The following is a 57,671-nucleotide window of genomic DNA, read 5'->3' as shown; positions in this document are numbered from 1 at the left end:
CCACTGAATACTGCCCGGAGCCGCCTCCGATCCTGAATCCGCCCACCAGCTCAACCTTCACCTCCCCGATGAAGTAGAGCCCGCGCAGAGAGTAACAGCCTCCGCTATAATCCTCTACCGGCGCACAGACCGTGTATCTCAGCAGTGCCTGATGAAGCTGCGCGGTATCCTCCAGATCACAATAGAGATCAATATCGCGCGGAGCAGCGCTCAGCTGAACCCCGTGCAGCAGCAAACCGCAGCTTCCCCCCAGCAGCCACACCGGCGGCTTACCCGGCCCGATACCATCCAGCTCCTCCGCAATGCTGCCCAGTGCCGTCTCCAGCACATAAGGAATTCCTGAACCGGCAATCAATCTACACACGCTCCATTCCTGTAAAATCAACTAACGATTCTGTCAGAAATACGTCTGCCTGAGTATAATGTAAATGCTTACATAATTGAAGCGGCCCCGCCCAAAACCCCGATCAGCAGGATGACAAAGGCAATGACCGATAAAACTGCTCTAAGCAGGCCCTTCGTCTTGCTGCGTGCAAAAGTAATCAAAAAAACGGATAAGCCCATAATCAGTACCGCAATCAGAGACAGCCACATTTTTGTCATCGGGTCCATAGGTCATGCGCCTCCATTTCACTTTTCCCGGATTGCGACTATTATAGCGTGAAACCCGTCATTTTTTAAGTATTAATTTACAGATTAGCCCCTGCCAATAGAAAAAAAGGGCGTCAACCGCGGATTCAGCTTGCCTTCCGGAGTTATGCCCAGTCTGAAAAAGAGCCATCCCGGCAGGAATGGCCTTACTTCACGGATATGCTATTTTTTCAGCATCATTTTCATTAAAGACTCCATTGTACCGGAACCGGCGCCGCCTTTTTTAACAGCATTGACGATCTCCTGCACGGTAGCCTCGCTGACCGGCACTTTGGCCATAGCGGATACCTGTTTAATTAACTGGCGGAGCTGGGCTTCATTCTGTGTGGTGCCCGGCTTAACCGTACCGGCCAGCTTTTTGATGGCACCTTCCGAAATGTTTTTGCCCGTCTTCTTGTTGATGGCGTTCAAAGCATCCTTGGAAAAATCTCTGCTCACTGTTCATCCCTCCTCCGTCAATCCCCATTAACAACATATGAGATATTCCGGCAAAAGGTGAACGTGATCAGGAATGCCACTGCTCCCAGGTCTCCTGGGAAATAGCCTCCATCTCCGTCTTGCGGTCACGGCCCATCAGAGCTTCCACGGCATTACGCGGTGTTCTGCCCTTGAACAGCACATGATAAATCTGGTCGGTAATCGGCATCTGTACGCCCAGCTTCAGCGAGATTGCATAAGCCACCTCCGTTGTCCGGATGCCTTCTACAACCATCCCCATCGAGTCCAGCACCTCATTCAGCGGCCGGCCCTGGCCCAGCATGGAGCCCGCGCGCCAGTTCCGGCTGTGCTGGCTCGTTGCCGTTACGACCAGGTCCCCGAGTCCGGCAAGGCCGGAGAAGGTTAAGGGATTCGCTCCCATCTCCACACCGACCCTGGAGATCTCGGCCAGGCCGCGGGTAAGCAGCGCCGCCTTCGCGTTGTCCCCGAAGCCCAGCCCGTCGGACAGCCCTGCACCCAGCGCGATAATATTCTTCAGTGCACCAGCCAGCTCTACGCCCAGCTGATCCCTGTTGGTATACACACGGAAGTCATTGTTAATGAACAGCCCCTGCGCCGCCTTGGCACGGCCCTCATCCGGCGAAGCCACTACGACCGTGGTCGGACAGAGCCGTACCACTTCTTCCGCATGGCTCGGCCCGGAGAGCACAACAATGTCACCTTCGCCGCAGCCCAGCTCTTCCGAGATCACTGTGGACATCCGCTTCATGGTCTCGGTCTCGAAGCCCTTCGTCGCGTGAATGCAGAGCATATCGTCCTTCCAGAATGGCTTAAGACTATGCGCCACCTGACGCATTCCGGAAGAAGGCGCGACAATGACTACCGCCTTCGAACCGGAGACGGCAGTCTCCATGTCCGTGGTGGCAATAATATTCCCGGGGAGCTTGATTCCCGGCAGGAAATGTTGATTCGTATGTGTCTCGTTAATCTCGGCAGCCTGCTCAGGCTTTCGCGTCCACAGATAAACCTCCGAGTGGTTAGCCGCCAGCACAGTAGCCAGCGCAGTTCCCCAACTGCCCGCGACCAGCACGGTTACTTTATCAGACAACGCGATTCCCCTCCTTGGCTTTGGAGCCGATTTTGTTCTCACGGCCCTGCGAGATCTTCACGATATTGCTGCGGTGACGCCAGAAGGCGAACACCACAATGATCAGACTTCCCCATAGCTCCGGGGTTGTATGCTCCGTGAACAACAGGAAGACTGGAGTAAGCGCCACAAAAATCAGCGAGCCCAGCGAGACATACCGTGTAAGTACAATAGCAAGAATAGCAATCAGACCGGCAAGCAGCGCAGGCCAGAATACCAGCGTAGCCATCACACCAATCGTCGTTGCAATCCCTTTTCCCCCGCGAAAGTGAAAATAGACCGGCCAGTTATGCCCGATGATCGCAGCGAGTCCGCAGACCACTGCGACCCAGCTTCCCCATCCCCCGGCCCATGTGCCAAGCCAGACTGCGGCAATTCCCTTCAGTACGTCCAGAAACAGCACCAGTATGGCCGGTCCCTTCCCCATCACACGCAGCGTATTGGTCGCTCCCGCATTGCCGCTTCCATATTGGCGGATATCAATCCCCTTAAGCAGCCGGGCGAGCAGTACACTGAAGCTGACGGAGCCAAGCAGATAGCTTATAACGATAACCAGAAGTTCAAACGCCACTACTCTTCTCCCCTAACCTTCGTTCTCGGATTTGCGCCGTGTAAACAGGCGGATCGGTGTACCTTCGAAATTGAACGCTGCACGGATCTTGTTCTCCAGGTAACGCTCATAGGAGAAGTGCATCAGCGAAGGATCATTGACGAATACCACGATGGTCGGCGGCTTTACAGCAACCTGAGTTACATAGTTAATGCGCAGACGGCGGCCTTTGTCCGTAGGCGGAGGATTGATCGCCACAGCATCCGACACCACATCATTCACCAGATGGGTAGTAATCCGCAGGGCGTGCTGTTGGGCCACATGCTGTACGACCGGCAGCAGCTTCTGCAGACGCTGTTTGGTAAGCGCAGACAGGAATACCACCGGAGCATAGCTCATGAAGAGGAAGTGATCGCGGATGGTACGTTCGAAATTCTGCATCGTCTTGTCGTCTTTCTCAATGGCATCCCATTTATTGACGACAAAGACTGAGGCCTTACCTGCATCATGGGCATACCCGGCAATGTGCTTGTCCTGGTCGATGATGCCTTCTTCGCCGTTGATTACAACGAGTACAACATCAGCACGCTCAATCGCCTTCATGGCTCTCATGACACTGTATTTCTCCGTGTTCTCATAGACCTTGCCGCGTTTGCGCATGCCCGCTGTATCGATCAGCACATAACGCTGGCCATCCCGTTCGAACGGCGTATCAATCGCATCGCGTGTAGTTCCCGCAACATCACTGACAATAACGCGTTCTTCACCCAGAATCGCATTGACCAGTGAAGATTTACCCACATTCGGACGTCCGATTAAGGCCACACGGATGACATCTTCATCATATTCCTCATCTACCTTATCTGGCAGACGTTCAACAACCGCATCCAGCAGATCGCCGATTCCGGTTCCGTGGCTTCCTGAAATGCCGATTGGATCACCAATTCCAAGGGTGTAAAATTCATAAATATCTTCGGTGCGCTTCATGTTATCGACTTTATTGATAGCCAGAACAATCGGCTTGCCGGAACGGAACAGAATCTGCGCCACTTCCTCATCCGAACTCGTGAGTCCGCTCTTCGCCTCGCACATGAAGACGATCACATCCGCTTCCTCAATCGCCAGCTCCGCCTGAACGCGGATGGATTTCAGAATAGCGTCTTCTCCGTCAATCTCAATCCCGCCAGTATCAATGACACTGAAGGATTTGCCGTTCCAGTCGGAGACTCCATATATCCGGTCACGTGTAATCCCCGGTTTATCTTCTACGATGGCCAATCTATCGCCAATCAGCCGGTTAAAAATCGTCGACTTTCCGACGTTAGGCCTGCCGACAATGGCCACTACGGGTCTTGCCATATTCATTCCTCCTGTCTTCCTTACGTTACTCATCATAGCAAAAAACATTCCAATTGGCTAACCGTGAAAAGACAATCGGCGAACCCTCTGATCGAGGGCTCGCCGATTACTTTACCCGTTATGATGAGATAACAAAGGGATTAGTTGTTACCCTTGAATTTGTCCAGCTTGTCACCGAAACGTTCAGCCAGTGTGAAGCTGAGGCCTTCATTGCTGAGCGATACGTTAGGATTGTTCAGCACTTCTTTAGGGGCTCTGTCTCTGCTGTTGCTGCGTTCTGGTCTTGCCGAAGGAGCCGGAGCTTCTTCAGTTTCCTTGATGCTCAGGCTGACGCGCTTCTCGGATGGGTTGAAGTCAAGCACTTTCACTTGTACTTCCTGTCCTTCCTTAAGCACTTCGTGCGGAGTACCAATGTGCTTGTGGGAGATCTGGGAGATATGCACAAGGCCTTCAACGCCTGGCAGCAGTTCAACGAATGCGCCGAAGTTTACAAGGCGTTTAACTTCGCCTGTAACCACATCGCCGATGTTGATCTGACCTGCTGCGGAATCCCAAGGACCCGGAGCAGCGGCTTTGATGCTGAGGCTGATTTTGCCCTTTTCAGGATCAACCTTAAGTACTTTAACACGAACCTTGTCGCCTTCGGATACTACATCGGATGGCTTCTCTACGTGGTTCCAAGCGATCTCGGATACGTGAACCAGTCCGTCTACGCCGCCAACATCGACGAATGCGCCGAATTGAGTCAGACGTTGAACCGTACCTTCGATGATTTGGCCTTCGGACAGCTCAGCCATAATCTTCTGCTTGTTAGCTTCGAATTCTTCCTCCAGAACTTCTTTGGCGGAGAGAATTACCTTGCTGTTCTCACGGTCAAGTTCTTTCACCTTGACACGCAGTGTGCGGCCCTTGTAGTCGCTGAAATCTTCAACGAAGTGACGCTCAACCATGGAAGCAGGGATGAAGCCGCGTGCGCCAACGTCAGCCACAAGGCCGCCTTTGACAACATCAGCTACAGTAACTTCGAAGGATTCCTGGGAAGCGAAATACTTCTCCAGATCTTCCCATGATTTCTCGCTGTCGATGGCACGCTTGGACAGCACCAGGCTCTCCTTGTTGTCGTTGATGCTGACAACCTTGCATTCCACTTCCTGGCCAACTTCTACCGCTGCTGCGGCATTGTCCAGCTGAACGGAAGACAATTCGCGAATAGGAATAACGCCGTCGTATTTATATCCAATGCTTACATAAGCTTGGTTATCTTCGATTTTGACGATTGTTCCTTTCACGGTATCGCCTTTTTTCAGAGAAATGATTTCCAGACCTTCCTGGCTTGTCACTTCTTCTTCATTGCTGGCAACAACTTCTGCAGATTCGGTTACAGCGGATTCCACAGCTTCTGCCTTGTCTACGGTCTCGTTATTCTCAACGTTATCCGCAGCTTCTTGATTCTTAATTTCTTCAGACATGTGATTACCCTCCTCGATTCAAAACCCCATTTATTTAAACCCGCGTAGAGCAGAGTTCAAAACAATCAATGCTTCGTTAAACCATTTCACTTTGTTGCTTAGTATGTTCCAAAAAATAGCGGTTATGCTGTAATTTATAAGCTATTCACGGAAGCAGGGGATTTGACTCCCGGACTTACCGCGAACTGGGCTTACCGGTACTGATCATTTCATGGATGCGTCCCATAATAACATCGGTTACAGCTTCCAGAGAATCACTTCCCGCACCTTCAAATGCGCTGAGGTCTATGGGTGCCCCATACACTACAGTCATCCGGCGGAATGGCTTGTAGGAACCGATAATAGCTGCCGGCACAACGGCTGCGCCGCTGCGGAGCGCGAAGCTCGCTGCGCCCTTCTTGGCTGAACCGGAATCGGAGTTCCGCGTTCCTTCCGGAAAGATGCCCATCACATGTCCGCTGCGAAGCGTATTGAGGGACGTCTTAATGGATTCTTTGCTTACGCCGCCACGCTTGACAGGAAATGCACCCAATTGCTTGATGAGCCAGCCCAGCACAGGAACATTGAATAATTCCGCCTTGGCCATATATCTTACCTGTCGCTTCAGCTTAATGCCGATCGTCATAGGATCAAGCAGGCTGATGTGATTCGCGCAGAGCAGGACTCCACCCTCCTTCGGCACATTCTCTCTTCCCACAATCTTAAGCGGGAACAGTATGGCATAAATCATTCGAAGCAAGGCCACGCAAAATGCATAAATCATAGATGATTTCTCTCCCCGTTAACATAGGTTCTGCAGTGGGAGACGATGGCTTCCACGGCCTGAAGGATATCCATATGCGTCGTATCGAGAAGAATAGCATCCTCGGCACGGCGCAGCGGTGAAATCTCCCGGCCTTCATCAAGCCGGTCCCGCGCTGCAATATCATATTCAAGCTGCTGGAGAGTCACTGTTTCCGTATCCTTCAGTTCCTTGTAACGACGGAGAGCACGCTCCTCCACACTTGCCGTCATGAAAATCTTCACTTCGGCATCCGGCAGTACGGTTGTACCGATATCCCGGCCATCCATTACGACTCCCTTGCGGAGCGCCATCTGACGCTGCAAGTGACTCAGTCTGGATCTGACACCCTCAATCTTCGAATACTGCGACACCTGGCCGCTGACCTGAAGACTGCGGATATGCGGGGTCATGTCTTCCCCATTAATCAGCACTTTCTGCAGATCTTTCTCCGGCAGAAGCTCAATCGCCATATTCCGGACCTTCCGGTCCACCAGCTCATGATTCTCTGCAGCTATGCCTTCACGAAGCATATACCAGGTGATTGCCCGGTACATGGCACCCGTGTCCACATAGATGTAAGACAGCTCCCGTGCTACCAATCGGGCTACAGTGCTCTTGCCTGCCCCGGCAGGTCCGTCGATGGCGACGTTAATTCGGTCGTTAGTATGTGTATCCTGCCTGTCCAACGGGGCATTCCTCCTCAAACACTCTTCCGCAGAAATACGCCTATCGACATATCTCTCTAGGAACTTGCTGATATTCTCAAGAAAAAAGCAGGCATTGCCTGCGACTTATAAAATTATACCACAGTTTGAACCCCAGTGCAAAATGACATTGAGGTTTTTTAGAGAGAAAAAAGCTGATTTAGGGCCCGTTTGAAGATTCCTGACAGGGAATCAGCGGTTGCGGAAATCGAATTGGCGTTCAAAGCAGTACCGGATAATTTTTTGCCGCTCCGTATCGGAAATGGCCGAGAATTTAACCATGACCAGATTTCTCCCGGTCTCCAGCGGTTTGATCCGCACAATCTCGCCTTCGAAATTAACATGCTCTGTGCTTCCGTTGCGGTAGGAGACGAGCAGCCAGCAGGACAGCTTGTCTGCCACCCCTAATGTAATCTTGGCATCGCTTAAGAATGACGTCCCGCCGCCGCCGATATCCTCGGTGCGCACCAGAAACCGGCTGCCCAGGGCATCCTTAACGGCCAGCTCCAGCTCGGCATTGACGCGGAAGAAGCTGCGGCGCTGAATTTTGAAGATGGATTCTGCCTCAGGCTTGCGCAGCCGGACCATCCGGATGACATCTTCCTTGAATCCGAGCACATGGGTATTGAAGTAATTCTTGATGCCGCCCTCTGTGAGAAAATAGACCGACAGCTCGTCACCGACGAACAGCTTCTTAAGCCGGCCATTGCTCTCCTGCATGGGGATTTCTATCAGGATGCTCTCATCCTCCATATCAGCAATCCTTGCCCGGTACTGGATCTCAGACTCTGCCGCATCGCTGGATGCGACCTGGAGGTATAGATATTCATTGATTTTGGGATACAAACCTGTCACCGCCGCTTGAGTTAGTAATAAATGCTAAACCGATTATAGCACGCCCTCCTGAGGCAGGTCAGAAATATTATTAGGCAATGACTACTAAAAGCTGCAACCGGCGTGCAGCCTATATTTTTAGCTTAAACAAAATTAACCTAATGGATGAACAAGGTTACCTTTGCAAGAACACAACGTATGCTGTTTTTGACATACATTCAGGCCGCATGCCTGCTGGCGAGTACAATGTATACTGTTTTCCACATACATTCAAGCCGTATGCCTGCTTGCGAGCATAATGTATACTGTTTTTGACATACATTGGGTTCAACACATACCTTATCCACCTTGAGTAAATAGATAATGCGCGCCTCTGGGCATACTATATATTAAAAAAAGACGCCCTCCGTTTCCGGAAATGCGTCTTCTCTATTATAACCAGGCTTATCCGTCCCCTTGGGAGGTCAGTCTATTTATCCTGTGCCCCCGAGGAGGTGCGGATCTGTTCCACCGCTTCCTCATTACCGTCATCGGCGTTCAGATAAATTCTGAACTGGGAGCCGTTGATTTTGCCGCCGAATTCATATGTCAGCAGCTCCACCGCATCCTCATTCTCGATCCAGGCCAGCCGGTTATACAGCTCCTTGAACTCGGGGTTAAGCATCGCTCTGGCTTCAGCCAGGGAGAGCTTCGGCTTCGGCAGCACGCGCTTTTCCTTATGCTCATTCACATAGTCGCTTGCCTGAAATCCTACCGCTTCCCCCGTATCCAGCCCGACACGAACCGTCATTTTCTCGGGATAAATGAGCACCCCGTCCTGGCTGCTGACGAAGGTCAAATTGCCCAGATTATCATACCGGTCCGCACTGACTGCAGTCATTCCATGATATCCCTTCTTATCCAGGAACTTACCCGCCTTCTCCACAGCTTGCATCATAGATACTTTGGCCGGTCCAACCTCGCGGTTATCATTGTAAGAGATCAGCAGTCCGCCTTCCGCCGTGAAGTCCATCGAGACCGGCTCTTTATGCTCTGCGGAAGTCACAGTAGCTGTATAAGAGGCCCACTCAGTTCCCTTTCCGTTCTCCTGAATCTTCACCTGTGCCTTCCCGCCGAGCCCGGCGAACTTCATCGCCTTGGCCTTGATTTGGTCAGCGGTAACCGGCTTGCCGCCCAGCTTTTTCACCGACCGTTTATCATAGATGCTTGCAACCGAAGGGCCGTAGTCCAGCTCCGGGTATGCCGCTACGCGCTTATCCACAGTTTTGAACCCGTCGATAATCGTGTTGTCTTCGGCCTTCTGCTCTGTAGCCAGCGCAGTCTCTACATCCATCCAGCGCAGCTTTTTGCCGATGACCTTGTCCTGAACCTTCTGCAGGTCCCTGGAGATTTCAGACGAATTCTGGTAGAGCGTCTTCAGATTCGCCATCTCCCCCTCAGTCAGCGGCTTCTTGGTGAAGTCACGCACCGCAGCCTTGTAGGAGAAGTTAGCGATTTTGGATAGGAACTCCTCCGTCTCACTGAACGGCAGCAGCGTCAGCGGCAGCTGGTTAATTTCGTTCTGCGCCTCGCTGGTAATCCGCCATACATTGACCAGTCCCTTGCGGTGCATTCCGTTAGAGGTGGTGTTCACCGCAAGCGTATTGCCCAGCTCACCATGAAGCCGCTCCACATGGAAGGAGAGATCATGGAATGCACGCTGATACTGATTCTCCGCCTTGATCAGAATCGAATTCTTCTCCTGATTCTCCTGATACCCCCAGACGAGCGCTCCAAGCAGCAAGAGTGCGGTAAGCGGGAACATTATGGCACTTAATCTTTTGTACATAGGTCCGCATAGCTCCTTTCATTAGCTTATTGCCGTTAGTTTGACAATAACTGAGAAGTCTTATGCACTTTTTTCAAGAATCCGGTCTTCAGGCCCGTTCCTCAATTTCAAAGCCGCTTACACAGCTGCACAGACATTGCTTGAAGCCGGTCTGGACAACCCCCTGCTCCTTGTTCCCTCTTAATATGTAGGTTTCACCGCACTGCTTGCAGACAATCCGAACTTTCACTCGCAAAAAAAGACACCTCTCTCTCCTTTCTGGAATTCCTTGCCTTAAGGAACTGCCCTGTAGGATTAAGTGTGTCCATCTCGATTATAGGTTAACCTCTTCCTCACGCTTCAAAAAGCGAAACGGGGAACGGCTGTTGGCCCGCGCTACCTTCCCCATGCCTCTATACCATAAAACTGCCATCAGGGGCACGATAAACCAGATCCAGTAGTTAGCTGTGGTGGCGATCAGAAAATCATAGATTCCATGCCACAGCCAGGGCAGGAGCAATGAAATCAGCAGAATCTTCCGGGTCTTAAGCCCGCCGGAGAACTTGGCTCTGCCCATATGGTAGCCCATAATTACGCCGAACATGGCATGTCCGGAGACTGGAAGCAGCGCCCTTAGAATCATGGTGCCGAATGAAGCATTGCTGTACCACGCATACATTACATTCTCTATTGTTGCGAAGCCGAGCGAAATCGCTACGGCATATAGTATTCCATCATAGGGCTCGTCAAATTCGGTATGATTGTAAATCATATGGTACAGCACAAACCACTTCAGGGCCTCTTCCACCCCGGCCGAGATCAGAAAGGAGTCCACATAAGGACCACCGCCCAGCCCCAGCACAAGCCCCCTCTGGATAATCATCACCGGCAGCACGATCAACAGGCCAAGCAGGAACACCTTAAGCACCATATGGAGCGGTTCCTGATCATACTTGTCTTTCAGATAGAAAAAAGTCAGCAGCGCAAGTCCCGGTGCAACTGCTGACGAAATGACCGATAACAAAAGCACCGAATAGCCTCCCTTGCGCTCAAACCTAATTCCTGCTGAAAGCGGTATGGCCGGAACCGCACCATTCCCGCTATCCTTTATTCCTGGCGTTTAAAATGATTGCACAGCGTCTGAATCGCGTTCTCCGCCATAACGGTCTTGCCGTATTCAGCCAGAACAGCCTGAGTGACCGGAGAGGAATCTCCGAATTCAGCGAGCACACCTACCAGCCCTGACAGTGCAGCCTCTTCAAACTCCTTCGGATCGAAGTAGAGGTACCATTTATCATTATAAGAATACAGTTGTCCTTGAGAAGTAATATTGCCGATGAGCACATGAGCCGCTTCCACCAGAACCTCGAAATCGCGGAACGCATATACAATGGAGTCGCTTTGTTCAAGAGTAACTTCCATTTCATAAATCTCTTCAGGCAATTCATCTTCCCCGGCGCCACCGTACTGATGGTGATCATATTTCCCCCGGGTCACAATAACGACCATGCCTTGCGCGGGCAATGCGAACACTTCCACGGCAAGCGGACCCGTAGCATCAAAACCAAGCTCGCTGTATGCCTGATCCATCATTTCCGTAAAGAGGTCGTGCACCTTGGGAACCTCCTGCCACATATCTTCCTTCTGGATGCCCCGCTCGCTCAGGTCGTCAAAAGTGAGGAAAATCCGTATCTTATCTTGACTTAATCGCTCTATTCTCATGACAGGATCCTCCTTTTGCAAGCTCATTTAATATTAATGTATGATGAGTCCCGAGTAATGAGCCAAAAATGGTTACTATATACGTATGTTATCATTTTGAAGCTACAAATGCACGTAAATAAATATAGATTCAGCCCAATTTGCTGCCCATTATATGTAAAGCCATATTAAAAAAGAATCACTTCAGCGATGCCGGCATCGCCAAAATGATTCTGCAGCGGTTAAATCCGGTTACAAACCCGGTATGGCGGTATGAGTATCTTTGAGAATCTGCTCGACTTCATGCTTCACATCAGGATTTGTGCGGATGAAATCCTTCAGCATGTTCAGATTTGATTCTTTGGACTTTAACGGGGAGTCCTCTTTATGGTCGCCGCCTGATACATGAGAGTCTGAGTGTTCATGGCTGCTGCCGGCTGCCGTGCTGCCGAAGCCGGTCATGGCCATCCCCATAATTTTGTCCTTGGCCTTGTCACCCGCATTGTAGGAAGAACCGTTCGAGTGCAGTAAGGCAGACATCATGGCGCTGCGTTTTTTGGACATAATCATACTGGCGGCTGCACCAATCAGCACCCCGCACAGAAATGACGAAGTATTCATATCTCTAACCTCCTTGTATGGTAAAATCATGCTTAGTGTTCGCGGAAAGGTAGCCGCTCATACAGCCAAACAACAAGAAAGCGAGATGAAAAAAGTGGGTAAAGCAACAATTACGCTGCTCCTGGCGGCTTGTCTGCTGTCAGCTTGCAGCAACAGCGGAAACACAGGCAGTCAGGCAGCGGAGAAGACGCCGCAGCCTGCGGCAGCGACAGCGACGGCGGAGACAGCCGCTTCTTCTACACCTGAGGCAACAGCATCAGCTGCACCAGAGGCAACTGCCTTACCGGAGGCCACGCCTGCGTCAGTAAGCGATGCGCAGGTGCCGCTGCTGTACCATATGAACAAGAATTATGATATTGTCCCGAATGATCCGGCAACGAACAAGAAGGTAGTCCTGCTGACCTTCGACGACGGGCCGAAGGAAGCTGAATTAATCAATCCGCTGATGGATACACTGGACAAGCACAAGGCCAAGGCGATCTTCTTCGTCAACGGCTACCGGGTGAAGGAGCATCCCGAGCTGCTGGAGCTGATCCACAAACGGGGCGGCGTGCTCGGCAATCATAGCTGGGATCACATTGTGCTGAAGGACAAGCCGGAAGCCGAAGTGAAGAAGCAGATTGAAGATGTTCAGAAGATCGTTAAGGAAATTACTGGTGAGACCCCTCACTTCTTCCGTCCGCCGCACGGTGCCGGCGGTGACGTAGGCAAAAAAATCGCTGCTGCAAACGGCATGCTCTATATGACCTGGTCCAATGGCTCCCTGGACTGGGAGATGAAGGCCAAGGATGCGGATAAGACCGGCAAGCTAGTCAGCAATGTCACCGGTCAGCTGCACGCCGGGAGCAATATCCTGATGCATGAGCTGCCTTGGACGGTAGAGGCGCTTGACACTCTGCTCACTACGCTTGAGAGCAAGGGCTACAGCTTTGTAGACCCGCGCAGCATTGAGCTGAAAATGCGCTAAGCTCTGAATTCTTCAAAAAAAAAACGGTTGTCCCGCAAATGTGGGCAGCCGTTTTTTATATCGTGTTAAGTATCGATCACATAATTTCCTAATAACCGTTGCCTTGCCCTCCACAGCGCAGAGTCAGCACATGCATCTCAGCCGGACTGCGCCAGCGCAGCGGCAGGTGCGCGGTGCCGAACCCCCGGCTGATCAGCATCTTCAGCGGCGGGAGAGCCATATTATAGCTCCGTGGGATCTCATACATCCCCGCATTATACTGGCGGTAGAACTCATCGGTATGCCGGTTCCCGATCAAGGGCAGCACAACCTGGCCTCCATGGGTATGCCCGGCCAGAATCAGATCAGCCGGAACCTCCTGCTGCCGGGACAGCCAGAGCGGATCATGCACGAGGATGATCCGGAGTGCTTCTGCATTCGCATCAGGCAGGGCGGGCAGAGGCCCGTAGGCCTTTTTGCCGCCCTGCCTCGGAAAATCCACCCCGGTCAGAATAAACTGCTCACCGTCCCGCTCAATGATGCAGTTCTCATCCACCAGCAGCCTGACTCCGCTTCCCCGGATGATATTATCCACCAGCATGATATTTGCCCGGTAATCATGATTGCCGTGAACGGCATACACAGGCGCAATGGAGGCGGCCAGTATCATATTCTCCAGCAGACGTTCTATGGAAGCGCCCTTCTCCGTCATATCACCGCCCAGAAAGACAGCGTCCACCTTCCCCCGCAGCGGGGTCAGCATTGGCTCCGGCAGACGGCGGCGGTGAATATCCGTTATGAGCAATATCCGGTAGCCGTCGAACACGGCAGGAAGCCGCTCCAGTACAATATCCTGATGATTCAGCCGTTTCTTGAAGGCAGCAGCAACCATCAGGAGACCCATCCCCCCTGCTCCCCCAAGACACACACCAAGCAGAATCAGGAGCACCCTAGTCAACTCCATAGGCTATCCAGATCCGGTGCTCCGTTAATTCCCCACCACAGCAGGAAGCCCAGCAGCATCAGAAATACAACTATCAGCGAATTGATGAACATTTTGCTGAACCGGATTCGTTCTGACGGATAGCTCTCCGCACGTGACGGAGTCTGCTCCCCTTCCTGCTGTGCCGCTTCACGCTCCGGCCTCCCGGCAGCCCTGCGCCCGGATAAGCGTTCCTTTCTGGACAGGGTCCCTGCCACCGGTACCGGATTTCCCGCACGCTCTTCTTCTGCCCCGGAAGCCGGCTGACGTTTGCCTGCTCCGGCCGGAGCCTGTTGTTCTCTCTTCTGCTGTTTCTGGCGGGACCTTACCCGGCTTAATTGTTCTGTCATGATACCCTCCTGTAACGAATAACCATACCGGAGAACAAATCTATAAGGAAATGGCACAATATAGGTGCCCACAGACTGCCCGAATGGATGTAAATAAGCCCAAGACCATAGCTGCTGAGGAAGACCCAGCCTGTTGGAATCCAGTGCCGCAGATAACGGACATGAATAACGGCAAACAGTATACTTGTCCAGTACGGCCCAAGGGAATGCTGGATCGCTCCGCGGAAGAGCAGCTCCTCACACACTGCAACTACCGCCGAAATGACCACAATATGCCACAGCGGCCGTTTGCCGAACAGCAGCTCGTTGATCCCCCCGTCATCCATGCTGTCTTCAGGAACAATATGGGTCAGCAGGAAGTCCACAGCGAGCATAATAACCGCCAGGCCAAGTCCCCAGTACACGAAATGTACACTATCCGGAAAATTTAATATGTGAATAGGATTTCTTTTCTGCAATAATATCCATATCAAACCGATAAATAAGGTAAGGCCCTGAGTAATGTACAGATTAATGAGTAACAGCTTGTCTGTTAACTGCTGTGGATCGGCCTTTTTAATTTTGATGTCACCCAATTTGAATTTTTTCATTATAACCTGCCTGTTCTATAAATGTTTTTACATAAGTTAATTTACCTATACGAAGGAGCACCTAATCATGAACAGCCGTACCTCCCGCACTCAAATGATGTACACACTAGGTTTTTTGTTTTTTTTAATATCCGCATTCGCTTCATTTTTCACGGGAGTCAAGGTTGGAGCCGACAAGACAGAGGCCAAGTATTCACAGCTGAAGGACCGTCCAAGCGCCCAGGAATTCTCAGGCTCCTACCAGCAGCAGGATCTTGTCACCTTTTATCATAACGTATTTCTGCCCTACCGGGAATTCAAGCGCAATTGGAACGAACAGGTGGGTGATCTTGCCCGCAGCACGGATGCACGCCAGAACGCGGCAACGCTGAAGAATCTGAGTATTCTGGCCGACAAGCAGTATGCTAAGGTTACCCAGGATTCACTCTTCACTAATTCACCGATGCTCTATGAATCTCAGCTCAATATTCTTAAAAGTCTCACACTCTTCTCCCAAGCCTCCGGCAAGGTGACTGCGGGTGCTTCCGGCGCCGAAGCCGCCAAATTGCTGAGAAGCGACAACTTCACAACCAGTGCCGTGAGATTCGGGCTGCTGGCCCAGAAGAACTTCTATGATTCTATGCTGAAATGGGGGTCTAAGACTAATTCGTCCATTCCGCAGCAGTCCGGAGAGCTCAAGACAATATCTTTCATTCAGTGGAAAAAAATGCCGTTCTTGCTCAAGAACGCTTCCATTGCCGATATGATGCTGAACCGCGGCATCTATGCCGGATATGATCCGCAGGATATCACTGCCAAGATTGATGATATGATCTACTCTGGGACCGCCAGCTCGCTGAAGCTGAATAATATTCAGTCTTCCGTCACTCTGCTTACCTCCACCGGAGCGGTGCAGGAGCAGGACTTCATCAAGTGGCGGGAACAATATTACGGCAAGGAAATCATGCCGCAGCTCCCCTTCTTCTACGAGTAGGACCAGTTATTGCATCATAACGAAAATTACGGTCCACTTCAAGGCGGACCCGCGCAGAAGAATCCTATTGACACACTTGGCATCACCATGTTACATTATGACAAATTAATCAAGCAAAACCGATGATGGAACAAAGATTACTTGCAGTCTTCAGAGAGCCGGTGGGTGGTGAGAACCGGTGACGGACATTAATCTTTAGCGCTCCTGAGATATTGTATTGAACACATGAGTAGATACAATCGGATCACTCCGTTACCAGTGTGGCCTTTGCAGGCCAATGAGGCTGCTTCTTAACCGTCGCAGTGAATTAGGGTGGTACCACGACAACTCTCGTCCCTTACTACGGCAGTAGTATGGGGTTGGGAGTTTTTTTATTGCCATATTCCTATGAATCTGGTAGCTCTGCATGCTGTTTCTTTTGTGCGACAGCGCGTTACCCCGGTGTCAAGGTGTTCATTATGCTCTTGTAAGTTCTGGTACTGCGGATTTCCTTAACCGGTAATCCTTGGCATATACAATAAGCTTTCCCATTTGAAGGAGGACAAGAGACCATGTTTAAAGTATTAGTATCGGACCCGATCAGCGATTTGGGCATTCAGCAATTGATGGACGCAAGCGATGTGACTGTAGACAAGAAAACAGGACTAAGTGAAGATGAGCTAGTTGCAATCATTGGCGAATATGACGGCTTACTCGTTCGCAGCCAGACTACTGTAACGGACAAAATTATCGCAGCCGGTACTAATCTCAAGGTTATCGGCCGGGCCGGAGTGGGCGTGGACAACATCAAGCTGGAGTCCGCCACGCAGCGCGGTGTAGTCGTTATCAACGCTCCGGACGGCAACACCATTACGACCTGTGAACATGCTTTTGCCATGATGATGGCCTTGGCCCGTCATATTCCTCAGGCCTATGCGAAGACCATTTCCGGCGTATGGGACAGAAAGACCTTCCTCGGCGTAGAGCTGCGCGGCAAGACACTGGGCGTGCTCGGCATGGGCCGGATTGGCAGCGAGGTGGCCAAGCGCGCCAAAGCCTTCGGCATGAGTATCCTGGCCTATGACCCGTTCCTGACGGCTGACCGTGCAGAGAAGATGGAAGTGAAGCTTGCTTCGGTAGACGACATTGTACGCGGTGCAGACTTCATCACTGTTCACACACCGCTTACCCCTGAGACCCGCCACATGATCTCCCGTCCGCAATTCGAAGTCATGAAAAAAGGCATGCGTATCGTCAACTGTGCACGCGGCGGTGTCATCGATGAAATGGCGCTCGTAGAAGCGATCGACAGCGGCATTGTAGCCGGCGCTGCATTCGACGTCTTCGAGAAGGAGCCGCCTGAAGCAGACCACCCGTTCCTTACGCATCCGAAGATTATCGTGACTCCCCATCTGGGTGCCTCGACGATTGAAGCCCAGGAGAACGTGGCGATCGATGTATCGGAGCAGGTCCTCCATATCCTGCGCAACGAACCGTTCATCAACGCGGTGAACATTCCGCCGGTTGCACCTAGTGTGATGAACAAGCTGCAGCCGTACTTCACCCTCGGCGAGAAACTGGGCAGCTTTGCGACACAGATTACCGATGGAGCGATCCGCGAGATCCATGTGGAGTATGCCGGTGATCTCTCGGATGTGGATACCCAGCCGCTTACCCGCTATGTGGTTAAGGGTGTACTCACCCGCCACTTCGCCGGAGATGTGAACATCGTCAACTCGATGCATCTGGCCAAGACCCGTGATGTGAACGTTGTGGTGACCAAGGCTTCCAAAACCAAAGGCTTCACCAACCTCATCACGGTAACACTCAAGGCTGAGCATGATGAAGAGCGTCTGGTTGCCGGTACCCTGCTGCAGGGCTACGGCGAACGTATCGTTAAGGTCAACAAGTTCCCTGTCGATATTGCTCCGGAAGGCCATCAGCTGGTCATCTCGCATAACGATAAGCCGGGTATCATCGGACTCGTCGGCACCCTGCTTGGCGAGAACGGCGTCAATATCGCATCCATGCAGGTTGGCCGTACCATCGTCGGCGGAGCCGCCATTATGCTCCTGACTGTGGATAAGGGTGTGCCGAAGGAGGTCCTGGTGAAGCTGGCCGGACTGCCGGAGATCAACACCGCTGAGGAGATTATTCTGCTCTAATTCTTATTTTTCCAAAGTAAAACACTCTTCGGGAGTGCAGGCCCCAGGGCTGCGCACTTCCAAAGAGTGTTTTTTGCGTAATTCTTATATTTCTATAAAATCCGGTAGGCAGGCACCTGCCGGCCGTCGGTGTCCGTAAAGCCGTATTTCCGTGCCAGGTCCCCTACCTTCTGTGGAACACCCGTCATGGATATCACTTCAGGATCGGCAGCAAGCGCTGCAACTGCCCGTCCGATATAGGCTGTTGATTCGGTCTCCCTTAGTCCTTCCTCCTCCTGCCAGTGCTCTTCATCTGTGCCGAAGCTGTCCAGGACCAGCTCAGTCCGCATCCAGCCGGGAGAGACAGGAATCACCGCGATGCCGTCCGCAGCCACTTCCAGAGATAATCCGTAGGCCATGCGCACCAGCGCATTTTTGGACAGATCATAGTAGAAGTTTCCGGTGTATTTATACTCATCCCAGAAGGTCGTATGAACGATTAATTTCGCCGCCCCCGTTCCTTCCCTGCGCATCAGTGGTATGGCATAATAATTAGTCATCAGCTGCGCCCGGACCCCGGCAGTGAACATATGATCCCAATGCTGCACCGGCTGCTCCCAGAACGGCTCATTTTCGATAGAGAGACTATTCCCTCCCCAGACGTTATTGACCAGAATATCCAGTCTGCCCTGTTCTGCGTTAATCTGCCGGATCACAGCTTCTGTCTCACTGTCATTGGTATGATCACATCGGATCACCGCTCCATCCCCGCCTGAACGGCGGATATCAGCCAGCACCCCTTCAAGCGTTCTTGCTTGTGCCTCCTGCGGCATACCGGCATTCCTGCCCGTAATGTATACATAGGCGCCTGCCTTCGCCAGCTCCAGCGCAATGCCTCTGCCTGCCCCCCTGCTCCCTCCTGTTACCAATGCCACTTTCCCTTGCAGATTTGTCATTTGATCCGCTCCCTTTCGTCTATCATGCCCGGATTAGAAGATCATTTGCGCTAATCCGTACTCTTGTCTAATATATACCTTATACATGACAACCACTGACATATATAAATAATACATTTAGGGAGGCAGCAGAATGAGAGCGGATCGCCTGATCACTATTGTTCAACTTTTACAGAGCCGCGGGAAAATCAGCTCCAAGGAGCTGGCACAAACGCTGGAGGTATCAGAGCGTACAGTCTTCCGGGATATGGAGGCACTCAGCTTCTCCGGCATCCCCGTGCTGGCGGAGCGCGGCCGAGAAGGCGGCTGGAAGCTGGCTGAAGGCTACCGGAATTCCCTGAGCGGAATGAACACCAAGGAGATTGCCGCGCTGCTGGTGCCCGCCGATCCGGCGATTCTGAACGCGCTGGGCATTCAGGAGGAGTTCTCCTCAGCATCCCGCAAGCTGCAGGCCGCTGCTACCAGGCAGCCCCTCACCCCCTTCAGCTTCCTCAGCCAGCGGATTCACATCGACGGAGCCGGGTGGCATCCCTCCGGGGAGACCTATCCCTGCCTGCCCGCTTTGCAGGGAGCCTTATGGGAGAACCGCAAGGTGATCATCACCTATCTGCGCGGGGAGGACGCTGCCGAGCGGCTGGTTGCACCGCTGGGGCTTGTAGTCAAGCGCGGCGTCTGGTATTTGGCCGCCGGACATGACAGTGAGCTGAGGACATACCGGGTCTCCAGAATCACTGAGGCCAAAGTCACAGAGGAGTCCTTTGAGCGGCCGGAGGATTTCGTCCTGTCTGAGTACTGGGAGACCTCCACCGCTGCGTTCAAGTCTGCCTTGCCCCGGTACCCCGCCAGCCTGCTTGTCAGGGACCGCACAATGAAAGAGCTGCAGAAGGAGCGTTACGTCACCCTGATGCACCAGGAGCCTTCTGAGGCCCCAGGCTGGATTAGGGCCGAGGCCGAGTTCAACACGCCGGAGTCTGCGAGCCGGATCATCCTGTCCCTGGGTCAGGGCATCAAGGTAACGGCACCGCCTGAGCTTGCGGATACGGTTGCTTCAGCTCTGCGTGAAGCGGCAGCATTATACGATTTTTAATAATAGACCAAATGCACTAGTATCCCCTATAATATTACAATACACATTATTATTTATAGGGGGACTCTACATTATGGACTGGATGAACAAGCTTCCATTGAAACAAAAAATCGTCACCGGATGTTACCTGGTTGCCGCTTTATTCGCTGTCCCTGTCTTAATCACACTAATACTGATGGACAGGCTGCTCATCGGCATTATTCTTGTCGCCGTCCTGGCAGCGCTGACTTACCCGCTTGCGCGCTTCATTGAGAGAACGCTTACATCTTCATTTGAGGATATCTCCAATGTGACGCACACGATTGCCAAAGGCGACTTCACCAGCCGTGCCGACGAGAATGGCTCGATGGGTGACATTAGCCGCTCGTTCAACACCATGATTGACAAGCTCAAAAAAATCCTCACCGATGCCTCACAGATTACCCGTCAGGTTATGGACGCCAGCCGCGGGATTGAAGACAAGAATCAGAACCTGAAATTTGTAATGGCTCAGGTGGCCTCCTCCTCCAATGAGCTGGCTCTGGGTGCTAACGAAATCTCGGTGGATATCGCTGATATGACCGAATCGATCAAGGATATCGAAATCAAAGTCTCCAATTATACGAACTCCACTAAAGAAATGAATAGAAGATCTGTACATACGCTGGAATTGGTTGAACAGGGACGGCAATCCGTGGATACCCAAGCCGAAGGCATGCGTAAGAACATCCAGGCTACCCAAAAGGTGGCGGATACGATCGAAGCCCTATCACAGAACGCACGCGGCATTACGATGATAACCAAGACAATTACCGAAATTGCCGAACAGACCAATCTGCTGTCGCTCAATGCTTCCATTGAAGCTGCCCGTGCAGGTGAGCATGGCCGCGGGTTCGCAGTTGTTGCCCAGGAGGTCCGCAAGCTGGCCGAGGAATCCACCGCTTCCACCAAAGAGGTGTTCGGACTGGTCCGCAGCATTGAAGCGGATATCAAGCAGGCCATCGATAATATCGCCATTAACGAAGAGGTCGTTCAGGTACAGAATGAAATGATAACGGAAACGGCTAACATCTTTGCTCAAATTGTGCATAGTGTCCAATACATAACCGAACAGATCGCTTCCTTCTCCGCAGAGAGTGACCTTATGCTGGAGAGCGCGCTCAAGATCTCCGGCGCGATCGAGAATATCTCAGCCATCACCCAGGAGACCGCCGCAGGGACCGAAGAGGTATCTGCCGCAATGAACGAACAGATTCACGCGCTGCAATCCGTGGCTGAAGAGACAGAGAAGATGACCTCCGCCGTCTTTAATCTGCAAAAAACGATTCATATTTTCAAATTCTAGCTTCGGTACAAAGAGACACGCCTGCGGGATTTTCTGCGGGTGGTGTCTCTTTTTCTCTGGCCAAACTAAGATTGTTATGTAATATTCACAAATTGTTGAAATTGTGCATAAGGGTAAAAAGCATGCTTTGCACTTCTTTACTATAGTCGTTCTATTGTCTTAGCTTGTCTATAAGCCAACATCTCACCTGTCCATTACTTAAGTCCTATCATCGAATCTTTAAGTGCTGTATATCTAGTGAATTCTTAACATTTTGCAGTAACTCAGGATTACAATAAGTCTTTGTACTTACTATTAATAATAATAGCCCAGAATTCTCATTTGCATTTTAAGACTTTAGTCTTCCAGGGACAACCATTTTCAAAAGTTTGAAATTCCAAATATTCAGCCCTTTTTATTCCTGAATATTCGGCAAATTCCGAGTTTCTTCTCGCAGGGGTTATTGACAAAAGAGCAGCAAGGAATATATTGTAAAGGAAAATTCTCCACAGATTGATTTATAACCGCATACCGGCAAAATTCACCGAAAGGGAATGACGCAAAGCCATGGATCTACAGTCTCATTTCTGAAGTGGGATCATGACAGCCAGGTTGCTGAAAAACTGTGAACGCCTTAGGTTTCGCGTTTGATTATGGTGATTCGTGCAACAGACCTGTGCTCCAATGTTGAGTACAGGTTTTCTATTGCTGACTTATACAAATAACAACATGCGGGGTGGATGTTCTGAAGACAGTTGCAGATTATATGGCGGAAGCTTTACGCAATCTGGGAGTCACTCATTCTTTTGGTATCATAGGCAAGTCTATTTGCCCCATCGCTTTGAAAATGGTCGACTATGGCATAGAGTTCATCCCCGGCCGGCACGAATCCAGCTCCGGCTTCGCCGCCGGCGGTTACGCTCTAAAGACCGGCAGCCTCGGGGTAGCCTTCGGCACCTCCGGTCCGGGCGGAACGAATCTGCTCACCGCAGCAGCGCATGCCAAGGCCAATAATCTTCCCGTCCTCTTCATCACCGGCCATCAGTCCATCAAGGAGCTGGGCATTCCCCAATGTCAGGATTCCACTTCCTATCTGGCTGATTTGGCGGATATGTTCCGGCCGGCCACCCTCTTCAGCAAGCTCGTAGAACGCGGCGATCACTTCAGCACGATTTTCAACCATGCCCTATCCATCGCCCTCGGTGACCGGAAAGGTCCGGTCCATCTCTGCATTCCGTTTGAGGTGCAGACAGAGCGGCTCGCGGAATGCCGGATTGTTCTGCCGCAGCGCGAGGGACTGGTCAGTTATCAGAACTATGACCGGGTCATCTCGGCGATTAATCAATCCGCCCGCCCTCTGATCATTGCCGGTAAAGGCGTTAACCGCTCCGGGGCGCATCAGGAACTGGTGCAGTTGGCCGAAACCTTCAACATTCCTGTAGTCACCTCTCCAGGCGGCAAAGGCGCCATAGCTTATGATCACCCTCTCTATCACGGTCCTGTCGGTGTTGGAGGCTCGTCGCACGGCGATGAATTGCTGAACAACAGCGACCTGTTCATTGTTCTGGGCTCCCGTCTCAGCGACATGACCATCTGCAACCTGAAGCCGGAGAATCATCCGCAGCAGCTGATTCAGTTCGACGTAGATCCAACCTTTGTCGGCAAAATCCTCACCTCGTCCACCATCGCTGTCGGCGGAGACTTAAGGGACAACCTGGCGCTGTATCTTCAGAAGCTGGACCCCTCAACAGTCACCAAGCATGAAATTACTATCTCCAATGATTACAATGACGAGCTGCCCGTGCTGGCGGGACTATCTCTGGCTTCGGTAATGAGCACGATGAGCGAACTAATCCCCTACAACAGCAGCGTGTTCGTAGATGATGGCAGCCATGGCTTCAATGCGGTGAAATGGTTCAATGTCCGCAGGCCCGGCAGCTTCATATTCGATGCCTACTTTGCCTGCATGGGCAATTCAATTGGCATGGCCATCGGCGCCAAGGCAGCCTCTCCCGGGGAGACCGTCTTCTGTATAACCGGTGACGGCTGTTTTATGATGCTAGGAGCTGAAATAAACACGGCCGTTTGCAAGGATATTCCGGTGATTTTCATCGTGGTGAACAATATGCAGCTGGATATGGCGCTCAAGGGCATGGAGAAAACGACCGGCCGGATTGACGGTACGATCTTCGAGGTTCCGATGGATGCTGTGAAATTCGCCGAATCGCTGGGTGCAGCCGGCTTCCGCTGTGAGACGCAGGAGGAGTTCGCCGCCGCAATCCGCGAGGCTATCGCACTTAACAAGACCTCTGTCATTGAGCTGCTGACTGACCGTGATGAGATGCCTCCTACGGCTCACCGCACGCTGGATCTTACGTAAGAAGCCGCATTCGCTTACTTTTTCTAACCTACTATCAGGAGGCCAAAAGCATGAACAAGAACAGCGGACTCGAACATTTCACTGATCTCTCAGGAGATTACGGGGCCAAAGCCCTGGCTCCGATTAAAGAGCATTTTCCGGAATTAGCCGAGTATATTATGGGCAATGCCTATGGTGATATTTTTCAGCGGACCACGATTGGCTCTGACTGGAAGGAGATCGCGGTGATCTCGTCTCTGATTACGATGGGGCAATATGAGCAGCTAGGGGTTCATTATGTAATGGCACTTCGCGTTGGCATGACCGTCGATCAGATTAAGGGGGTGCTGCTGCATCTCACTCCTTGCGTTGGTGCCCCCCGGGTGATTTCGGCCTTTAATGTGCTGCTGGATACCCTGGAAGAGATTAAAGAAAAATCTTCATAAATCTACAATTTTCGACTTTTGATTGCACATTTCAACATGATCTGGTTATAATGAAGGCAAAATATCCCAAATCAAATGCGATTTTGTCGAATGGAGTCGCTGGAATGATGGTTTGGAGGTATTACAAATTACACTTAGGGAGAGATCAACATGGGACAATTTATTCTGAAGACAGACACTGCGAAGAAAGTAATCAATATTGAGCTGGAGGGAACCTTTTCTAACGAGGACGGACTCAAATCTATACAGGCTTACCAGCAGACCATTAACCCGATCAGCCCTGCTGAATATGCATTAGAAATCGACTGCCGCAAGCTGAATGTAACGGCTCCTGATGTTGTACCGCTGCTTGAAGGCTGCTTCATCATGTTCAAGGCTGACGGCTTCCAGAAGGTGAGTCTGACCCTGGAAAATAACCCGATCCTCAAAATGCAGCTGGCACGCCTGGGACGCAAAGCCGGACTTGAGAACCTGGAAATCACTTCAACCGTACAAGCTTAATAAATACAATTTAAACTAAAATCAGCCGCGTGAAACGCACCTATTCATTCATTGTAACGGCTGCTAATGCTGGAGAGAGTTTTGTAAGAAGCACATTCGTGAGAGGCATAGCTAACAAAACTTTAGGAGGTCTGTACTATGGCAGGGATTCGCATTAAGGACATTGATATCTACCATCCGGACAAAAGAATCGGCAATGAGTTTTTCATTCAGCATTTTGATGACAAAGGTATTGATATCCGCGGACTGTTGGCCACTCTGGGCCGTGAAAACCGCTACAGCATCGACAGCCCGGATGAGAACTCCCTGACAATGGCTTTTGAAGCCGCAAGTAATGTTCTGGAGAAGACCGGTCTTACCGGCCCTGACATTGACCTGATCGCTTATGCAAGCCAGACCCCTGAATATATATTTCCTACGAACTCATTGATGATCCACCGCCTGATTAACGGGGCTTCGCATACCATCTGTATTGACAGCAATGCCAACTGTGCCGGAATGACTGCCTCGGTTGAGCAGGTCAGCCGCCAGATGATGGCGAACCCGAGAATTCGCCGCGCCCTGGTCATCGGCTCCGATTACGTGGCGCCGCATGCGGACAAGAATGATCCCGTGTATTACGCGAACTTTGGTGATGCCGCTGCTGCGGTCATTCTGGAGCGCGATGAGCATTCGGTCGGCTTCATTGACTCGATCTACCAGACTGACACCTGCGTGTACGGCAACTCTTTGTTCCCGGCAGAAGGTCTGGCTAAGCTTGGACGCACCGGTGTTGCTGCAGGAGAGTTCAATGTGAAGTTCATTCCGTTCGATGATTCCATCTGTGTGGATGCCGCTTCTGAATCGATTAACACTCTGCTTAGCAACAACGGGATAGCCCCTGAATCGGTTAAGGCCGCCTGCTTCTCTCAGCTGTCTCTTCCGAACATCCAGGCTGTTTCCGGCAAAACCGGTATTAACCCTGAGGCCGCAGTCTACATAGGCGATGAGTTCGGCTATACCTCGACCAGCAGCCCGTTCATTGCCCTTCACAAAGCCGTCACTACCGGGCAGCTTGAACGTGGAGACAAGGTCCTGTTCTGGACCGTTGGCGCCGGATGGCAGAATGTCGCATTTGTAATGGAGTACTAATCTTTGAGTAAAAAACGGCCCGCAGCAGAGTTACTGCTTGCGGGCCGTTTCTGTTCTTGTCTCTAAAGTCTGCCTTCGTGGTTGCCCTCATGCTTCTCCCAGCCCATCGTACGCGACACAGCGTCCTGCCAGGCGCCGTATCTGCGTTCCCGCTCTTCCGGCTCCATCTGCGGCGAGAAGACCTTCTCAGCGGTGTTGAAGCTCTCCAGCTGCTCACGGGTCCATACCCCGGAGGTGAGCCCGGCGAGCAGCGCAGCGCCAAGCGCTGTAGTCTCCGCATAGGTTGTACGTGTCACCTCGCTGCCCAGAATATCGGCCTGGAACTGCATGAGCAGATTGTTGCGCACCGCACCACCGTCCACTCTCAGGCCGGTGAGCGGCATGCCGGCGTCCTTTTGCATGGCATCGATGACATCACGGGACTGGAAGGCCAGGGATTCCAGCGTCGCCCTTACCAGATGGGCAGAGGTGGTGCCTCGCGTCAAGCCGAATATGGCGCCACGCGCATACATATCCCAGTAAGGCGCACCCAGTCCGGTAAAGGCCGGTACCACCACAACCCCTTCACTCTCCTCCACTTCACTGGCCTTCTCTTCCGAGTCAGCAGGCGCAACAATCAACCCCAGCCCCTCTTGCAGCCACTGCACAGCCGCTCCAGCGACAAACACACTGCCCTCCAGCGCATAATAGAGATCATCGCCCATACCCCAGGCTACCGTGGTCAACAGGCCGTGGCTGGAGGCCACAGCTTCAGTGCCTGTATTCATGAGGATGAAGCAGCCGGTTCCATAGGTATTCTTGGCACTGCCGGCTTCCAGGCAGGTATGGCCAAAGAGTGCCGCCTGCTGATCCCCCAGCACCGACCGGATAGGAATCTCCAGACCGAACCACTGCTGGTCACAGACACCGAAATCTCCGCCCGACATCCTCACCTCCGGCAGAATGGACGGCGGAATGCGCAGCGTGTCCATCAGCTCTTCATCCCACTGACGCTCATGCAGGTTATACATCATCGTTCTTGAAGCGTTGGTAACGTCTGTAGCGTGTACGGCGCCTCCGGTCAGCTTCCAGATCAGCCAGGTATCTATCGTCCCTGCCAGGAGCTCTCCTTTGCCAGCACGCTCCCTTGCTCCCGGTACATGATCCAGAATCCACGCCAGCTTAGTCGCCGAGAAATACGCGTCAATGACCAGCCCTGTCTTATCCGCAATGACTCCGGCCATCCCGCGTGACTTCAGCTCCTCACATTGATCTGCTGTCCGCCGGTCCTGCCAGACAATTGCCGGGTAGATCGGCTCACCTGTAATTTTATCCCAAATGAGAGCCGTCTCCCGCTGGTTGGTAATGCCGATAGCTGTTATGTGATCAGCCGGTTCAGAGCTTGCTGCAATGGCATCTCTGGCTGCGGCAAGCTGACTCTCCCAGATCTGCTCCGGGTCATGCTCAACCCAGCCCGGGCGGGGAAAGGATTGCTTGATCTCATATTGTCCCTGCGAGATCACTTCCGCCTCTGCATCGAAGAGAATTGCCCGTGAGCTGGTAGTACCTTGGTCCAAGGATAAAATCATAATGCCCAGCCTCCTGCAAGCCTTAGCTTGAAATATATGTTTCACGATGAACAATATTAATGTGGTGATTTCAACAAAAAGCACCTCTGCTCTCAGAGGCGCTGTCATGCATGGTCTTGGTTTACTGTTTTTCGACAGGAAGCCGCAGGGTAAACGTGGTGCCTTCTCCCAGCTTGCTGGTGGCATAAATACTGCCGTGATGCGATTCGACGATATTCTTCACGATTGCCAGCCCCAGCCCCGTACCGCCCGATTCTCCCCGCAGGCGGGCCTTGTCGGCTTTGTAGAAGCGTTCGAAGATAAACGGCAGATCCTCAGGATTGATTCCGGCCCCTTGATCTCTGATCGCGATCTCCACCAGACTTCTGCCTTCCAGCACTACTGTGCCTGCCAGAATGGAGATTCTCCGGTCAGCCGGAGTATGGCGGAAGGCATTATCCAGCAGATTGGTTAGCACCTGCTCCAGCTTGTCTTCATCGGCAGCTCCCAGCAGCAGCTCCTGCTCCGGGCGCTTCAGTTCAAGCATAATATCCCGCTCCTTGGCTCTGACGGAGAATTTGCGGTATACCCGCTCCAGCAATTCTCCCACATCAACCTGAGCCTTAAGCATATCCGTATGTCCTGCTTCCATACGCGCCAGGTCCAGCAGATCCTTCACCAGACGGCCCATACGCAAGGATTCATCATGAATGACCTGAACCAGCTCACTGCTCTCCTCCGGTGAGGAGGCCATTCCGTCCAGCAGCGCTTCACTATAGCCCTGCATCATCGAGAGCGGGGTGCGGATCTCATGGGATACATTCGCCACGAAATCCCGCCGCATCTTCTCCAGCCGCACCTCTTCCGTCACATCACGAAGAACAGCAACGGCTCCGCGCAGATGATCTTCCGAATAGAGCGGTGCCATGTGCACCGACCATACCCCCTGCCGGACATGTACATTGGAGCGCTGATCGCCACCGTTCTCAAGGGTGCTGAGGAATAGTGGACGCAGCGGCGGCGGGACCTCGCTGGAAGCAGAGGCCTTCGGAACAGGTCCGTTTTCCTCTTCCTCCTCCCAGGTAAGATCACTCCACGTTTCGAGGAGGGTCTGGCCATGCGGATTGGTGAGGATGATCCGGCCTTCGATATCGAAGGTGATCACCGCATCGCTCATGCTGCGCAGGACACTGGATAAATGCCCTTTTTCATTATTCAGACTGCGTATATTCTCTTCCAGCTCTTCCGCCATGTGGTTAAACGATGTCGCGAGCTGGCCGATCTCATCGCTCGTAACCAGGGTCAGTCTTGTTCCATATTCGCCGCGGCGGATGTCATTCGCTGCTTCAATAACCTGCTGCATCGGCTGAGTGATCTTCGTGAACAGGAACAGGGCAAAGAAGGTGGTCAAAGAGAACCCGATCATGCACGTATACATGAACAAGCGCTTGATTGCCCCGGAGTTGGTGAAATTACTGTCGATGTAAGGCAGCAGGAACAGCCCGAGTGTAATGAGCACGACAGCAACCAGAAAGATGATCGTGATCCACAGCTTACCGACAAGGCTTCTCCAGAAGTTCACTTATTTAGGCACCTCAAGCTTATAGCCTACTCCCCATACCGTTGTAATCATCGCTGCCGATTCCGGGGATACCTTATTCAGTTTTTCACGCAGACGCTTGACATGGGTATCCACGGTGCGGAGATCTCCGAAGAATTCGTAATTCCATACATCCTTCAGCAGCTCCTCACGCGAGAATACCTTGTCCGGTGAGATGGCCAGATAATGCAGCAGCTCGTATTCCTTGGGCGTCAGACTTACCTCTTGGCCCCCTGCGCTTACGCGGTGTGCATCATGCTCAATAATAAGGAACGGGAACACGATATTGTTGCTTGAATTACTCTCTTTGGACAAAAATGCTGTTGCGGAAGAACGGCGCATGATCGCCTTCACCCGGTAGATCACCTCACGCGGACTGAACGGCTTGACGACATAATCGTCTGCTCCCATCTCAAAGCCCTGAACCCGGTTGATCTCCTCGCCCTTAGCAGTAAGCATCAGGACCGGTGTGGATTTCACGCCTCTGAGCCGGGTCAGCACTTCAATCCCGTCAATACCGGGCAGCATCACATCCAGCAGAATCAGACCGTAGTCATTGGCGGTTGCTTTGCGCAGGGCGATTTCCCCGTCCTCCGCCTCATCAATCTCATAGCCTTCTTTTTCAAGATACATTTTGAGCAGGCGGCGGATGCGTTCTTCGTCATCCACTACCAGAATTCTATTCAAGTGCTCAGCCATTTACACAACAACCCCTTCATCAATTACAGTAGAACGTCACCCTGGATCATACGCATGCCCGAAAGAAGCCTGAGCTTATCAGTCCGTTCCCGCATATGAATGAAGTCCGGCGATAACCAGGTTAACACCGACCAGGGTAAACATTACGATTAGAAAGCCGAGTACAGCGAGCCAAGCGGATTTGCGTCCCTGCCATCCGCGGGCCAGCCGCAAATGGAGATACGCACTGTAGAACAGCCAGGTGACGAGTGCCCAGACTTCCTTGGGGTCCCATCCCCAGAATCTGCCCCAAGCCACCTCAGCCCATATCATTGCAAAAATCAAAGCCCCCAGTGTGAAAATCGGGAACCCGATGGCGATTGCCCTGTAGGTAATCTCATCCAGGTCATTCTCATCGATTCCATCAAGCACCGGATGAAGAGCCTTCCCAAGCGGCTTACGTACGGCCAGCCGAAGAATGCCATACAGCAGCAGTCCGGACAGCAGTGACCAGATCACAGTGTTGAACTTGCGCCCTGCATTGACACCATTCATCCAGGAAGGTGCTTGAAACAAAGGCTTCTGAAGCCCAAGAAACGGCTGGAAGCTCTCAATTTCGCTATGGTAAGGTGCCACAATCGGCGGCATTTTATAACTCACTTTCTCTATTGTACTATCTTCCTGCCCGGGGCTGTCAATCGTAACGTTCGAACGGACAAAAACAGATTCATAGCCCGCGCCGCGGAAGGCAAATACAGATCCAAGAAACCCAATTATAACAATGATCGAGAACAGAGTAAATTCGACCAGCCGCTGCTGCTTGCGGTCACTGCGTTCCTTGCTGTCAAACTTCACTGTCCGCAGCAGATACATCAGTCCGGCGGCAAAGCCTACGGCGAAGAAGGACTCCCCGAGCGCAGCAAGCGTGACATGAATATTCAGATAGATTGATTTGAGCGAAGGAATGAGCGGCTGCACTTCCTGCGGAAATACAGCTGCATAGGCCATCACAACAATGGAGATTGGGACCGCGAATACCCCGAGAATTATCTTGCGGTAGATGGCAAAGATCACCGTAAAGGCAACCATCACCATCATCGATAGGAAGGTCATGAACTCATACATATTGCTGACCGGAATATGACCGGCCCCCATCCAGCGGGTAACGAAGTAGGCCAGATGGCAGATCAGCCCGAGTGAAGAGGTGATAAAAGCAATCCGCCCCCACCGTGCCGTATGCTCCTCCGGCTTCCTGCCCGACCATTTGCGGCCCATAATGGCAATGGTGAACAACATGAAGGCACCGCTGTATAAAAGAAATGCGGCTATAAAGACGTCACTGCTGAAATCGAGCAAGCTCATGCCATGCCTCCTCCGTTGTCCAATGATTTGTCATCGACTGTCATGTCTATCTGCTCCAGAATAGAAACGAGCTCACGGCGGAAGCCGAACCAGTTCTTGTTCGTATGGCCTCCAAGCACCAGCTGTCCGCCCTCAACGATCAGCCAGATGCGTCTGTGCTGCCAATAGAAGCCGAGAATCAGCCCCAGCATGACAATACCCGCACCAATCCAGACAAACGGCATTGCCCGGTCTACACGGACATTGAGATAGGTGGTGGATTCCGAGAAATCCACATCCGTCATACTGCCCACCTCAAGCTCCAGAAACCGTGTGCCGCCTCCAAGCTTGTCGTTGATCGCAGACTGCTGGAAGCGCTCCTTGTCCACCTGCTTCGGGAAATAGAAATATTGCTGCCCCTCTGCCGGCAGATCCGGACCACGGATCAGGAAGAGAAACGCCGGAGCGTTCGGATAAGGGGAGGTAGAGACCGGACGGCCTTCCTCATTCAATCCGAAATCCATATACTTCTCCTTTAGCTCAAGGGTGTAGGGTCCCGCCTTGAAGCTGCGCTGCGGATTCTTCATATCCAGTCTGAACTTGCCGTAGCTCTCACCGGTTGAAGCATTGACGAGATCAGGCTGCACGGAACGCAGAACAGGCGTAAGATCATAGTCAAACTGATACGCTTTCATTCCTTGGTAGCTCAGCGGAGAATTCACCTGAATGTCATGCCGGGCAACTTCCGCAAGCTGAGGCTCCTTGGAGGGATCGCTGCAGTCCGCTGTACATTCATATAGAACCGCCTTGGTCTCGTAGAGCTTAGGGAGGACCTTCTTGCCCCGGAATTCCTCGGGCATCTCTTCTTCACTATAGAATTCTACTGTGAACTTCTCATTCTTCAGGTACATGCTGGTGTCCGGTATCCGTACTGCCTCTCCCTGCGGGAAGGCAAGATGCTGATCCATATTCAGACCCGGAAGTCCCCTCGCAAGCACAGCAAGCAAAAATATAATCAGGCCAATATGTATTACATAAGGTCCCCAGCGGCTGAAACGGTGTTTTTCGGCCAGTAATGCGCCTCCCTCCGTCCGCACGCGGTACCCTTTCTTCTTAAGCGGCTGAACGATCCGTGCCACCCATTCCTCCGGCTCACCCTCCACCTCTGTAATCAGCGTGAGCTTTTGACGGGTAAGGAACTGGCGGTGCTTACGGATCTTCTGACGGGTTAACGCCTTGTAGAGCGGAAGCACGCGGTCCAGGCTGCAGATGACCAGAGAAGCTCCGATCATGACCAGCAGCGTCACGAACCACCAGGATTCATAGGTATGCGAAAGGCCGAGTCTATAATATATATTCCCGGCTGTTCCATACGTTTGTTCATAATAGGTTGAAGCGTCAATATTCAGAAAGGTGCTTTCTTGCGGAAAAATCGTACCGAGCATCGCACCCAGCAGCGTCAGCACAATCAGGTAAATGGCTATTTTGACTGAGGAAAAAAAGTTCCAGACCTTATCGATCACTCCCGGACTTACCCGCTGTGAACGGCGGGCCACCCCATCGTAGCGCATCTCCAGGTTCCCCGAGGCGTTCTCTTCCTTCTCATCCAGCGGCTTGCCGCAGGCTTCACAGAGAACCGTGCCTACCGGATTCTGGTGACCGCATTCACATTTGGTGTTGCTGATCAGCGGCTCTCGCTTACTCATGGTCCCACCAGCTTCCCGATTTGCTCGTCAAGCGAACTCAGATCCAGCTGGCCAATATGAATGCTGTCCACCCTGCCCTTCGTATTAATGAAGAAGGTGGTGGGCAGCGGGGAGACCCCGTAGCTGCGGACCGCATCGCGTCCCTTATCCATCACAACCGGAAAATCAATATCCACGAGCTTCACGAAATTGTCCACCGTCATCTGATCCTCGCCCACATTCACACCCAGGACTACAACACCCTGGTCCTTCCATTTCTCCCACTGTGACTGGAGCGCGGGCATTTCCTTCACGCATGGTGCGCACCAGGAGCCCCAGAAGTTCAGGACAACCGACTTTCCTCTGAATTCCTCCAGCGTATGGGTCGCACCGTCCAGCCCAAGCAATTCAAAATTAGGCGCTTTCCCGCCTTCCTCCGGCTTGCCGTCTCCCCCGAACACAGAGGAGCTGATAGCATAACCCCCAAGCAGAACGATTAGAAATAGTATCACGATTTGGATTGGCTTCCTGGCTTTGCCCATACAGGGGTACCCCCTTCTGTGACGCAACTCATTACTTTAGTTGTAAGGTGTGAACATCCTATGAACATTATAACGAATATTGTCACAGTTTTAGGAGGGGAAATTGTGAACTTTATGTGTCTTTGCGTGTCTGATTGTCCCGAAGCATTCCCGCCTTGGCAATTTGCTGCAGATGATTGATCTCATCCTTGGTCAAATGGCGGTAAGAGCCGCGCTTGAGATTCTGGAGCTGGATATCCCCGAAGGAAATCCGCTTCAGACGGATAACCGGATGCGACACAGCCTCGAACATCCGCCGGACCTGACGGTTGCGGCCTTCATGGATGGTGATGCTGATCACCGCTTCCTTATTGGCTTCATCGATATCCTTGTATTCGACTTCCGCAGGAGCGGTCATGCCGTCCTCCAGCTTAATGCCGGCCTTCAGCTTGTCCAGCGCTGTGCCGTGCGGAACACCCTTGACCGTGGCCAGATACGTCTTCGGCACATGGTGCTTCGGATGCGTGAGCAGGTTGGCAAACTCACCGTCATTCGTCAGCAGCAGCAGCCCTTCGGTATCGTAGTCCAAGCGGCCTACAGGGTATACGCGCTCTGTGATGCCTTTCAGGTAATCCGTTACTACCTTGCGGCCCTTGTCATCCGAGGCGCTTGTAATTACACCTTTGGGCTTGTTGAACATAATATAGATTTTATTCTCGCCCCGGATCAGTCTGCCCGAGACTTTAATAATATCGGTTGCGGGGTCCGCCTTCGTGCCAAGCGTAGTTACGAGTTCCCCGTTGACTTCCACTTTACCGGCCAAAATCATTTCTTCACATTTGCGTCTGGACGCAACACCTGCTTGCGCCAAAATTTTCTGTAATCTTTCCATTTTCGACTACTCACCTCAGGTTAATGATAACCATCAGAGGCATAAATCACAAGATCATTCCACGGAAAAAATGCGCCGGGGCAAGTTTCGCTATGCGGCTCCACCGTTAGCGGCGACATTTGATAGCGTCTGGACAGCTCCAGTATAAGCTTCCCCGCCGCGAACAGCTGCTGCTGGCGCTCCGGCAGCTGGGGCAATTGCTCCGCCTCCCCATAGTTGCCCTCAAGGCATATATGAATATGCTCCGGGTCTGTCAGCAGCGGCGCCGCGTAGACTGAACCGTTCAATCCGACCCAGAAGTCAAAACCTTTGCCGTTAATAGACGGACAGCGGGAATGATGCAGAATAAAGCCTTTGTAGTCCACCCTTGTCGTCCTCCCTCCGTATTGCTGAAATAGCATATGAAGCGGGGGAGCGGGCGGTGAGGAATGTTTGTTAAAATGTTTGGGGGGCGGGGCGAGGGCGAGTAAAGGCGTTGAATATTCGTAACTCCGAGGAATATTTGGACTTCCGGCCGCTGTTAAAGTTGGATTTCCTTGATTAGACTGCCCTGCGGCAGTAGAAATCCAACACAGCTTATGCTTACGATGCGGGGGCTGTCCCAAAAGTAAATATTCTATAGGTGGAAACAAAACCTGCAACTTTTTCAAAGCTTACCAAGTAAAAAAAGGAGCGATTCTCCGTTATTGGAGGACCGCTCCTTTGCGTTTCTGGTCGTTCGCTGCTTGCTTCAGCAGGTTGTGGGCGAGCGAAAGCCAACCGACCTCCAGCGTCACTTTTTCCAAGCCGCGAAGCAGAAAGCGCCGGAAGCCCCGGTTATTCTTTAATTGTCCAAATACACTTTCCGGCTCCGTCATTCGACGTACGGCCAATAGATAGCCTTCCTCGCTTCGGAGGATTTCTTTCGCCTGTTTCTGGTATCTAAGCCGCTCCAAACTGACTGCGATTTCCCGGTTTCCGCTTCCCTTCGTGCAGTTTTCTTTTAGCGGACAACCTCCGCAGCTTTGACTTTGGTAGTGACGCTTCTTAATTTCGTATCCACTCTCTGTGGTTTCCTTGCTTTCTCGTTGGAAATACAGCGGGTGTCCAGCTAAACACGTCCAACGATCCTCGGATCCGTCGTAGGTCCAGTTCTCGATTTTTCCGACGTCGGCTTTCCAGGCTTTGCTCTTTTCTTTGTGGTAGGTGCTGTATTTCACGACGGCCTGTATCTCGCTCTTTTCCAGATAGGCGTAGTTTTCTTCACTTCCATAGCCGGCATCTGCAATGATCGTCTTTGGAAGTTTCCCGAGGAATTGCTTTGTTTTTTCCAGATGTGGTTCTAAACAGCGGGTGTCACCCGGTCTTTGATGGAGACTGTAGGCCAAAATAAACTGGTTTTCGGTCCCGATCTGTAGATTATAACCTGGCTTCAGTTGGCCATTTCGCATGTGATCTTCTTTCATCCGCATAAACGTTGCCTCTGGATCGGTCTTGCTGAAACTGTTACGGTCCCCAAGCAGCTTTTGATATTGTTCGTACTTCTGCAGTCGAGGGAGCAAATCCTTACGCAACTTCCGAACCGTCTTTTTTAGGGGCGTGTCTTTCGGTTTTTCGGCAAGCTGAGCTTCAAGCTTTTGTACGGCTTGTTCGAGTTTCTCACTGTCCATTTCTGAACCCGTGCGGAGTTCAGCCAGATCTTTGCCCTGGTTCTTTTGTTCTTCCTGCTCTTCCGCTACGTCAATGTCAGCGAATAGGGCCTGTACCTTATCTTGCAGTTTCGCTTTGTGTTTGCTGACCGCTTTGCTCCAGACAAAGGTGTAGCGATTGGCATTCGCCTCAATCTTAGTGCCGTCCACAAAATAATGCTCCAGAGACACGTATTTTTCGTTAGCCAGAAACTGAAGCACGGCGGTAAATACCGTTTCGAGGACATTTCTCATCCGCTGGGAACGGAAGCGATTCAGCGTGCGGAAGTCGGGTCGCTGCCGTCCGGCCAGCCACATGAAGGGAATGTTCTCCCGGACCGCTTTGGCGATTTGGCGAGACGAATAGATTCGCTGAGTGTATGCGTAGATGATGACTTTGGTAAGCATTTTAGGATGGTAGCTGTCACGGCCGCCGCCGGGATAGGCCGCGTCAAAAATGGCGTTGTCCAGCCGGTTGACGGCAGCATTCACGACGCGAACGAGGTGATTTTTCGGGATATCTTCTTCCAGATCCATTGGCAAGCAAAGTTGGTCCATGGTATATTGAATGTACAAAGAAACCTCTCCTTTGAAATGGTTGTGTGGTAACTCCATTTTAACAAAAGAGAGGTTTCTTTGTGTGATTTTAGAAAGATTTGAAGAACCTTTTCCCGCTTAAACAGCGGAGAGGACGGAACGATTGTGGAAAAGCGGCAGCGGTCGCCTTGGTCTCCGGATTTTCACCGTTAAGGGGAATGAAAAAAATCTGGAGAGCACAGCGATTGGAACAACGGTCCGTTCGCGCAGCGTTCACCCAAGTGCTCACGTTGATCCTACTACAAAATAAAGAGCTGTCCCAAGCAGCCACTTCATGGCTTTTGGGACAGCCCCTTCAGGCGGACGCTGGCGCTCCTACAGTTCCAAAATTCCTCTCCGTTACTCCGTCAACGCACGGGCAAACCTAATAACAAACAGTCCTCACCTCCCGGAAGGGGGTGAGGACTGTAGGGCAAGCGGCAAGCGGCTGCGGGGCAGCGCTTGAGGGCCACAACCACCGGCGCAATACCCTTCATTCGCTCATCCGGCCGACTTTTGCTGTAATCAAGTGCATTTATACCCTTCATTCGCTCTCCTGAAGGCAAACAATTGGATAAACGTATCCTAATCCAAACGATTTGAGGAAGTTAGCTGAAGCAAGTGGAAAAAGAACAATTAATTTGTTTAATTTCAACACTTTAGCGGGAATACGTATAATTAAGCTGCATTTTTCCAACTATTGTCTCCTTAACGCTCACTCGTCTAGCAGCAGGTGGAGGAAATCCATCTATCAAACTATCCATCTATCCATCTATCCATCTATCCATTCATCCACTTATCCACTTATCCATCTACCTCCTACTCCTGCTCCTGCCCCGCTACCCGAACACCAGCAGACAAACGGCAATGGCAGCAATAAAGCCGACGACATCCGAGAACAGGCCCACCTTCAGGGCATAGCGGCCGTTGCGGATGCCTACGGCGCCGAAATACACAGTCAGCACATACAGGGTGGTATCTGTGCTGCCCTGTATAGTAGAAGCAATCATACCGATGAGAGAGTCCGGGCCGTGGACGCGGATCAGGTCTGTGGTATAGGCAAGCGATCCAGTGCCCGTCAGCGGGCGCAGGAGACCGAGCGGAAGCACCTCTGACGGAATACCCAGTCCCTCCATCAGAGGGCTTACAAAGCCCATGAGGAAGTCCAGCGCACCGGACGCGCGGAACACACTGATGGCCACCAGCATGCCGACCAGATGGGGGATAATCGCAATGGCGGTGCCGAACCCGTCCTTCGCCCCCTCCACGAACGATTCATAGACGGGAACCTTACGTGTGAAGGCATACAGCGGAATAAAGGTAACCATGACCGGAATCGCCCAGGCAGAGATCAGACTGATCAGTTGTAGCATGGACGGTCACCCTTTCACCGAAGATTGTGGAAGCGCCCCGCTCCCGTTCGCCGGGCCGCCCCCGGTCTTCAGGACCGGCGGCGGTCCGGGCGGCTTGCGAAGCAGGCTCAGGCGGCGGAACAGCCTGTCCGCAGCAATCGCCGCCAGGGTAGCCACCGCAGTCGCCGCCAGGGTGGTTCCGACGATAGCCGCCGGGTCCGCCGATCCGTAATTCAGCCGGATCGCAATCAGGGTCGCCGGAATCAGGGTGATGCTGGCGGTATTCAGCGCAAGCAGGGTACACATGGCCGGCGTTGCGGTCTCTTTATCCGGGTTCAGCGTCTGCAGCTCCTGCATCGCCTTAATGCCCATGGGAGTAGCCGCATTCCCCAGCCCCAGCAGGTTGGCGCTCATATTGGAGAGAATGTAGCCGATGGCAGGGTGGCCTTTGGGCACATCCGGGAACAGAAAAGAGACGACCGGACCCAGCACTCTGGAGATTTTTTTCAGCAGGTCGGCATCCTCCGCAATCCGCATAATGCCCAGCCAGAACACCAGCACACTGATCAGCCCGAAGCTGACGGTCACCCCGCTCTTCGCACCATCGAATACAGCGGCGGTGAATTCATTCATCCGTCCGTTAACTGCGGCAAAACCAAACCCGATCAGAATCATCCCCAGCCAGATTCCATTTAACATAGGTATCCCCTCCCCCGCTTCATTCTTTATACTTTGTCTTGCAGAATCGTTTCCCTATTCCCCCGTGAGGAACAACGCCCGCAGCGCACTGCCGAAGGCCTGCAGCCAGTTGCCCGCCGGGTAGGCAGAGGCACTCGCAGCGTTATATTTTTTCACATACGGCGTGGTCTCCGGCGGGAGCTGGCCAGGCGTGTACACCGGAACCCGGCCGATCTCCTGCTCTCCCAGCTGTAAAATAATCACACCCCTGAGCCCGAAGTTAACATCGCCCTCACTCCCGCTGGCATTCACAGCTGCCCTGCCCGCACCTGCACTTACACTGAAGCCTGCACCTGTTGTACTTCCCGTACCCGCAGCATTGCCATCCGCAGAAGCCTGCGGAGCTGCACTAAGCACCAGTTTGTTGACGAGCCTTGCTTCCTCCCCCTGACCCAGCGGATAGGCGAAGGCCTTGCCGGTCACCAGACTGTAGCCTTTGACGGCCTCGCCCCGCTCGACCAGCGTCTTCAGCGGATAGTGGTTGAAGCCGAAGTCCAGCAGCGAGGCGTGGTCATTCCAGTCATTGCCGTCGTTCAGCGTAACCGCCACGAGCTGCTGCCCGTCTCTTGTAGCGGAGCTGACCAGGCAGCGCAGCGCTTTTTTGGTATAACCCGTCTTCACCCCGTCCGCTCCCTCGTAGAGGCGCAGCATCTTATTCTTGTTGCTCCATTTATAGTCCCACTTCTCATAGGGATTGTCCGCCGTCTTCTCTTTGGAGGCTACGATTTCCTTGAACACCGGATTGTGCATCGCATAAGCAGTCAATACAGCCAGATCATTCGCGCTGGAAAAGTGCCCTTCAGCATCTAATCCGTGCGGATTGGCAAAATGGGTGTTTTTCAAATTCAGCTCCTGCGCCTTGGCGTTCATCAGGTAGACAAACCCCTGCTCCGAACCGCCGACATGCTCGGCGATTGCCGTTGCCGCATCGTTGCCGGAGCGCAGCATCAGTCCGTACAGCATATCCTTCAGCGTCATTTCCTCGCCCAGCTTCAGGTACAGGGAGGAGCCCTCCTTGGCAAAAGCATTTTTGCCGACCTTGACCTTCGACGTAATATCGCCGTTCTCTATCGCCACAAGGGCGGTCATAATTTTGGTCAGACTGGCAATCAGCATCGGTTCATCCCCGCGGCTGCTGTACAGAATTCTTCCGGATGTCACATCAATCAGCGCCGCCGCCCTGGCATGGGTAGAGATAGAAAGGTTCTCTGCCCGGATGGCAGACACCGGCACCAGCGCAAGCAGCAGCATACTCAACAGTAAGGACAGCATAGATTTTCGGGTTAATGTCTTCATGTTCATCCTCCGGCTTCTTATCCGTTCCTTACGCAACGGTTCATCAGTCTTGCCTGGTTGTACAAGTGTATGCGGGGCATGGGGCAGGTATGTCCGATCCTCTTTCATCCGGCAAGTGGAAACAGCTCCAAAAAAGGGATACCACCTTCTAAGGTGATATCCCTGACCATCCATACTTTTCTTGAGTTCGCTGTATCCTAATGTGCTGACGAATGGTCGGACGAGCCGGACCCGGTCTCCACAACGGTTTTGGTTACCCTGGAGCCGGGAATGTCCGAAGCTTCCGGAACCATGCCGGGCTGGAACATATTCTGAATTTTGTCGAGCAGGTTAGGCGTGGCATCAATAATTTTCTCGAACAAATGGGTCTGATTATCCAGCGGCACAATATGTACCCCTTCCCTGCCAACGACCAGAAAAGCGATTGGACGAATAGATACGCCGCCCCCGCTGCCGCCCCCGAAGGGAAGCATTTTAACACCGGACCCGCTGCTGTTCACGCCCGGACCGTCATCCTCCACCCTGAAGTCGCTGCCGCCTGCTGCGAAGCCGAACGTCACCTTGCTAATCGGCAGAATGACGGTACCATCGGGCGTTTCAACAGGATCCCCAACAATTGTATTTACATCAACCATGCCTTTAATATTTTCCATTGCGGTCTGCATGAGACCTTGAATCGGATGATCTGACATTGTTTGTCTCCTCCTCGGGTGTATATAAATGTACCTGCAGTATTTATCTTGCCCACTATAGATTGGAGTATGTAGATTATTTAGGAGCGTTCACGTCTGAGCAATTTCTTCCACCGCCCCAGACCGCCTTTCACCTTCGACACGCGGCGCAGCAGCAGAAGCCCTGCATAGAGTGCATAACCGGCGGACAGCTTGCCGCTACAGACGGCTTCCGTTGCAAAGGACGGCTGATCCCGGAAGACAGGGGCCACGAATATTCCCGGCTTATGCACCAGTCTGACCCTGCGGGAGAGCACGCCGATCATCGTCCACTTCAGTCCCCATAAGGCCCCTACCGCCGTAGCGGTCGTTGCAGCCTCCCCCAGTGAGAAGTCCGTGGACCAGTCCAGCTTGGTGATCTGAATATGGGACAGGGTGTCTTTAAGCCATTTTTTCAGACCGCGGGTGGCATGTAACGCAGTACGAACATCCTTAAGCCATTGCGTTACAGATTCCTTATCGACCTGCCCTTCCTTCTCGCTATCCAGCTTCACCGGTGCAATTCCGCTTTTCTCCACCTTGAGCTTAATCCCCTGTTCGAGGCTCTGGAAGACCAGCGCAGGCACCTCATAATGAATTTTAACAAGGCCATATACAGCTTTGATGTCGAATTCGATGCGGTCATCCTTACCCAGCCTACGCACACGAAAGTGAAAATGAATCGATGACGCCAGAACCAGCAGGAACAGCAGAATAACGAGCAGCAGCAGGATTAAGGGTATTGCCAGCCATAACGTCACACGGTTAACCTCCAAGCAGACTTTAGAATAATAAACATGGAGCCTCTGGATTAGTATGGCAATTACGGCTGGATAACATTCGGTGATCTCGCAAACTTCTCCATTTTTTACGAAAAAATGCCGCTGCCCCCGAAGGGACAACGGCATCTCTATCACAGCGGCAGGCCGCTGCAGTTATTCTACCTCATCAAAGGTCATCTGGCTGTCCAGCTTGCTGAACAGCAGCTGGGTCTCCTCTTCCAGACCCTCGGAGGTATCGAAGCTCGACGGCTCCGGCAGCTCCTTCAGGCTGGCCAACCCGAAGCTGTCCAGGAAGGACTTGGTGGTGCCGTACAGAATCGGACGCCCGACAGCCTCCGCCCGGCCCACCTCGTGGATCAGATCCTTGTTGCCCAGCGTGTGGATGGCCCGTTCGGATTTGACACCCCGGATCTCCTCGATCTCCACTCTCGTGATCGGCTGCCGGTAAGCCACAATCGCGAGTGTCTCCAGCGCCGCCTGGGACAGGGAGGATCTGGAGGGCGAATACGCCAGCCGCTCGAAATACTGTGCATGCTCCGGGAGTGTCGCCAGCCGGTAATTTCCGGCAATCTGGACCACCTGAAGACCCCGGCTCTGCGAGTGGTAGTCTTCTTTTAAATCATCCAGCGCTCTTGTCGCCAGATCGGGCCGCTGCTCGGTAATCTCGGCAATCTGCCGGACCGACAGGCCTTCATCCCCCGAGAGAAACAGCAGGCCTTCAATAATCGATTTCAGCGTGTTGTAGTCCACTGACATCCTCTCCCCCTCTCCACTCCATAACAATATCCTCAAATAATTTCTCCTGGTAGCAATAAATGGCCTTCATCTTCATCAGCTCCAGAATCGCCAGGAAGGTGGTGACAATCTCATGCCGGTCCATCTCCTCATGCAGTAGGGACGAGAACCGCATTCTGCCGCCGATCCCTTTGCGCTGGAGCGCTTCGGATACATCACGGATGCGGTCTTTTACCGAGATCTCATCCCTGGTAATCCGCTGGTACGAGGTGCGCCGGGCAGCCTTGCTAAGCGCCTTGCGGAACGCAGCGATCAGATCGGCGGTGTGCAGACCCTTCAGTGTATTGTCCGTCTGCGCAGGAACGAAGGGGCCGAGATCCTCAGGCTCCTTCGTAAAAATCAGGCTGCGCTCGCTCTCCATATCCAGCAGCTGCACCGCGATGCTCTTGAACTTACGGTATTCAATCAGGCGCTGCACCAGCTCCGCTCGCGGATCATAGCCGTCATCTTCGTAATAATCGAAGTCCTCGAACTCAATAACGGGCGGCTTCGGCAGCAGCATCTTGCTCTTAATCGACAGGAGCGTGGCAGCCATCACCAGAAATTCACTGGTGATATCCAGCTCCAGCTCCTTCATTCCCTGTAGGAATTCCATATACTGCTCGGTGATCTCGCTGACCGGAATGTCCTGGATGTCGATTTCCGCCTTGTCAATCAGATGCAAGAGCAGATCGAGCGGACCTTCGAACGTCTCCAGCTTGTACAATACAGTCACGCGGTTTCCTCCAGCCCAAAAAAAGTAAAGTGCAGCGCCGCAAGGACGCTACACAAGTAGAAAGATCTATGTTCATGCTTTCTTCTCATACCTATAAATAAGCACGATTTACGCTCTTTCGTCAAGAGATGGTTTATTTGAACAGCTTATTCAGGTTAGCCATCTCGATAGCGGCAGTCGCTGCATCCCAGCCTTTATTGCCGGCTTTGGTCCCGGAACGCTCAATGGCCTGTTCAATATTCTCCGTTGTAACCACACCGAAAATGGTTGGAACACCGGTCTTAAGGTTAATCGCCGCCACGCCCTTGGCCACCTCGTTGCACACATAATCATAGTGCGTTGTAGATCCGCGAATGACTGTGCCCAGCGTGATGACGGCGTCGTATTTGCCGCTTTCAGCCATTTTTTGGGCGATCAGCGGAATTTCGAATACGCCCGGTACCCAGGCCACATCCACTTCATCATCGGCGACGCCATGGCGCTTGAAGGCATCGAGTGCCCCGGAGAGCAGCTTGCTGGTAATGAACTCATTGAAACGTCCTACAACCACCCCATATTTCAAGCCCTCAGATACTAAATGTCCTTCAAAATAATTCGGCATGCTACTCATCAACCCTTCGTGTATAGGATAGGTAATCTATGATTAAATTTTGGTATTCTCATTCTGTTCGATCTTGTCAAAATTCAGCAGATGCCCAAGCTTCGCCTGCTTTGTATGAAGATAATTGGTATTGTCCTTATTCTCCGGCATCTGGATCGCTACGCGCTCCACCACCTCAAGTCCGTAGCCTTCCAGCCCCTTGATCTTGCGCGGATTGTTGGTCAGCAGCCGGATCTGCCGGATGCCGAGATCCTTAAGAATCTGTGCCCCGATGCCATAATCCCGCAAATCCGCCGCGAAGCCCAGCTTCAGGTTGGCATCCACAGTATCCAGCCCTTCCTCCTGCAGCTTATAGGCACGCAGCTTGTTAATCAGGCCAATGCCCCGGCCCTCCTGGCGCATATAGAGGAGAACGCCCCGGCCGGCTTCTTCAATCTGGTGCAGTGCCGCTTCGAACTGCGGACCGCAGTCGCAGCGGTGCGAATGGAACACATCGCCGGTCAGGCACTCGGAATGCACACGCACAAGCACCGGCTCATCCCCGGAGATATCACCTTTAACCAGGGCAACATGCTCCTTGTCGTCTACCTCGTTCGTATAGGCGATGGTCTGGAAATCACCGAAATCCGTCGGCAGATTCACCGCTACCTCACGGGTAACCAGATGCTCCTTCTCATTACGGTAGTGAATAAGGTCCTTGATGCTGATCAGCTTAAGATCATGCTTCTTGGAGATTTCAATCAAATCAGGCAGGCGGGCCATTGTACCATCCACCTTCACCACTTCGCAGATGACGCCTGCCGGGTAAGCCCCGCACATGCGGGCCAGATCGACAGCAGCCTCCGTATGCCCGGAACGCCGCAGGACTCCGCCCTTCTTGGCGATCAGCGGGAACATATGCCCCGGTCTGCGGAAGTCGGCCGGCTTGGCCTTGGGGTCCAGCATGGCCTTAATCGTCTGGGAGCGTTCACCAGCCGAGATGCCAGTCGTTGTATCCGCGTGGTCAATGGATACCGTGAACGCCGTACCATGGTTATCGGTATTCTGGGATACCATCGGGTGCAGGTCCAGCTCCTCTGCACGCTCCGCTGTGATCGGTACGCAGACCAGGCCGCGTCCTTCGGTAATCATGAAGTTAATCACTTCCGGAGTAGCCCGTTCCGCCAGAGCAACGAAGTCTCCTTCATTCTCGCGGTCCTCATCATCTACAACGATAACGACCTTACCGCGCATTAAGTCATAAATCGCATCTTCAATCGGGTCTAGAACGCTGTCTTTATCAGCTTGCTGGCTCATACTACTGTCCTCCTAATGGCTATGCGCCCTGCCTGACGGCCTGCCGCATGCCTGATCTATAGATTATACAAACCCGTTGGCCGCCAAAAAATCATGGCTGATCTTCGAGCTTCCTCCATCCTCTTCATTGCCCGCGCGTGAACCGTAATGGAGCAGATGGTCCACGTATTTACCGAGCACATCACATTCGATATTCACCCGGTCTCCCGCCCGCTTGTGGGCCAGCACCGTCTCTCCCAGCGTGTGCGGGATAATCGATACGGTGAAGGTTGCGGCTTCCGTCTTCACAACCGTAAGGCTGATGCCGTCTATCGTAATGGAGCCTTTGGGAATGATGAATTTGAACAGAGATTTGCGGTCCGGGGCAATCTCGAACACCACTGCATTCTGATCGCGCCTGACGCTGCGAATCTCACCGGTTCCATCCACATGCCCTTGGACAATATGCCCTCCGAAGCGTCCTCCGGCAGCCATGGCGCGTTCCAGATTCATTTTGGACCCGGTGCGCAGCTCCTTGAGCGTACTGTTGCGGTAGGTCTCGGGCATCACGTCAACGGTGAAATGCTGGCCCCCGAGTGAGGTTGCCGTGAGGCAGACTCCATTGACCGCCACACTGTCGCCGATCTTGAGATCTCCCATAATGAGCGAGGCGCCAATATTCAGCACCATCATTTCCCCGCCGCTGGTAACGCTGCGCAGAACTCCTACCTCTTCAATCAAACCGGTAAACATACCATCCCTCCTTCCTGAATGTTCGGTTAATGCTGAGGAACCGGGGTGCCGCTGATACACACATTATCCCCGAGCACCTCCACTTCCAATCCTTCAAGCTGGATGGCATCACGCATCAGCTCCACACCTCCGAAGTCGAAGGTCCCCGCTGCTTCCGCGCCGCCGCCGACAATCTTGGGCGCGAAGAAGAGGACCACCCGGTCAACCAATCCTTCCGCAAGCATCGCCCCATTCAGCATCCCGCCGCCTTCCAGCAGAATAGACCCAATCTCCATTGCACCGAGCGCAGCCATAGCCGCCTGCAGATCCACACGCGGACCGCTGCCCGCAGCAACGACCTCTACCCCTGCAGCCTGCAGTGCTGCTCTGCGGTCAGGATCAGCTGCCTCTGTCGTCACGACCACCGTAGGCGCGAGGCCATCCTTGACCACCGCGCTGTCCATTGGAAGGCGCAGCGAGGAATCGATGATAATCCGCAGCGGATTCCGTCCGGGCACATCCAGTCTGGTCGTCAGCGAAGGGTTATCGGCAATCACCGTATTCACCCCGACCATAATCCCCTGATGGCGGTGACGCAGGGTATGTACGATCTCCCGTGCCTCAGCATTCGAGATCCACTTACTGTCTCCGGTCCGGGTGGCGATTTTGCCGTCCAGTGTGCTTGCGCTCTTAAGGGTTACGAACGGCTGCTTCGTCATAATATACTTGATGAACTTCTCATTCAGCCGCAGCGCCCGGCCCCGCAGGAGGCCTACTTCAACATCAATCCCCTGCTCGCGCAGCATCGCAATTCCCCGGCCCGCCACCTGAGGGTTGGGGTCCTCACAGGCAACAACCACTCTCGCCACCCCTTCGTCAATCAGACGCTGGCTGCAAGGAGGGGTAATGCCGTAATGGCTGCAAGGCTCCAGCGTAACATAGGCCGTACTGCCTTGTGCTTTACCGGCTGCCATATTAAGCGCATGCACCTCGGCGTGTCCGGTCCCGCGCTGCAGATGGGTTCCAATCCCGATCATGGCGCCGTCCTTCACGACTACGCAGCCGACCACAGGATTAATTCCGGTCTGTCCCTGTGCCCGCTCCGCCATATCCAGCGCAAGGGACATGTAAAACTCATCGTTCATCTTATCCATGTCTTGCCTCCTATCCCAAGGCTGTAGTCTTCATGTGTACCAAACCAAAAACAGAAAAACCCGTCTCAATCTCCAGGAGGAGTTCAAGACGGGATATACGAGAGGTAATCACAGCAAAGAATATATGCGTAAATAAACGCCGGACCTCCACCATTGTGAAAGTTCGCACATAATATCCGAAAACATTGCTGCTTGGCCGCCTGCTGCAAGCGCGGCGCGTGAATCTCTCCTTCTTCCATCCAGACTATACTGTCGGTCCCGGAATTACACCGGGTCCACCGTCCGTATCATTATCATACGAAGCGGGTAGCGGACTAAGCATCAGAAGCGGCAATTATAAGCCAGCTCCAACAGCATCACCGCCGGTAGGGAATCACACCCTGCCCTGAAGGATTGATCTATTCAGTTCAATACCAAGTTACGCCTACAACAAAATTATCACTTCACTGCGGGAAATGCAAGTGTGCTTCGGAAATTTACTATATTTATGTAACTTAATTCCCTTATACACCCGTCTCACGCTGCTTGTCCGCTCTCAGCAGATCGCGGATTTCCGTCAGCAGGACCACATCCGGTGCCGGTGCAGGTGTCTCTACTACCTCAACCTTGACGGTCTCCTTACGTCTGAACCGGGTACTCAGCTTCACCACCATGAAGATGGAGAAAGAAATAATGAAGAAGTCGACTACGGTCTGGAGGAACATGCCGTATTTTACTTCCGCTTCACCAATGCCGAAGCTTAGCCCCTTCAGATCAATACCTCCGCTGATCAGACCGATAAGCGGCATAATGATGTCTCCTACCAGCGAGGTGACAATTTTGCCGAATGCCGCACCAATGATTACGGCCACCGCCAGATCAAGTACATTGCCTTTCATAGCGAAGCTTTTGAATTCCTTCCACATGACGAACCATCCCTCCGAAACTTTGAATTTAAAATTATTATAGCATTTATAGCAATGCGTATAGCAAGATGCAAGTTGAAAAATGTATAAACGGTAGATGGTTTCCGATACAGCCAATTTATATTCGGAGTAGGATTAACGTGTGCACTTGGATGGACGCTCCGCAAACGGACCGTTGTTCCAATCGCTGTGGTCTCCAGATTTTTTTTATTCCCCTGAGCGGTGAAAATCCGGAGACCAAGGCGACCGCTAACGCTTTTACACAATCGGTCCGTCCGCTCCGCTGTTTAAGCGGGATGCGAAATACCAATTGCCCGAGTGAGCGAATGAAGTGCATAAGTATACTTGATTTCATCAGAAATGAGCAAAAGGAGCGGTCCTCCAATAAGGGAGAAACGCTCCTTTTTTCATATTCAGCTTCGAGAAGATATAGGTTTTGATGCCACCTATAGAATATTTACTTTTGGCACAGCCCCTGCTGTAGCCCTATTCCGCTGCTCTACTTCAGCCTATTCCTGCTTGCGTGTTCTGCGGAATACCAGGCTGAGGATGAGGCCGCCCACGATCAGGCCAGCACCCGTCAGGTAGATAGGCAGCGGGCTGCTCTCTCCGGTCTGCGGCAGTCTGCCGCTGCCGTCGTTTGTACCCGAGACCGTTCCCTGCGGAACCTCCTCGTCTTCAACATCTACCTCCGGATTGCCCAGCGGGATATTATCGTCGATTGGCGTCACCACTTCAGGTGCTGCCGGTGCTGGAGTCACCGTTGGTGCTGGTGCAGAAGGCTGCGGTGTTCCCGGCAAGCCTGGTCCTGCAGGAATCTGCGAATCATCGATAATGACCCCTGGTTCGAATGTTCCCGCTGGTGTGGGCACCGGAGTAAATACCGGTCCTCCAGCAGGCGTTGTCGGAACAGGTGTAGCCTCTGGCCCCGTAGAATCTGTAGGAACTGCCGTTGGAACTGTAGTAGGAACTGTAGTAGGGACTGTAGTCGGAATTGTGGTCTCTACTGGTGTCTCAGTCGGCACCGGAGTTACAGTCGGCGTTGGTGTCTCAGTCGGTACTGGAGTCACTGTCGGCGTTGGCTGCTCCGCCAGCTTATTATACAAGGTAACATTCAGCACGGCCGATGAGCCGATCGTCACCGGATGCTCGGTGGAATCAAGCACATAGCCTTGTGGTGCAACCGTTTCAATCAGGACATAGCTGCCCAGCCATAGATTGTTGAACGCGGCGATGCCTGCTGCATCTGTGGTGCGGGTATTTACCAGCACCCGGTCACTTCCGTTCAGGCGGTATAGCTCATAGGTAGCTCCCGCCAGCGGTTTGGCAACATCCCCTGCTTCCAGCTTGAAGACATTAAGCGTCCCTCTGACGCCGCTGCCTGTTCCCGAACCACTGGATACTCCCACGATAATCTCCTTGCTCGTCTCCTTCATGATAAGCTTGACATTATTGCCGGTGAAGCTTACAGAGTTGACCAGCTTATCGCCAGTGTTCGCTACGATCAGCGACTGATATTCCAGCACATAAGCGGAATGGATGTCACCAGGGAAGCTTAGGACGAAGGACTGACGTCCCTGTGCATCGGCGCTGATCGTTAAGGTGTAATCGGTATCCTTCTGAAGTGCAGGCCCGCTTTTTGTCACTTCGCCGTTCACGGCCGTAACCGTACGGTACAGCTGGAAGCTGTCCGGCAGCAGGATCTGATTCGTGCTTGGCACATCGGTGATCACGGCATCTTTTACATGGGACTGGGTCCGGTTGATCGCAATGGTCCAGTTCAGCTTATCTCCATTCTGCGCGCCGTCTTTGAACACATATTCATTCCCGTGCGGGATATCTACCCTGGCATTTAAATCCTCGGAGACCTTCATGGTGCCATCCAGCAGCTTGGCTGTATTGAGAACCTTGGTTCCAATTAGCTGTCCGGCCAGGCTGGTTTTGAATACGATATAATAAGGCGAATTAATGGCTTTGTCAAAATCAACCCTCAGCTCATTGCCGCTTCCCACGCTATAGCTGAACTCATTGCCGTCCACCTCAGCGCCAGGACTATGGGTCCCATTCTTGGCAATATTCATCTTGTATACCTTAAGTGAGCCGGGTACCAGAGACTGTCCGTCACCCAGTACATCCGTCACTACAGGATCGGCAATGAATTTGCTGTTGTAATTGACGCCTACGGTCCAAGTCAGTTCTTTGGCCGAAGCATCGTACGCCCCGGATTTGAACCCGTTGGTCTTCACCTCTAAATTAGGAATAAACTTCCCGCTGGCTTCTGTCCATTGTGGCTTGTTCTGGCTGTCCTTCCAGTCAATCCGGGCCACGTTGATGAAATCATCCGTATTTCCGGTAAGCCAGTCATTGCTGAATTCCGTCTGATAACTAATGGTATGAGTACCTGTAACGGGTGAATTGAATTTCACCTTGAAGCCTTCATTCGGCTGAGCCGGAGAATTCACAATCAGAGTATAAGCCGATGAAGGGATCACTGTGCCGGATAGCGTACGGACCACCAGAGAACCTGAGATGTATTTCTGTCCTCCCTGCGGGAAGCTGTCGGTAACCACCACTTCGTTCATTGGATAATTGTCACCGTTGAATGTGATTTTCCAGTCAGTTGTGTGTTTGTTGTAATCCACCCCGGACAGATTCTTATAGATAATGATCGGCCGGATCAGTTGAGTAGCATTGCTGCTATAGGTGCTGTCAGTGACAGTGTTGGTGATCTTCGTATCTTTAAACACACGGTCTGCGGCTTTGGTCGTGTATTCGATCAGATAAGCCGATTTCACTGTATGCTTGAACTCCAGTCGGAATCCGTTGCCGGATTCGATGCTGACTGGCGTTACTGTGTAATCACTGCCTGCATTAAGAGCCGTGCCCTTTGCAGCTTCTCCGGCTGCATTCAGAGTAACCGGATAGATCCGCACCGTGTTCTCCAGGAGCACCTGGGAGCTGTTGAACACATCTGTCAACACCGCGTTCTCCGGGGAGATCGTCCGGTTATTGTAGTTGTATTCGATAGCCCAGTTGATGGTCTGGGTGCCCCAGTCATAACGGACGGCTTTTTTGTTAAGGCTGCCTCCGCGTTCAATGACCACTGTATCCGAAGCACTTACCGGGTCACGGCCGTTCCCTGTGAAGGTAGCTGTGTTGGTGAAGGTGGACAAGTTGTCGCTTACGACCTGCGTTGTATACGCGATACGGTATGCCCCGGTAATCACAGGGTCGGTGAACTGAAGCTTCAGCATCCCGCCGGAGACATCGGCTGTATATTTGCTGCTGTCTACCAGTTGCCCTTGTGTAACCGTGCCGTCTAGCTGAACATTCAGCTGATAGACGGCAAGTGTAACCGTACTGTCCAGTGCCAGCCCGGCAGGAACCGGGTCGGTCACAGCCGCGCCGCTTACCGGCTCCAGTCTCTTGTTCACATCAACAGTCCAGTCAATATGATCGGCGTTGAAGCCGCTGGAGATTCCCTTCTTGGTAATTGTCGAGCCTACAGTAGGCTTGAACGATACCGTAACCGTCTGGACCCCGCCGTTCACCGGGAATAGAATCTGCTGGACGGTGCTGCCGCTGATCACTTTTTTGTCAAATTGGGTATTAATACGTAAGGTTCCCTGCACATTGGCATGACTCTCGATATAATCGTTAAACGTCATCACTACCTGATGAGTAGCCTGGCTGACTGTAAATGTGCCTACCGTCCCATCGTCCGATTCCAGCCCGCCCTGAATATCATTGAAGAGCTGGAACTGCTCGGGAAGCTGGAAAGTGAAGCTGTCTCCCTGGCTATAGCCGTGGCTGTTAGGAAGCGACCAGGTATAGTCCAGCTTCACGGTGGAGTCTACATCATACACACTGCCTGTCACCGTCTGCCCATCCGGACCATATACCGCCATGGATACGCTGGTAATAATGTCTCGGTCCTGCTGGGTGGCCGCTGCTGTAGCCTGCCGGGTGAAGCCCAGTCCTGAGACCATTTGCACAAATAACAGGACCAGAACCACTGCCAGGCTTGTTCTTTTTTTCACCATTTCCCAAAAGCCCCCGTTCTTTCGATTGAATGATTTGAAGCATACTGCTAAAAAGATGGCTGCTGCACGCACCGGTAAGGACACACTCCACCTGAAGTTTCGTTATGTATACGGGCTAAGAGTCCATCTTATGTAAATAAACTAGTAAACCTGACTTTTCTGCCCACTACAGACGATATATACTTATATCACCTAAGAGTAGAACTTTAGAATCAGAAATGGTTAAAATTAAAGAAATTATTATGTGACTCCTATTTCAGGATTCAAGGAGAGATTCCAAGTGAACCGAACTCTATTCTGGGACCGTGCGCGTGACAGCGATTTCGTTATGCTTTCCGTCTCCCATCTCGTTGCCCTGGCTATTATTGCCCTATGCTGCCTGGCGCTCTTTGGAGCCCGCTTCGCCCTGCGCAGCCGGTCCGGCCTGCGGTTAGGCGTACGCCTGCTGCTGATCCTGCTGCTGGCCGCTTCCGAGGGGGGCCTGCATGTCTGGTATCTGTCCCATGACAGCTGGAGCCGCAGCTCCTCCCTGCCGCTGGAGCTATGCGGAATCACCCTGCTTCTGTCGATCTTGATGCTGCTCACACGCAGCAGGCTGCTGTACAGCTTTCTGTATTTTGCCGGAATCGGCGGTGCATTCATCGCCCTGCTTACACCTAACCTGGTCTATCCGTTTCCGCATTTCCGCTTCCTGCTGTTCTTCATCGCCCACGGGTCGATCATACTTGCATCCCTGTACATGACCTGGGTCGAAGGATATAAGCCCACTTGGCGCTCATTGTTCTTCACCATGCTCTGCCTGAACCTTGTCGCTGCGTGTGTATACGCCGCCAATATGCTGCTGGACTCCAACTATATGTTCCTGATGCACAAGCCCAGCACGTTCTCGGTACTGGACTATTTCGGCCCTTATCCCTACTATCTGCTGGTTGAAGAAGGCTTTGCCTTCGTCATCTTCCTCCTGATGTTCCTGATCTTCTTCAAGCTGCCGGAGCTGTACACGAACCGCCGCGCCGCAACCAGCCGGAAACTGGGCAGGTAAATTCAGGGGAGGAGAATGAGGGGCATTAATGCCCCTCATTCCCGCCTAGCGCCGATATCTGCAAGTTCAGGAGCATGCTAGTTGGACAAACGCAGCTTGTTTCGGATGGTTTGGAGCCTTCGAAGAAATTAATTGGATAAACGACATTTAATTTTGCGCTTACCCTCTACTCTGGTCTATTTGCAGCATTTTAAGTGCTGTTTTTCCACCTGTTGCCTAAAAAGAGTACCTCCGCTCCTGAGTAATTGGAGAAAATCCAACTACATTGTATAATTCACCTTACGGCAAAAAGCACCCGGCTGGATAACCCAGCCGGGTGCTTCGGCGATGCCCTAGGAAGAAAAGGACCTCCCCCTAAAGCGTCTATGGAGTGCTTGTATTAAGCTTCAACAATTTCAACGGTCGTCATCTTGTCGCGGCCTTTGAAAGCGTCAACCAGATCCATGCCTTCAACCACTTTACCGAATACTGTGTGTACTCCATCAAGATGCGGCTGTGGAGCATAAGCGATATAGAACTGGCTTCCGCCTGTGTTCTTGCCGGCATGGGCCATAGCCAGGGAGCCGCGCTCGTGCTTGTTCGGGTTGATCTCGCAGTTGATGGTGTAGCCAGGACCGCCGGTGCCTGTTCCGTTCGGGCAGCCGCCTTGTGCTACGAAGCCTGGGATCACGCGGTGGAACAACAATCCGTTGTAGAAGCCGTCTTTTGCCAGCTTCTCAAAGTTTGCTACTGTATTAGGTGCATCCTGGTCGAACAAGTCGATCAGCACGACGCCGCCGTTTTCGAGTGTAATTTTCGCTTGCTTAGCCATATGTAAATGACCCCTTTCGAAATGACAAATGTAGAACACGTTTATTAGTTTACTATGAAACGGGGCACAAAGCAAAGCAAGCGGGAAGTCTTCCCGCCTGCCGCTATAGCACAACCCTTATGTCTTAATTCGTAACAGCCTGTTTGGCAATCCGTGCAGGAACGATATCATTGGCAACAATGTCCTGATGGGACTCACGGCGTACGACCAGATCACTCTGCCCGTTCTGCACGAATACCACCGCCGGACGGCGGATTCGGTTGTAGTTGCTGGCCATGGAGTAATTGTAGGCTCCTGTGCAGGCCACAGCCAGCAGATCGCCGCTCTCCACCTTAGGGAGCTCAACATCCCAGATCAGCATATCGCCGCTTTCGCAGCATTTGCCGGCGATGGATACCTTCTCCACGTTAGGCTCAGTCGCACGGCTTGCCAGCAGTGCTTCGTACTTGGATTCATACAAGGCCGGACGCGGATTATCTGTCATGCCGCCGTCAACGGCTACATATTTGCGCACACCCGGAATTTCCTTGCTGGTTCCAACTGTGTACAGGGTCGTACCGGCATCCCCCACGATGCTGCGGCCCGGCTCCACCCAGATCTGCGGCAGCGAATCGTTAATGCCGGTGAAGTGCGTCTTCACTGCATCTGTGATCGCTGCAACGTATTCGGAGACGAGGAGCGGCGTATCGCCGTCCACATAACGGATTCCGAAGCCTCCGCCCAGGTTGACTACAGGGAAGGAGATTCCCAGCTCATCCTTGACGGTACGGGTGAACTCAGCGATCCGTTCAACGGCAAGCTGGAAGCCCTCAGTCTCAAAAATCTGCGACCCGATATGCGAATGCACGCCGAGCAGATTCAGATTAGATAGGCTGTCAGCCAGGCTAACCGCTTCACGGGCTGAGCCGTTTCCGATATCGAAGCCGAATTTGGAGTCGGTCTGTCCTGTGGAAGCATAGGCATGATGGGCATGGGCTTCAACCCCAGGCGTGACGCGCAGCAGAATATTAACCGTCACTTCTCTGCGGGCGGCAATGGACTGAAGCAGACGAAGCTCCACCAGATTGTCGGCGACAAAGCAGCCAATTCCTGCATCGATCGCCATCTCGATCTCATCCGGTGTCTTATTATTGCCGTGGAAATGAATGCGTTCCGCCGGGAAACCGGCTTGCAGCGCAGTATACAGCTCACCATCGGAGACCACATCCAGCGACAGTCCTTCCTCATCTGCAAGCCGGCACATCGCCATCGTCGAGAACGCCTTGCTGGCATAAGCCACCTGGAACCCGAGACCGGAAGCTGTGAACGCCTCCATGTACTCGCGGCAGCGTTGGCGGACCAATTGCTCGTCCACTATATATAGCGGTGTTCCATACTCCGCCTTCAACTCGGTTACATCACATCCGCCGATCTCCAAATGCCCTGCATCATTGATTCGGCTCGTCCCGTGTAAAAACATTGCGCAGTCCTCCAATTTCTGTGGAATCATCCGATCCACCCTGTCTAGTATATGATTTGGGGCCCCGATGCGTTCCTGAAACAGATGCTCAGAATACAAATCCGGCTTATTGCGGGGCTGTTCAGTATATTCAGTATAACAGACAGAGGGAACACCATTGAATGGACTTTTTTGCAGTTGATTTGTATTTTCCTACGACTTGCGCGGGGCATCCTTATTCTCCGGCATCCGGGTGTTATCTCTTGTTTTGTTGAAGGATGGCCTTGTTTTGGAGCTGAGCACCGGCTGACGCAGGAGGATCTCCGCCATAGCTTTTGCATTAAATGGTATAAACGGCCACATGTATGGAGAGTTATACGAACGGTGTGTGGTCAGCAGCACCACCAGCAGCGTTGTCCCGATCATGAAGCCGGGGATGCCATAAGCAGCCACCGCCAGCAGCAGCGCAAGCCGGACAATCCGGTTGGCCAGCCCCAGCTCGTAGCTCGGCGTTGCAAACATCCCGATGGAGGCCACCGCCATATAGAGCACCACTTCATTGACAAAAAGCCCGGTCTGTACGGCGATATCACCGACCAGAATGGCAGCGATCAGCCCCATCGCGGAGCCGAGCGGAGTGGGTGTATGCACCGCAGCCATCCGCAGAAGATCCACCCCCAGCTCAACGATCAGAAATTGGGCAATAAGCGGGAGATTGGCTGATTTTTGCGGACCGATGAAATCCAGCATGCCGGGTTTGAGCTCCGGATGAAGCACCATCAGCATCCACAGCGGGAGCAGGAACATCGACGCAAAGATCCCGATGAAGCGGACCCAGCGCAGATAGCTGCCCATAAAAGGAGTCTGGCGGTTCTCTTCCGCATGCTGGCAGAGATCAAAAAACGTCGTCGGCAGCACCATGACACTCGGTGAAGTATCGACAAAAACGACCACCCGGCCCTCCAGCAGATGGGAGGCGACAATATCCGGCCGTTCCGAATAACGGACCAGCGGATAGGGGTTCCACCCGCCGCCGACAATAGCCTCCTCCAGCTGCTTGTCTGCCAGGGGAATGCCGTCGAGATTGACGCTTTTCAGCTTGTCGGTAACAGCCTGCACCTGGGTCTTATCCACGATGTCATCAATGTAGGCCAGACAGACATCCGTCCGGGTCCGCCGTCCGATCTGGTGCATCTCCAGCTTCAGCCCCGGGTCGCGGATACGTCTTCTCACCAGGGCCACATTGCTCAGCAGCGTCTCTGTGAAGCCGTCGCGCGCTCCGCGGACCACCCGCTCAATCGACGGTTCATCCGGGCTTCGGGAAGGGTACGAACGGGTATCCATGATGATAGCCTGTGATTCCCCTTCAATGAAGAACGCACTCATGCCGGATAACACTTTGTTGATGCTCTCGCTGAACAGCTCGCCTTTCTCCACCTGAACATGGGGAATGTATTCACTCATGAAGCTGGCGACCACATCGGCCGATACATTTTCAGGGGTCAGATAGGTCAGGCGCTTCAGAATTTCATCGATAATCGTATCCTTGGCGAAGCCGCTGATGCAGAGCAGTGCTGCGCGTTTTCCGCCGAAGGACATTTCCCTGAACACAATATCGAAGGATGAGCCCAGCCCCAGCACCTCGGTCAGTGTATTCTTGGCATCCGCAAGGGATTGCGGGATCTTGTCATTGCCTTGCCAATAGGTAATCGACTGCTCCAGTGAGTCAGAGCGTTCCTCGTCCCTTTTTTGCTGCAGAGGGTCCTTGGGCTTGCTTGCAGAGTCAGCTCCCTGACCGGCTTTGGCCTTCTTGGGGGCTGACTGCTTGGAGGCGGCCTGCTTAGGCTCGGACTGCTGCGGCTGACCAGCTTCCTGACCGTCCTCCTGATCCTCAGACTCTTCATCATCTCCGAATAATCGGGCAAAAAAGCCTTTATGGCTCTTCTCCTGCGTCTGCGCCCCGAGCTCGTCCGAGGTTTCCATCTCCTGTGACTGGCCTCTGCCGTCTTCCTGGGCTCCCTGTTCCGGGCCGGAATCCGCAGCTGCTTCCTCCGGCTGACCGGACTTGCCCAGTTCATCCGCAGCTTCCATCTCCTGATTGGATGCATCCATATTACCGGAGCCGTTCCCGGACTGCTCCTCCGGGCCGGCATCGTCACCGAACAGACTGCTGAAGAACCCTTTGATCCCTCCGCCGGACGATTCCTGATCGTCTGCGTTATCGGATGCGGGATCGTCCTCGCTGCTGGCCCCTTCGCTGCTGTCCTCTTTATCTGTAGCCGCTGCATTCTGACCGCCTTCTGTCTTCCCTTCTCCAGACGCAGCTTCTTCCCCGCCAGTATCTGCAGTAACTCCAGATGCAGCGTTTTTACCGCCGCCAGCCTCATCATCGACAGCCGCTGCATTCTGACCGCCTTCTGCCTTCCCTTCTCCAGACGCAGCATCTTCCCCGCCGTCTTCCTCGCCATCGCCAGCTGCTGCATTCCGACCGCCGCTATCCTCCCCGCCGGTATTTGACGGAGCATCCAGGCCCGATGGGCTTTCCTGCCCGCCCTCAATCGGGCGCGTCACCGCGCCCAGCTCCGCCGACGCCTCCAGCTCCTGACCCCCGCCGCTCCGGGACGCTGCCGGTTGCTCTTCCCGTTCCGGCGGCTGCTGCTCCGTCACCGCACCCAGCTCCGCTGACGCCTCCAGCTCCTGACCCCGGCCGCTCCGGGACGCTGCCGGTTGCTCTGCTTGCTCCGGTGACTTCTGCTCCGTGCTCTGCTCCGCAGAACGGTCTTTCTTTTTATCCGTCTCTACCTGATCACCGCTGTGAATATATCTCACTCCCTAGCCTCCTTTACTGTTGATAGACAAACCAGTCGAACAACGAGCCCGCCACCTTGCCGCATACCATTGCCATTAAGAGACCAAGCAGCAGATGGGTCATATGCAGACGTTTGGCCAGGATCGGCAGGACA

At 52.8% G+C, this 57,671-nt stretch carries 54 protein-coding genes, 1 pseudogene, 2 riboswitches and 1 other annotated feature (2 of these 58 running past the window's edge); of the genes and pseudogenes, 10 read left to right on the top strand and 45 right to left on the bottom strand.

Features of this window, described 5'->3' with window-relative positions:
• The 15 genes from NSU18_RS31430 to NSU18_RS31360 form a co-directional block, all read right to left on the bottom strand.
• A protein-coding gene (locus tag NSU18_RS31430) for a hypothetical protein (protein WP_341018305.1) crosses the window boundary here: on the bottom strand, nucleotides 1–355 show its 5' portion. Its footprint begins 269 nt before the window's first position; only the first 355 of its 624 coding nucleotides appear in the window; its start codon is at nucleotides 353–355; its stop codon lies beyond the left edge, outside the window.
• Nucleotides 356–432: 77 nt separating this feature from the next.
• Nucleotides 433–612, bottom strand: coding sequence for a DUF2768 family protein (locus tag NSU18_RS31425; protein WP_036698144.1), 180 nt, complete (start codon nucleotides 610–612; stop codon nucleotides 433–435).
• 201 nt (nucleotides 613–813) lie between these two features.
• Nucleotides 814–1,089: a stage VI sporulation protein F gene (locus NSU18_RS31420; RefSeq protein WP_036698146.1), complete on the bottom strand. Its 276-nt coding sequence runs from the start codon at nucleotides 1,087–1,089 to the stop codon at nucleotides 814–816.
• A gap of 67 nt (nucleotides 1,090–1,156) precedes the next feature.
• Nucleotides 1,157–2,197, bottom strand: coding sequence for an NAD(P)H-dependent glycerol-3-phosphate dehydrogenase (locus NSU18_RS31415; protein WP_341018303.1), 1,041 nt, complete (start codon nucleotides 2,195–2,197; stop codon nucleotides 1,157–1,159).
• Nucleotides 2,190–2,807 carry a glycerol-3-phosphate 1-O-acyltransferase PlsY gene (gene plsY / locus NSU18_RS31410; protein WP_341018301.1) on the bottom strand — a complete coding sequence of 206 codons (618 nt, stop codon included), beginning with the start codon at nucleotides 2,805–2,807 and terminating at the stop codon, nucleotides 2,190–2,192. The genes NSU18_RS31415 and plsY overlap by 8 nt, the downstream gene beginning before the upstream one ends.
• 12 nt (nucleotides 2,808–2,819) lie before the next feature.
• A complete protein-coding gene (gene der, locus NSU18_RS31405; RefSeq protein WP_340752867.1) occupies nucleotides 2,820–4,145 on the bottom strand; it encodes a ribosome biogenesis GTPase Der in 1,326 nt (441 codons plus the stop codon).
• Between the two features lie 140 nt (nucleotides 4,146–4,285).
• On the bottom strand, nucleotides 4,286–5,614 hold the full coding sequence (gene rpsA / locus NSU18_RS31400) for a 30S ribosomal protein S1 (RefSeq protein ID WP_341150919.1): 1,329 nt from the start codon (nucleotides 5,612–5,614) through the stop codon (nucleotides 4,286–4,288).
• 175 nt (nucleotides 5,615–5,789) lie between these two features.
• Entirely contained in the window at nucleotides 5,790–6,377 is a 588-nt protein-coding gene (locus tag NSU18_RS31395) for a lysophospholipid acyltransferase family protein (RefSeq protein ID WP_036698151.1), read from the bottom strand.
• Entirely contained in the window at nucleotides 6,374–7,084 is a 711-nt protein-coding gene (gene cmk, locus NSU18_RS31390) for a (d)CMP kinase (RefSeq protein ID WP_341018296.1), read from the bottom strand. The genes NSU18_RS31395 and cmk overlap by 4 nt, the downstream gene beginning before the upstream one ends.
• Nucleotides 7,085–7,294: 210 nt before the next feature.
• A complete protein-coding gene (locus NSU18_RS31385) occupies nucleotides 7,295–7,948 on the bottom strand; it encodes a flagellar brake protein (protein WP_341018295.1) in 654 nt (217 codons plus the stop codon).
• Between the two features lie 457 nt (nucleotides 7,949–8,405).
• A complete protein-coding gene (ypeB, locus tag NSU18_RS31380; protein ID WP_341150918.1) occupies nucleotides 8,406–9,764 on the bottom strand; it encodes a germination protein YpeB in 1,359 nt (452 codons plus the stop codon).
• An 88-nt stretch (nucleotides 9,765–9,852) separates the two neighbouring features.
• Nucleotides 9,853–9,993, bottom strand: a complete 141-nt coding sequence (locus tag NSU18_RS31375; protein ID WP_341151126.1) for a hypothetical protein — start codon at nucleotides 9,991–9,993, stop codon at nucleotides 9,853–9,855.
• Nucleotides 9,994–10,077: 84 nt separating this feature from the next.
• Nucleotides 10,078–10,773, bottom strand: coding sequence for a glutamic-type intramembrane protease PrsW (gene prsW, locus NSU18_RS31370; protein ID WP_341018292.1), 696 nt, complete (start codon nucleotides 10,771–10,773; stop codon nucleotides 10,078–10,080).
• A 77-nt stretch (nucleotides 10,774–10,850) separates the two neighbouring features.
• Nucleotides 10,851–11,465 (bottom strand): genetic competence negative regulator, encoded by a 615-nt coding sequence (locus NSU18_RS31365; RefSeq protein ID WP_036698160.1) that lies wholly within the window; start codon nucleotides 11,463–11,465, stop codon nucleotides 10,851–10,853.
• 231 nt (nucleotides 11,466–11,696) lie between these two features.
• Nucleotides 11,697–12,065: a hypothetical protein gene (locus NSU18_RS31360; RefSeq protein WP_341018291.1), complete on the bottom strand. Its 369-nt coding sequence runs from the start codon at nucleotides 12,063–12,065 to the stop codon at nucleotides 11,697–11,699.
• A gap of 94 nt (nucleotides 12,066–12,159) precedes the next feature.
• Here NSU18_RS31360 and NSU18_RS31355 point away from each other — a divergent pair, with 94 nt between their 5' ends.
• The gene (locus tag NSU18_RS31355; RefSeq protein WP_445321882.1) at nucleotides 12,160–13,032 is read left to right on the top strand and encodes a polysaccharide deacetylase family protein; all 873 of its coding nucleotides are present in this window, start codon (nucleotides 12,160–12,162) and stop codon (nucleotides 13,030–13,032) included.
• A gap of 88 nt (nucleotides 13,033–13,120) precedes the next feature.
• On the opposite strand, the gene NSU18_RS31350 is transcribed toward NSU18_RS31355, so the two are convergent.
• Genes NSU18_RS31350 through NSU18_RS31340 form a run of 3 tightly spaced genes read right to left on the bottom strand, consistent with a single transcriptional unit; the run spans nucleotide 13,121 to nucleotide 14,933 of the window.
• Entirely contained in the window at nucleotides 13,121–13,975 is an 855-nt protein-coding gene (locus NSU18_RS31350) for a metallophosphoesterase (protein WP_341018288.1), read from the bottom strand.
• Nucleotides 13,966–14,343: a hypothetical protein gene (locus NSU18_RS31345; RefSeq protein ID WP_341018286.1), complete on the bottom strand. Its 378-nt coding sequence runs from the start codon at nucleotides 14,341–14,343 to the stop codon at nucleotides 13,966–13,968. The genes NSU18_RS31350 and NSU18_RS31345 overlap by 10 nt, the downstream gene beginning before the upstream one ends.
• Nucleotides 14,340–14,933 carry a CPBP family intramembrane glutamic endopeptidase gene (locus tag NSU18_RS31340; RefSeq protein ID WP_036698166.1) on the bottom strand — a complete coding sequence of 198 codons (594 nt, stop codon included), beginning with the start codon at nucleotides 14,931–14,933 and terminating at the stop codon, nucleotides 14,340–14,342. Before NSU18_RS31340 ends, NSU18_RS31345 begins: the two co-directional genes overlap by 4 nt.
• A 67-nt stretch (nucleotides 14,934–15,000) precedes the next feature.
• Between NSU18_RS31340 and NSU18_RS31335 the strand changes: the two genes are divergently transcribed.
• Complete coding sequence (locus NSU18_RS31335) at nucleotides 15,001–15,906, top strand: hypothetical protein (protein ID WP_341018284.1); 906 nt, start codon at nucleotides 15,001–15,003, stop codon at nucleotides 15,904–15,906.
• Between the two features lie 113 nt (nucleotides 15,907–16,019).
• Nucleotides 16,020–16,247 (top strand) — a binding site (T-box leader).
• 210 nt (nucleotides 16,248–16,457) lie between these two features.
• Nucleotides 16,458–18,050, top strand: coding sequence for a phosphoglycerate dehydrogenase (gene serA, locus NSU18_RS31330; protein WP_341018281.1), 1,593 nt, complete (start codon nucleotides 16,458–16,460; stop codon nucleotides 18,048–18,050).
• Nucleotides 18,051–18,142: 92 nt separating this feature from the next.
• On the opposite strand, the gene NSU18_RS31325 is transcribed toward serA, so the two are convergent.
• Nucleotides 18,143–18,985 carry an SDR family NAD(P)-dependent oxidoreductase gene (locus tag NSU18_RS31325; protein ID WP_341150916.1) on the bottom strand — a complete coding sequence of 281 codons (843 nt, stop codon included), beginning with the start codon at nucleotides 18,983–18,985 and terminating at the stop codon, nucleotides 18,143–18,145.
• 133 nt (nucleotides 18,986–19,118) lie between these two features.
• Here NSU18_RS31325 and NSU18_RS31320 point away from each other — a divergent pair, with 133 nt between their 5' ends.
• The 6 genes from NSU18_RS31320 (at nucleotide 19,119) to NSU18_RS31295 (ending at nucleotide 25,812) form a co-directional block, all read left to right on the top strand.
• On the top strand, nucleotides 19,119–20,072 hold the full coding sequence (locus NSU18_RS31320) for a helix-turn-helix transcriptional regulator (protein WP_341018278.1): 954 nt from the start codon (nucleotides 19,119–19,121) through the stop codon (nucleotides 20,070–20,072).
• Nucleotides 20,073–20,145: 73 nt separating this feature from the next.
• The gene (locus tag NSU18_RS31315; RefSeq protein ID WP_341018276.1) at nucleotides 20,146–21,396 is read left to right on the top strand and encodes a methyl-accepting chemotaxis protein; all 1,251 of its coding nucleotides are present in this window, start codon (nucleotides 20,146–20,148) and stop codon (nucleotides 21,394–21,396) included.
• Between the two features lie 502 nt (nucleotides 21,397–21,898).
• Nucleotides 21,899–21,995, top strand: a riboswitch (cyclic di-GMP riboswitch).
• A 116-nt stretch (nucleotides 21,996–22,111) separates the two neighbouring features.
• Entirely contained in the window at nucleotides 22,112–23,755 is a 1,644-nt protein-coding gene (locus tag NSU18_RS31310; RefSeq protein ID WP_341150915.1) for a thiamine pyrophosphate-binding protein, read from the top strand.
• 50 nt (nucleotides 23,756–23,805) lie between these two features.
• A complete protein-coding gene (locus NSU18_RS31305; RefSeq protein ID WP_341018274.1) occupies nucleotides 23,806–24,180 on the top strand; it encodes a carboxymuconolactone decarboxylase family protein in 375 nt (124 codons plus the stop codon).
• A 150-nt stretch (nucleotides 24,181–24,330) separates the two neighbouring features.
• Complete coding sequence (locus NSU18_RS31300) at nucleotides 24,331–24,681, top strand: hypothetical protein (RefSeq protein ID WP_036727352.1); 351 nt, start codon at nucleotides 24,331–24,333, stop codon at nucleotides 24,679–24,681.
• 138 nt (nucleotides 24,682–24,819) lie between these two features.
• Nucleotides 24,820–25,812 carry a 3-oxoacyl-[acyl-carrier-protein] synthase III C-terminal domain-containing protein gene (locus NSU18_RS31295; protein WP_341018273.1) on the top strand — a complete coding sequence of 331 codons (993 nt, stop codon included), beginning with the start codon at nucleotides 24,820–24,822 and terminating at the stop codon, nucleotides 25,810–25,812.
• A gap of 62 nt (nucleotides 25,813–25,874) precedes the next feature.
• Here NSU18_RS31295 and glpK read toward each other — a convergent pair whose 3' ends face one another.
• The 22 genes from glpK to NSU18_RS31185 form a co-directional block, all read right to left on the bottom strand.
• Nucleotides 25,875–27,380, bottom strand: coding sequence for a glycerol kinase GlpK (gene glpK, locus NSU18_RS31290; RefSeq protein ID WP_341150914.1), 1,506 nt, complete (start codon nucleotides 27,378–27,380; stop codon nucleotides 25,875–25,877).
• Nucleotides 27,381–27,501: 121 nt separating this feature from the next.
• A complete protein-coding gene (locus NSU18_RS31285; RefSeq protein ID WP_341018269.1) occupies nucleotides 27,502–28,941 on the bottom strand; it encodes an ATP-binding protein in 1,440 nt (479 codons plus the stop codon).
• Nucleotides 28,942–29,658 (bottom strand): response regulator transcription factor, encoded by a 717-nt coding sequence (locus NSU18_RS31280; protein ID WP_036727360.1) that lies wholly within the window; start codon nucleotides 29,656–29,658, stop codon nucleotides 28,942–28,944.
• A gap of 78 nt (nucleotides 29,659–29,736) precedes the next feature.
• On the bottom strand, nucleotides 29,737–30,999 hold the full coding sequence (gene ccsA, locus NSU18_RS31275; RefSeq protein WP_341018268.1) for a cytochrome c biogenesis protein CcsA: 1,263 nt from the start codon (nucleotides 30,997–30,999) through the stop codon (nucleotides 29,737–29,739).
• A complete protein-coding gene (gene resB, locus NSU18_RS31270) occupies nucleotides 30,996–32,684 on the bottom strand; it encodes a cytochrome c biogenesis protein ResB (RefSeq protein WP_341018267.1) in 1,689 nt (562 codons plus the stop codon). Before resB ends, ccsA begins: the two co-directional genes overlap by 4 nt.
• Entirely contained in the window at nucleotides 32,681–33,205 is a 525-nt protein-coding gene (resA, locus tag NSU18_RS31265; RefSeq protein ID WP_341018265.1) for a thiol-disulfide oxidoreductase ResA, read from the bottom strand. The genes resB and resA overlap by 4 nt, the downstream gene beginning before the upstream one ends.
• Before the next feature lie 112 nt (nucleotides 33,206–33,317).
• Entirely contained in the window at nucleotides 33,318–34,076 is a 759-nt protein-coding gene (locus NSU18_RS31260) for a pseudouridine synthase (RefSeq protein WP_341150913.1), read from the bottom strand.
• A gap of 20 nt (nucleotides 34,077–34,096) precedes the next feature.
• Nucleotides 34,097–34,441: an N-acetylmuramoyl-L-alanine amidase gene (locus NSU18_RS31255; protein WP_341150912.1), complete on the bottom strand. Its 345-nt coding sequence runs from the start codon at nucleotides 34,439–34,441 to the stop codon at nucleotides 34,097–34,099.
• Nucleotides 34,442–34,759: 318 nt separating this feature from the next.
• Nucleotides 34,760–36,319: an IS1182 family transposase gene (locus tag NSU18_RS31250; RefSeq protein ID WP_341150911.1), complete on the bottom strand. Its 1,560-nt coding sequence runs from the start codon at nucleotides 36,317–36,319 to the stop codon at nucleotides 34,760–34,762.
• An 839-nt stretch (nucleotides 36,320–37,158) separates the two neighbouring features.
• Nucleotides 37,159–37,692 carry a spore maturation protein gene (locus NSU18_RS31245; protein WP_036727371.1) on the bottom strand — a complete coding sequence of 178 codons (534 nt, stop codon included), beginning with the start codon at nucleotides 37,690–37,692 and terminating at the stop codon, nucleotides 37,159–37,161.
• 6 nt (nucleotides 37,693–37,698) lie between these two features.
• The gene (locus tag NSU18_RS31240; RefSeq protein ID WP_341018263.1) at nucleotides 37,699–38,370 is read right to left on the bottom strand and encodes a nucleoside recognition domain-containing protein; all 672 of its coding nucleotides are present in this window, start codon (nucleotides 38,368–38,370) and stop codon (nucleotides 37,699–37,701) included.
• A 54-nt stretch (nucleotides 38,371–38,424) separates the two neighbouring features.
• Nucleotides 38,425–39,711, bottom strand: coding sequence for a D-alanyl-D-alanine carboxypeptidase family protein (locus NSU18_RS31235; RefSeq protein ID WP_341150910.1), 1,287 nt, complete (start codon nucleotides 39,709–39,711; stop codon nucleotides 38,425–38,427).
• Nucleotides 39,712–39,902: 191 nt separating this feature from the next.
• Entirely contained in the window at nucleotides 39,903–40,397 is a 495-nt protein-coding gene (gene ytfJ / locus NSU18_RS31230) for a GerW family sporulation protein (RefSeq protein WP_341018261.1), read from the bottom strand.
• An 80-nt stretch (nucleotides 40,398–40,477) separates the two neighbouring features.
• A complete protein-coding gene (locus NSU18_RS31225) occupies nucleotides 40,478–41,176 on the bottom strand; it encodes a DUF2953 domain-containing protein (RefSeq protein ID WP_341150909.1) in 699 nt (232 codons plus the stop codon).
• Between the two features lie 174 nt (nucleotides 41,177–41,350).
• Entirely contained in the window at nucleotides 41,351–41,947 is a 597-nt protein-coding gene (scpB, locus tag NSU18_RS31220; RefSeq protein WP_036698207.1) for an SMC-Scp complex subunit ScpB, read from the bottom strand.
• Nucleotides 41,916–42,707 carry a segregation and condensation protein A gene (locus NSU18_RS31215; protein ID WP_341018259.1) on the bottom strand — a complete coding sequence of 264 codons (792 nt, stop codon included), beginning with the start codon at nucleotides 42,705–42,707 and terminating at the stop codon, nucleotides 41,916–41,918. Before NSU18_RS31215 ends, scpB begins: the two co-directional genes overlap by 32 nt.
• A 133-nt stretch (nucleotides 42,708–42,840) precedes the next feature.
• Nucleotides 42,841–43,308 (bottom strand): 6,7-dimethyl-8-ribityllumazine synthase, encoded by a 468-nt coding sequence (gene ribH, locus NSU18_RS31210; protein WP_036727378.1) that lies wholly within the window; start codon nucleotides 43,306–43,308, stop codon nucleotides 42,841–42,843.
• Between the two features lie 42 nt (nucleotides 43,309–43,350).
• The gene (locus NSU18_RS31205; RefSeq protein WP_341018258.1) at nucleotides 43,351–44,604 is read right to left on the bottom strand and encodes a bifunctional 3,4-dihydroxy-2-butanone-4-phosphate synthase/GTP cyclohydrolase II; all 1,254 of its coding nucleotides are present in this window, start codon (nucleotides 44,602–44,604) and stop codon (nucleotides 43,351–43,353) included.
• Nucleotides 44,605–44,667: 63 nt separating this feature from the next.
• Nucleotides 44,668–45,336, bottom strand: coding sequence for a riboflavin synthase (gene ribE / locus NSU18_RS31200; RefSeq protein WP_341018257.1), 669 nt, complete (start codon nucleotides 45,334–45,336; stop codon nucleotides 44,668–44,670).
• Between the two features lie 26 nt (nucleotides 45,337–45,362).
• Nucleotides 45,363–46,469, bottom strand: coding sequence for a bifunctional diaminohydroxyphosphoribosylaminopyrimidine deaminase/5-amino-6-(5-phosphoribosylamino)uracil reductase RibD (gene ribD, locus NSU18_RS31195; protein ID WP_341150908.1), 1,107 nt, complete (start codon nucleotides 46,467–46,469; stop codon nucleotides 45,363–45,365).
• Nucleotides 46,470–46,692: 223 nt separating this feature from the next.
• Nucleotides 46,693–46,866: riboswitch (FMN riboswitch) on the bottom strand.
• Nucleotides 46,867–46,972: 106 nt separating this feature from the next.
• Nucleotides 46,973–47,374 (bottom strand): large conductance mechanosensitive channel protein MscL, encoded by a 402-nt coding sequence (mscL, locus tag NSU18_RS31190; protein WP_341150907.1) that lies wholly within the window; start codon nucleotides 47,372–47,374, stop codon nucleotides 46,973–46,975.
• 509 nt (nucleotides 47,375–47,883) lie between these two features.
• Complete coding sequence (locus NSU18_RS31185) at nucleotides 47,884–51,417, bottom strand: collagen binding domain-containing protein (RefSeq protein WP_341150906.1); 3,534 nt, start codon at nucleotides 51,415–51,417, stop codon at nucleotides 47,884–47,886.
• Nucleotides 51,418–51,697: 280 nt separating this feature from the next.
• On the opposite strand from NSU18_RS31185, the gene NSU18_RS31180 reads away from it, so the two are divergent.
• The gene (locus NSU18_RS31180; protein WP_341150905.1) at nucleotides 51,698–52,459 is read left to right on the top strand and encodes a YwaF family protein; all 762 of its coding nucleotides are present in this window, start codon (nucleotides 51,698–51,700) and stop codon (nucleotides 52,457–52,459) included.
• 379 nt (nucleotides 52,460–52,838) lie between these two features.
• On the opposite strand, the gene NSU18_RS31175 is transcribed toward NSU18_RS31180, so the two are convergent.
• The 4 genes and pseudogenes from NSU18_RS31175 to NSU18_RS31160 form a co-directional block, all read right to left on the bottom strand.
• Complete coding sequence (locus tag NSU18_RS31175; protein WP_036727386.1) at nucleotides 52,839–53,270, bottom strand: peptidylprolyl isomerase; 432 nt, start codon at nucleotides 53,268–53,270, stop codon at nucleotides 52,839–52,841.
• A gap of 124 nt (nucleotides 53,271–53,394) precedes the next feature.
• Nucleotides 53,395–54,729 (bottom strand): diaminopimelate decarboxylase, encoded by a 1,335-nt coding sequence (lysA, locus tag NSU18_RS31170; RefSeq protein WP_341150904.1) that lies wholly within the window; start codon nucleotides 54,727–54,729, stop codon nucleotides 53,395–53,397.
• Between the two features lie 192 nt (nucleotides 54,730–54,921).
• A pseudogene (locus NSU18_RS31165) lies at nucleotides 54,922–56,601 on the bottom strand (spore germination protein); the annotation flags it as partial.
• A 949-nt stretch (nucleotides 56,602–57,550) separates the two neighbouring features.
• On the bottom strand, nucleotides 57,551–57,671 hold the final stretch of the coding sequence (locus NSU18_RS31160) for a stage V sporulation protein AB (protein WP_339249408.1). It continues 305 nt past the right edge of the window; the window shows 121 of its 426 coding nt (coding positions 306–426); its start codon lies beyond the right edge, outside the window; the stop codon is at nucleotides 57,551–57,553.

This window comes from Paenibacillus sp. FSL H8-0048 (genome assembly GCF_038002825.1).
Classification (GTDB): domain Bacteria; phylum Bacillota; class Bacilli; order Paenibacillales; family Paenibacillaceae; genus Paenibacillus_AQ.
This window is presented reverse-complemented; position numbering and strand designations above follow the sequence as displayed.

What these genes read in the sequence shown, in the direction of transcription:
- NSU18_RS31240 (WP_341018263.1), bottom strand. Translation starts at nt 38,370, where the DNA reads ATGTTAAATGGAATCTGGCTGGGGATGATTCTGATCGGGTTTGGTTTT.
- NSU18_RS31340 (WP_036698166.1), bottom strand. Translation starts at nt 14,933, where the DNA reads ATGAAAAAATTCAAATTGGGTGACATCAAAATTAAAAAGGCCGATCCA.
- lysA (WP_341150904.1), bottom strand. Translation starts at nt 54,729, where the DNA reads ATGTTTTTACACGGGACGAGCCGAATCAATGATGCAGGGCATTTGGAG.
- NSU18_RS31395 (WP_036698151.1), bottom strand. Translation starts at nt 6,377, where the DNA reads ATGATTTATGCATTTTGCGTGGCCTTGCTTCGAATGATTTATGCCATA.
- glpK (WP_341150914.1), bottom strand. Translation starts at nt 27,380, where the DNA reads ATGATTTTATCCTTGGACCAAGGTACTACCAGCTCACGGGCAATTCTC.
- ribE (WP_341018257.1), bottom strand. Translation starts at nt 45,336, where the DNA reads ATGTTTACCGGTTTGATTGAAGAGGTAGGAGTTCTGCGCAGCGTTACC.
- NSU18_RS31305 (WP_341018274.1), top strand. Translation starts at nt 23,806, where the DNA reads ATGAACAAGAACAGCGGACTCGAACATTTCACTGATCTCTCAGGAGAT.
- ypeB (WP_341150918.1), bottom strand. Translation starts at nt 9,764, where the DNA reads ATGTACAAAAGATTAAGTGCCATAATGTTCCCGCTTACCGCACTCTTG.
- NSU18_RS31280 (WP_036727360.1), bottom strand. Translation starts at nt 29,658, where the DNA reads ATGGCTGAGCACTTGAATAGAATTCTGGTAGTGGATGACGAAGAACGC.
- NSU18_RS31325 (WP_341150916.1), bottom strand. Translation starts at nt 18,985, where the DNA reads ATGACAAATCTGCAAGGGAAAGTGGCATTGGTAACAGGAGGGAGCAGG.
- rpsA (WP_341150919.1), bottom strand. Translation starts at nt 5,614, where the DNA reads ATGTCTGAAGAAATTAAGAATCAAGAAGCTGCGGATAACGTTGAGAAT.
- serA (WP_341018281.1), top strand. Translation starts at nt 16,458, where the DNA reads ATGTTTAAAGTATTAGTATCGGACCCGATCAGCGATTTGGGCATTCAG.
- ribD (WP_341150908.1), bottom strand. Translation starts at nt 46,469, where the DNA reads ATGGATAAGATGAACGATGAGTTTTACATGTCCCTTGCGCTGGATATG.
- NSU18_RS31175 (WP_036727386.1), bottom strand. Translation starts at nt 53,270, where the DNA reads ATGGCTAAGCAAGCGAAAATTACACTCGAAAACGGCGGCGTCGTGCTG.
- resA (WP_341018265.1), bottom strand. Translation starts at nt 33,205, where the DNA reads ATGGGCAAAGCCAGGAAGCCAATCCAAATCGTGATACTATTTCTAATC.
- NSU18_RS31365 (WP_036698160.1), bottom strand. Translation starts at nt 11,465, where the DNA reads ATGAGAATAGAGCGATTAAGTCAAGATAAGATACGGATTTTCCTCACT.
- NSU18_RS31260 (WP_341150913.1), bottom strand. Translation starts at nt 34,076, where the DNA reads ATGGAAAGATTACAGAAAATTTTGGCGCAAGCAGGTGTTGCGTCCAGA.
- mscL (WP_341150907.1), bottom strand. Translation starts at nt 47,374, where the DNA reads ATGTGGAAGGAATTCAAAAGCTTCGCTATGAAAGGCAATGTACTTGAT.
- NSU18_RS31425 (WP_036698144.1), bottom strand. Translation starts at nt 612, where the DNA reads ATGGACCCGATGACAAAAATGTGGCTGTCTCTGATTGCGGTACTGATT.
- NSU18_RS31360 (WP_341018291.1), bottom strand. Translation starts at nt 12,065, where the DNA reads ATGAATACTTCGTCATTTCTGTGCGGGGTGCTGATTGGTGCAGCCGCC.
- NSU18_RS31205 (WP_341018258.1), bottom strand. Translation starts at nt 44,604, where the DNA reads ATGAGCCAGCAAGCTGATAAAGACAGCGTTCTAGACCCGATTGAAGAT.
- NSU18_RS31315 (WP_341018276.1), top strand. Translation starts at nt 20,146, where the DNA reads ATGGACTGGATGAACAAGCTTCCATTGAAACAAAAAATCGTCACCGGA.
- NSU18_RS31300 (WP_036727352.1), top strand. Translation starts at nt 24,331, where the DNA reads ATGGGACAATTTATTCTGAAGACAGACACTGCGAAGAAAGTAATCAAT.
- ytfJ (WP_341018261.1), bottom strand. Translation starts at nt 40,397, where the DNA reads ATGTCAGATCATCCGATTCAAGGTCTCATGCAGACCGCAATGGAAAAT.
- NSU18_RS31350 (WP_341018288.1), bottom strand. Translation starts at nt 13,975, where the DNA reads ATGGAGTTGACTAGGGTGCTCCTGATTCTGCTTGGTGTGTGTCTTGGG.
- der (WP_340752867.1), bottom strand. Translation starts at nt 4,145, where the DNA reads ATGGCAAGACCCGTAGTGGCCATTGTCGGCAGGCCTAACGTCGGAAAG.
- ribH (WP_036727378.1), bottom strand. Translation starts at nt 43,308, where the DNA reads ATGCCGAATTATTTTGAAGGACATTTAGTATCTGAGGGCTTGAAATAT.
- resB (WP_341018267.1), bottom strand. Translation starts at nt 32,684, where the DNA reads ATGAGTAAGCGAGAGCCGCTGATCAGCAACACCAAATGTGAATGCGGT.
- NSU18_RS31235 (WP_341150910.1), bottom strand. Translation starts at nt 39,711, where the DNA reads ATGAACATGAAGACATTAACCCGAAAATCTATGCTGTCCTTACTGTTG.
- NSU18_RS31345 (WP_341018286.1), bottom strand. Translation starts at nt 14,343, where the DNA reads ATGACAGAACAATTAAGCCGGGTAAGGTCCCGCCAGAAACAGCAGAAG.
- NSU18_RS31295 (WP_341018273.1), top strand. Translation starts at nt 24,820, where the DNA reads ATGGCAGGGATTCGCATTAAGGACATTGATATCTACCATCCGGACAAA.
- NSU18_RS31335 (WP_341018284.1), top strand. Translation starts at nt 15,001, where the DNA reads ATGAACAGCCGTACCTCCCGCACTCAAATGATGTACACACTAGGTTTT.
- NSU18_RS31185 (WP_341150906.1), bottom strand. Translation starts at nt 51,417, where the DNA reads ATGGTGAAAAAAAGAACAAGCCTGGCAGTGGTTCTGGTCCTGTTATTT.
- NSU18_RS31320 (WP_341018278.1), top strand. Translation starts at nt 19,119, where the DNA reads ATGAGAGCGGATCGCCTGATCACTATTGTTCAACTTTTACAGAGCCGC.
- ccsA (WP_341018268.1), bottom strand. Translation starts at nt 30,999, where the DNA reads ATGAGCTTGCTCGATTTCAGCAGTGACGTCTTTATAGCCGCATTTCTT.
- NSU18_RS31245 (WP_036727371.1), bottom strand. Translation starts at nt 37,692, where the DNA reads ATGCTACAACTGATCAGTCTGATCTCTGCCTGGGCGATTCCGGTCATG.